43 protein-coding genes and 1 tRNA gene are annotated in these 44218 nt (G+C 41.7%); 7 read left to right on the top strand and 37 right to left on the bottom strand.

Going from position 1 to position 44218, the window contains the following annotated elements; translation table 11 throughout:
* On the top strand, positions 1 to 471 hold a 471-nt coding region (locus Q0K03_RS01730), incomplete at its 5' end, for a hypothetical protein (RefSeq protein WP_297237089.1).
* Between the two features lie 105 nt (positions 472 to 576).
* On the opposite strand, the gene Q0K03_RS01725 is transcribed toward Q0K03_RS01730, so the two are convergent.
* From Q0K03_RS01725 to agaB, 3 genes are read right to left on the bottom strand one after another with little or no spacing between them, the layout of a single operon-like run.
* Complete coding sequence (locus Q0K03_RS01725; protein ID WP_297237087.1) at positions 577 to 1485, bottom strand: PTS system mannose/fructose/sorbose family transporter subunit IID; 909 nt, start codon at positions 1483 to 1485, stop codon at positions 577 to 579.
* Positions 1475 to 2272 (bottom strand): PTS sugar transporter subunit IIC, encoded by a 798-nt coding sequence (locus Q0K03_RS01720; protein ID WP_297237085.1) that lies wholly within the window; start codon positions 2270 to 2272, stop codon positions 1475 to 1477. The genes Q0K03_RS01725 and Q0K03_RS01720 overlap by 11 nt, the downstream gene beginning before the upstream one ends.
* Positions 2273 to 2301: 29 nt before the next feature.
* On the bottom strand, positions 2302 to 2778 hold the full coding sequence (gene agaB, locus Q0K03_RS01715; RefSeq protein ID WP_297237083.1) for a PTS galactosamine transporter subunit IIB: 477 nt from the start codon (positions 2776 to 2778) through the stop codon (positions 2302 to 2304).
* 215 nt (positions 2779 to 2993) lie between these two features.
* On the opposite strand from agaB, the gene Q0K03_RS01710 reads away from it, so the two are divergent.
* On the top strand, positions 2994 to 4154 hold the full coding sequence (locus Q0K03_RS01710) for an AraC family transcriptional regulator (protein WP_297237081.1): 1161 nt from the start codon (positions 2994 to 2996) through the stop codon (positions 4152 to 4154).
* Between the two features lie 43 nt (positions 4155 to 4197).
* Here the strand turns inward: Q0K03_RS01710 and agaF are convergent, their stop codons facing one another.
* A complete protein-coding gene (gene agaF / locus Q0K03_RS01705) occupies positions 4198 to 4629 on the bottom strand; it encodes a PTS galactosamine/N-acetylgalactosamine transporter subunit IIA (protein ID WP_297237079.1) in 432 nt (143 codons plus the stop codon).
* 19 nt (positions 4630 to 4648) lie between these two features.
* Entirely contained in the window at positions 4649 to 5824 is a 1176-nt protein-coding gene (locus tag Q0K03_RS01700) for an SIS domain-containing protein (protein ID WP_297237077.1), read from the bottom strand.
* A gap of 180 nt (positions 5825 to 6004) precedes the next feature.
* Between Q0K03_RS01700 and Q0K03_RS01695 the strand changes: the two genes are divergently transcribed.
* Positions 6005 to 6568 (top strand): hypothetical protein, encoded by a 564-nt coding sequence (locus Q0K03_RS01695; RefSeq protein ID WP_297237075.1) that lies wholly within the window; start codon positions 6005 to 6007, stop codon positions 6566 to 6568.
* Positions 6569 to 6576: 8 nt separating this feature from the next.
* Here the strand turns inward: Q0K03_RS01695 and Q0K03_RS01690 are convergent, their stop codons facing one another.
* The 12 genes from Q0K03_RS01690 to Q0K03_RS01635 all read right to left on the bottom strand — a co-directional run bounded on the left by Q0K03_RS01690 (position 6577) and on the right by Q0K03_RS01635 (position 17850).
* Entirely contained in the window at positions 6577 to 7440 is an 864-nt protein-coding gene (locus Q0K03_RS01690) for an aldose 1-epimerase family protein (protein WP_297237073.1), read from the bottom strand.
* A gap of 10 nt (positions 7441 to 7450) precedes the next feature.
* Entirely contained in the window at positions 7451 to 8215 is a 765-nt protein-coding gene (locus Q0K03_RS01685) for a Cof-type HAD-IIB family hydrolase (protein WP_297237071.1), read from the bottom strand.
* 31 nt (positions 8216 to 8246) lie between these two features.
* Positions 8247 to 9098 (bottom strand): patatin family protein, encoded by an 852-nt coding sequence (locus Q0K03_RS01680; RefSeq protein ID WP_297237069.1) that lies wholly within the window; start codon positions 9096 to 9098, stop codon positions 8247 to 8249.
* Positions 9095 to 10270: an NADP-dependent malic enzyme gene (locus tag Q0K03_RS01675; RefSeq protein ID WP_297237066.1), complete on the bottom strand. Its 1176-nt coding sequence runs from the start codon at positions 10268 to 10270 to the stop codon at positions 9095 to 9097. The genes Q0K03_RS01680 and Q0K03_RS01675 overlap by 4 nt, the downstream gene beginning before the upstream one ends.
* 40 nt (positions 10271 to 10310) lie before the next feature.
* Positions 10311 to 10970, bottom strand: coding sequence for a hypothetical protein (locus tag Q0K03_RS01670; protein WP_297237064.1), 660 nt, complete (start codon positions 10968 to 10970; stop codon positions 10311 to 10313).
* Positions 10971 to 11055: 85 nt separating this feature from the next.
* Positions 11056 to 12252 (bottom strand): peptidase T, encoded by a 1197-nt coding sequence (pepT, locus tag Q0K03_RS01665; protein ID WP_297237062.1) that lies wholly within the window; start codon positions 12250 to 12252, stop codon positions 11056 to 11058.
* 9 nt (positions 12253 to 12261) lie between these two features.
* Positions 12262 to 13857, bottom strand: coding sequence for a putative manganese-dependent inorganic diphosphatase (locus Q0K03_RS01660; protein WP_297237060.1), 1596 nt, complete (start codon positions 13855 to 13857; stop codon positions 12262 to 12264).
* A 128-nt stretch (positions 13858 to 13985) separates the two neighbouring features.
* Positions 13986 to 14267: an HU family DNA-binding protein gene (locus tag Q0K03_RS01655; RefSeq protein ID WP_297237058.1), complete on the bottom strand. Its 282-nt coding sequence runs from the start codon at positions 14265 to 14267 to the stop codon at positions 13986 to 13988.
* Positions 14268 to 14394: 127 nt separating this feature from the next.
* Positions 14395 to 15249 (bottom strand): DUF6591 domain-containing protein, encoded by an 855-nt coding sequence (locus tag Q0K03_RS01650; protein WP_297237057.1) that lies wholly within the window; start codon positions 15247 to 15249, stop codon positions 14395 to 14397.
* Positions 15246 to 15572, bottom strand: a complete 327-nt coding sequence (locus tag Q0K03_RS01645) for a MerR family transcriptional regulator (protein WP_297237055.1) — start codon at positions 15570 to 15572, stop codon at positions 15246 to 15248. Before Q0K03_RS01645 ends, Q0K03_RS01650 begins: the two co-directional genes overlap by 4 nt.
* A 200-nt stretch (positions 15573 to 15772) precedes the next feature.
* Positions 15773 to 17077: a hypothetical protein gene (locus Q0K03_RS01640; RefSeq protein WP_297237053.1), complete on the bottom strand. Its 1305-nt coding sequence runs from the start codon at positions 17075 to 17077 to the stop codon at positions 15773 to 15775.
* A gap of 140 nt (positions 17078 to 17217) precedes the next feature.
* On the bottom strand, positions 17218 to 17850 hold the full coding sequence (locus tag Q0K03_RS01635) for a DUF4230 domain-containing protein (protein ID WP_297237051.1): 633 nt from the start codon (positions 17848 to 17850) through the stop codon (positions 17218 to 17220).
* Between the two features lie 137 nt (positions 17851 to 17987).
* On the opposite strand from Q0K03_RS01635, the gene Q0K03_RS01630 reads away from it, so the two are divergent.
* A tRNA-Thr gene (locus Q0K03_RS01630) sits at positions 17988 to 18061 on the top strand.
* Between the two features lie 68 nt (positions 18062 to 18129).
* Here Q0K03_RS01630 and Q0K03_RS01625 read toward each other — a convergent pair.
* The 13 genes from Q0K03_RS01625 to mraZ all read right to left on the bottom strand — a co-directional run bounded on the left by Q0K03_RS01625 (position 18130) and on the right by mraZ (position 34693).
* Positions 18130 to 19977: a nucleoside-diphosphate sugar epimerase/dehydratase gene (locus tag Q0K03_RS01625; protein ID WP_297237048.1), complete on the bottom strand. Its 1848-nt coding sequence runs from the start codon at positions 19975 to 19977 to the stop codon at positions 18130 to 18132.
* Positions 19978 to 20107: 130 nt separating this feature from the next.
* The gene (locus Q0K03_RS01620) at positions 20108 to 21154 is read right to left on the bottom strand and encodes an acyltransferase (RefSeq protein WP_297237046.1); all 1047 of its coding nucleotides are present in this window, start codon (positions 21152 to 21154) and stop codon (positions 20108 to 20110) included.
* A 22-nt stretch (positions 21155 to 21176) separates the two neighbouring features.
* Positions 21177 to 23144, bottom strand: coding sequence for an LCP family protein (locus Q0K03_RS01615; protein ID WP_297237044.1), 1968 nt, complete (start codon positions 23142 to 23144; stop codon positions 21177 to 21179).
* Between the two features lie 22 nt (positions 23145 to 23166).
* Positions 23167 to 24837, bottom strand: a complete 1671-nt coding sequence (locus Q0K03_RS01610) for an LCP family protein (RefSeq protein ID WP_297237042.1) — start codon at positions 24835 to 24837, stop codon at positions 23167 to 23169.
* A 69-nt stretch (positions 24838 to 24906) separates the two neighbouring features.
* Positions 24907 to 27072: a glycosyltransferase gene (locus tag Q0K03_RS01605; RefSeq protein WP_297237040.1), complete on the bottom strand. Its 2166-nt coding sequence runs from the start codon at positions 27070 to 27072 to the stop codon at positions 24907 to 24909.
* A gap of 46 nt (positions 27073 to 27118) precedes the next feature.
* Complete coding sequence (locus Q0K03_RS01600; protein ID WP_297237038.1) at positions 27119 to 27781, bottom strand: UDP-N-acetylglucosamine pyrophosphorylase; 663 nt, start codon at positions 27779 to 27781, stop codon at positions 27119 to 27121.
* A 54-nt stretch (positions 27782 to 27835) separates the two neighbouring features.
* The gene (locus Q0K03_RS01595) at positions 27836 to 28270 is read right to left on the bottom strand and encodes a hypothetical protein (RefSeq protein WP_297237036.1); all 435 of its coding nucleotides are present in this window, start codon (positions 28268 to 28270) and stop codon (positions 27836 to 27838) included.
* The gene (gene ftsZ / locus Q0K03_RS01590; protein ID WP_297237034.1) at positions 28270 to 29361 is read right to left on the bottom strand and encodes a cell division protein FtsZ; all 1092 of its coding nucleotides are present in this window, start codon (positions 29359 to 29361) and stop codon (positions 28270 to 28272) included. Before ftsZ ends, Q0K03_RS01595 begins: the two co-directional genes overlap by 1 nt.
* Before the next feature lie 17 nt (positions 29362 to 29378).
* The gene (locus Q0K03_RS01585) at positions 29379 to 30644 is read right to left on the bottom strand and encodes a hypothetical protein (protein WP_297237032.1); all 1266 of its coding nucleotides are present in this window, start codon (positions 30642 to 30644) and stop codon (positions 29379 to 29381) included.
* Positions 30645 to 30744: 100 nt separating this feature from the next.
* Positions 30745 to 32988: a penicillin-binding protein gene (locus Q0K03_RS01580; protein WP_297237030.1), complete on the bottom strand. Its 2244-nt coding sequence runs from the start codon at positions 32986 to 32988 to the stop codon at positions 30745 to 30747.
* An 18-nt stretch (positions 32989 to 33006) separates the two neighbouring features.
* A complete protein-coding gene (locus tag Q0K03_RS01575) occupies positions 33007 to 33309 on the bottom strand; it encodes a hypothetical protein (protein WP_297237027.1) in 303 nt (100 codons plus the stop codon).
* A 24-nt stretch (positions 33310 to 33333) separates the two neighbouring features.
* Positions 33334 to 34278 carry a 16S rRNA (cytosine(1402)-N(4))-methyltransferase RsmH gene (gene rsmH / locus Q0K03_RS01570; protein WP_297237025.1) on the bottom strand — a complete coding sequence of 315 codons (945 nt, stop codon included), beginning with the start codon at positions 34276 to 34278 and terminating at the stop codon, positions 33334 to 33336.
* Positions 34262 to 34693 (bottom strand): division/cell wall cluster transcriptional repressor MraZ, encoded by a 432-nt coding sequence (gene mraZ, locus Q0K03_RS01565; RefSeq protein ID WP_297237023.1) that lies wholly within the window; start codon positions 34691 to 34693, stop codon positions 34262 to 34264. The genes rsmH and mraZ overlap by 17 nt, the downstream gene beginning before the upstream one ends.
* Positions 34694 to 34901: 208 nt before the next feature.
* Between mraZ and Q0K03_RS01560 the strand changes: the two genes are divergently transcribed.
* Positions 34902 to 36428 (top strand): L-lactate permease, encoded by a 1527-nt coding sequence (locus tag Q0K03_RS01560; RefSeq protein ID WP_297237021.1) that lies wholly within the window; start codon positions 34902 to 34904, stop codon positions 36426 to 36428.
* 38 nt (positions 36429 to 36466) lie between these two features.
* Here Q0K03_RS01560 and mscL read toward each other — a convergent pair whose 3' ends face one another.
* Complete coding sequence (gene mscL, locus Q0K03_RS01555) at positions 36467 to 36874, bottom strand: large conductance mechanosensitive channel protein MscL (RefSeq protein WP_297237019.1); 408 nt, start codon at positions 36872 to 36874, stop codon at positions 36467 to 36469.
* A gap of 174 nt (positions 36875 to 37048) precedes the next feature.
* Between mscL and Q0K03_RS01550 the strand changes: the two genes are divergently transcribed.
* Positions 37049 to 37825 carry a PAS domain-containing protein gene (locus Q0K03_RS01550; protein ID WP_297237017.1) on the top strand — a complete coding sequence of 259 codons (777 nt, stop codon included), beginning with the start codon at positions 37049 to 37051 and terminating at the stop codon, positions 37823 to 37825.
* A 24-nt stretch (positions 37826 to 37849) separates the two neighbouring features.
* Here the strand turns inward: Q0K03_RS01550 and Q0K03_RS01545 are convergent, their stop codons facing one another.
* The 3 genes from Q0K03_RS01545 to Q0K03_RS01535 all read right to left on the bottom strand — a co-directional run bounded on the left by Q0K03_RS01545 (position 37850) and on the right by Q0K03_RS01535 (position 40096).
* Positions 37850 to 38134: an HU family DNA-binding protein gene (locus Q0K03_RS01545; RefSeq protein ID WP_297237014.1), complete on the bottom strand. Its 285-nt coding sequence runs from the start codon at positions 38132 to 38134 to the stop codon at positions 37850 to 37852.
* Positions 38135 to 38286: 152 nt separating this feature from the next.
* Positions 38287 to 39282: a dipeptidase gene (locus tag Q0K03_RS01540; RefSeq protein WP_297237011.1), complete on the bottom strand. Its 996-nt coding sequence runs from the start codon at positions 39280 to 39282 to the stop codon at positions 38287 to 38289.
* Positions 39269 to 40096, bottom strand: a complete 828-nt coding sequence (locus tag Q0K03_RS01535; protein WP_297237009.1) for an HAD family hydrolase — start codon at positions 40094 to 40096, stop codon at positions 39269 to 39271. Before Q0K03_RS01535 ends, Q0K03_RS01540 begins: the two co-directional genes overlap by 14 nt.
* Before the next feature lie 74 nt (positions 40097 to 40170).
* On the opposite strand from Q0K03_RS01535, the gene Q0K03_RS01530 reads away from it, so the two are divergent.
* The gene (locus tag Q0K03_RS01530) at positions 40171 to 41508 is read left to right on the top strand and encodes an MATE family efflux transporter (protein WP_297237007.1); all 1338 of its coding nucleotides are present in this window, start codon (positions 40171 to 40173) and stop codon (positions 41506 to 41508) included.
* Positions 41509 to 41521: 13 nt separating this feature from the next.
* Here Q0K03_RS01530 and Q0K03_RS01525 read toward each other — a convergent pair whose 3' ends face one another.
* The 3 genes from Q0K03_RS01525 to Q0K03_RS01515 all read right to left on the bottom strand — a co-directional run.
* Entirely contained in the window at positions 41522 to 42523 is a 1002-nt protein-coding gene (locus Q0K03_RS01525) for a hypothetical protein (RefSeq protein ID WP_297237005.1), read from the bottom strand.
* A gap of 72 nt (positions 42524 to 42595) precedes the next feature.
* Positions 42596 to 43909 carry a phosphopyruvate hydratase gene (gene eno, locus Q0K03_RS01520; protein ID WP_297237003.1) on the bottom strand — a complete coding sequence of 438 codons (1314 nt, stop codon included), beginning with the start codon at positions 43907 to 43909 and terminating at the stop codon, positions 42596 to 42598.
* A gap of 71 nt (positions 43910 to 43980) precedes the next feature.
* Positions 43981 to 44218 (bottom strand): hypothetical protein (locus Q0K03_RS01515; RefSeq protein WP_297237001.1); only part of this gene is annotated, 238 nt, incomplete at its 5' end.

Genomic DNA, 44218 nt, shown 5'->3' with positions numbered 1-44218 from the left:
GAAGAACGAGCAAAGGCAGATCCTGATTATGACCTATATATGGATGCGATGGTCGATGAATGCTATGACGCAATCGTCCACAAATTTATTACGTCTCAGCCTTTAAAGGTCACTAATGACAAAATTCCATTCCTGATCTTTAAAAGTAACATTGATATGAGAAATGTCCGCATGTTTTGCCAGGCCATTCTTGACGAAGTATATGAAAGTACCGGGATTGACCACAAAGCCAGGTATTTAGAACTGAAAACTATGTTTATGCAGACCGGAAAGGATCCTTCTCCATTTAAAGGAAACAAGGTAGGAGAAAAGCTGACACAGTCTCCAATTTTTAAAGAACAAATGGAGATTCTGGAAGGAAGCCATAAACAAATCGATTCAGGAATCATTACTCCTTTTAAAGAGTATATACTTATCAAGAACGAACAGGCAAAAGCAAAAAAAGAGAACGAAGAAATTGTAGAATGGTAGAATATATTCCCAATCAAATGTTGATTGGGAATTTTTCATAGAACTTAAAAAAGAGCTTCGATCGAAGCTCTTTTTTTGTGGAAATTAGAGAGAATTTGCTCTAGATTAAGCAACTACGTTCCAAGGAACTGGTACTAATGGTGTGTAGCTTCCTGCCCAAATACCGAAGATACCACCAACGATACCGATTACTAAGAACAATCCGATACACTTAACTGGAGTCCATCCCTTCTTAGAAATTAAGAAGTAGCACATTAAAGTGAACAGTAATGGAATCAAGCAAGGCAAGATCATATTCAAGTAATCTTGGATGTTGATGAATACATCAACCATTGTTTCGCCATCTTCACCAACAGTCTGTCCATTAGGAATAGAGATACCTAATTTAGTTCCAGCACCATAGTTAGAAATCAAGGCACCAACAACGAATACACCTAATACGCTGGCAGCATGTGTAAAGGCTTTGGCATTGGCAGTCATCATCTGAACTGCTTTCATACCTAAGTTGTAAGACCAATACATCAAACCATAACGCAATGCCATTTCAACACCGAATGCGATGATGAAGTAAAGGATAGGTCCAATAATGCTTCCTTCAATAGCCATGTTTGCAGTCAAACCAGCTGTGATAGGAATCAAAGTATACCAGAACAATGCGTCACCGATACCTCCTAATGGAGCGGCAACAGAGATACGTACGGAACGGATAGTCTGAATATCAGTCTTCATCTGTTCCATTGAAAGAACGATACCCATAACGAATGTTACAGCGAATGGGTGAGTGTTCAAGAAGTCCATGTTGTGTGTCATGGAAGCAGCCAAGTCATCTTTGTTCTTATGAACTGCCTGAAGACCTGGAAGCATAGCCCACAACCATCCAGCAGATTGCATACGTTCGTAGTTGAAGCAAGCCTGCAACTGCATTGAACGCCATACCATCTTGTTTAAGATTTTCTTCTCAACTCTAGGTGCTGGAGTAGTATCTTTATAAGTAGTCATTACATTAGATTCCATCACTTACACCTCCTTGCTGAGCGTTGTTTTCCATTGTAGTAAGTTTAAAGTCTAACAGTGCAAAGCAGATACCTACGAATGCAACTAAGATCAATGTAGCTTTTGCTAATGGATCGATATTTCCGATAATCAAAGCAAATACGAATCCGGCCAACAGCCATCCCCAAAGATCGTTTGACATCATGATCTTCAACAGGATACCGAAACCTACGAAACGCATCATACCACCAGCAGCACTTAAACCACCCATGAACCAAGAAGCTTTTTCAGCCAATGAATTCAAAGGTTCAGACATTGCAGTACCACCAACATAAGCGATGATAGCGATAACGGCAAACAATCCACCTAAGCAAAGCATATGAATGTTCAAGGCTTTAGTGATTCCTTTAGGGTTTCCTTCAGCAGCGGCTTTGTCACACATTGACATCAAACCAGAAGCTGCAGAGAACATCAATGTAACGATGTACTGTCCGAAAGTAGCAAAGATCATACATGCACCTAATGCAGCATTTACATCTAACTGAGCTTTAACAGCGAACACCATAGCTACAACACTACCTAATACAGCGTTCGGAGGCTGAGCTCCACCAACTGGCATGTTACCAATCATCATCAATTCGTATGTACCACCAACTACTAAACCAGTCTGAACATCTCCTAAGATGATACCCATGATTGGACAAGCGATGATAGGACGATAGATGATTTCAGTTAATGAGAACTGGTCAATCGCAAAGATAAAAGTTACGACAGCCAATAACACTAACTCAATAATATTAATGTCCATAAAAACTTTCTCCTTAAATTATCAATTGATTATTTCCAAAGTTTGTCAAGGCTTTCTGGAGCAATGTCTGGAACACGCTGAATTTCTAATTCAACGCCAAGATCCTGCATCTTTTTGAAGCATGCAACATCATCATCGTTCACCGCAACAGAAGTTGCAACCTGACGTTTTCCTTCGGCCATATGCATGTTTCCAATATTTACTTTCTTAATTGGAACACCACCTTCCACAAGTTTCAATACATCCTGTGGAGTCTCACAAATAATAAAGATTTTCTGTGCAGGACTAGCTTTTCCAATGATGTCGATCGTCTTCTGAATAGAGAAGTAACGAGTCTGAGCATAAGCTGGAGCTGCCATGTTCATCAATCCCTGACGGAATTGGTCACCTGCAACAGCATCGTTAGCTACCAACAGTAAGTTAGCACCGATAACTCCGGTCCACTGTGTAGCAACCTGACCGTGAATCAAACGATTGTCGATTCTTGTCAATAAAATGTTTGGCATATTCTCTCTCCTTTCATGATAGCGCTTTCTTTCCACGAAAAACTATCTAAGTTTATTATATTATTATTACACTTTTTTTCTTTACACATTTTGATTATAAGTTTATACTTTTTAATATAGAAATTGATACTTATTATTAAATTTCTTAAAAATTTGCCAGTTTTTACTGTATAAATTCCCAAAATATCTTTATTTTAAGGAGGCTTTATCATTTTATGTTAAAAAGAACGACAAATTATCTCTTTCAATCCTATGGGAATGTCTATTACGATATGAAAAGCGCCGGCAAAAACAGTGTGACCGTATCCAATCACATTACCATCAATAATAAAAGTTTTGATTCCTTTTATTATTCCAGCACTTCTGTTTACCTTGCCGGAGAAAAAGGAATTATTTTACTTGTTGTCAGTAAAGACGGGATCCACTATGACGAATTTGTGATTCATCGCGTCATTCGTCTGCAGCCTGGCGTCTATTTTAATTTTGTAAGCATTTCAAAAGAGAGCCAGGTGCATATTTCCTATGCACCTTCCGGTTTGAACCAGAAAAAAATGAAAACGCCTTTTGTCTACCAGAGCATGGTCTCCAAGATCGATCTCAAAGAGATCCTGACATGCTTCTATCAAGTACGAAAGTCAAATTATGTATTCCCTGGAGAAAGTCACGATTATTATGAGCTGACCTATATCGATCATGGCACTCTGGATATGACACTGGATGGAAAACCGTATCGTTTAAACAAATACGATCTAATCATTTATTATCCTGGGCAATTCCATCAACAAAGCACCGATGAAAACAGTAACTGTTCGTATCTGACCATTATGTTTGATATGGAAAACAAGATGGATACTTCTTTAAAAAACCGCGTCTTCAAGACACGCAAAGATATTTATAATGTCCTTTCAGCCTTTATGAAAGCCATTCAGTCCAAGGACTATTTAAGTGAAGAGCTCGCTTTGGTCTATTTAAAGGAAGTGCTCATCCTTCTCTATCAGTTTGATACCAAGACCGATGAAGAATCCAATGTAAACCCCATGCAGGAACATTATGAGAATACACTGCTCAATGAGATCCTGGTATTCATCCACAACAATATCTTCACCGCTTTTACCGTTGAGGACCTCTGCCAGAAATTCTCCATTTCACGAAGCAGTCTCCAGAGTTTATTCCGGACAAACATCAATATCACACCAAAGCACTATATCTCCAACCTGAAACTGAATCAGGCCAAACTGCTGATCCAGGAACACAAATATACGATTTCGGAGATCTCTGATATGTTAGGATTTACTTCCATTCATTACTTCTCAAGGAAATTTAAACTGCAGTATGGCTTATCGCCTACCGATTATGCCAAATCCATCAACCAATAAAAAATGCCGGCTATGCCGACATTTTTTTGTGAAATAGAATTTATTAGATTCCGTCTCCGGTATCCACTGGCTGTTCTACCGGTTTGAATTCATAGCGAATTACCTGGTCTTTTCCAACATTGACAGCGGAATTTGCCAGATCCTTTACGTTGTCTGAGAACGTACGAGTCAAGTTGATCTCCACAAGCATTCCTAAGTTTGTTCCCGCAACAACTTCTACATTTCCACGTGGGAAGCCAACTTCAACACTTGTTTTGAAAGGTGAACCTCCGGCTAGATCGCTCAACACGATGATTCCTTCACAATTGGAAAGAGAATCCATGGCTTCGGTCAATTTTTTTGCCAGATCGTCTGTTGAATCCGTTGCTTCAAAATCAACAGCGGCATAGTCTTTTGGATCTCCGGCGATCAGTTTCAAGCTGGAAGTTAATCCAGTTGCGAAATTTCCATGACCTGTTACAATCAATCCTATCATTTTTATTGTCCTCCTAAAATTATTCAGCTGTATATTTGTAAATCGTTACACCCTTGACAACACGGTTAACTTCACCGGTTGGACATGGATTGTCTGGTGTGCATCCCATGGCAATGGATTTAAACAATCCTAACACCTGAGCGGCCAGGATATAATCCAAGCCTAAGAATACATTGTCTTTTTTACCTTCTACATCGAAAGATACATAGCTGTCAACCAGTTCCTTGATTTCTGGATAATCGTGTCCGGCAACGGCTAAGATACGGTTTTTCTTACGCTGTCCGCTCATTTCCTTGATCAAATCGTATTCATACTGTCTTTGATATTCATCATCGGATACAAATACAACTGTCAAAGCTTCGTCGTTGATGACAGATTTTGGTCCATGGCGGAATCCTAACGGACTGTCAAAGAAGGTTGCGACCTGACCAGCCGTCAATTCACAAGTCTTTAACTGGCTTTCCTGAGCGACCCCTTTCAAGCAGTTTGCTCCTAAATAGATCAAACGTCTGTAGTCAAAGTCATTGATCAGATCCACACAAGTCTGATATCCTTCATCCAGGAATTTCTGACCTTGTTCAATGATCGTCTGCATTTCTTTTTCCATTTCATCCAAAGCATCCAAACGGAAGCACAATACGCTGGCCAGATACATATTGGAGAAACTGGATGTCATCGCAAAGCTCTGATCGTGTGTTTCTGGAGTCAAATCGATGCAGTAAGCATTGTCCATTTCTTTAGCCATCTTTGATAAGGCACCGTTGGCATTACAAGTAATGAACAGATGATATACATTTTCTTTACATACTTCTTCTGCCATCTGTACACTTCCGACACTTTCTGGAGAATTTCCAGAACGGGCAAAGTTGATCAATAATGTCTTTTTGTTTCTTGATAAGTAGTTTTCCGGTGTTTCAACGATATCGGTTGATGCATAGCTGCTGGCATGGAAATCTGTATAGCGGTTTACATAAGAATAAACGGCATTTCCAACGTATTCACTGGTTCCAGCTCCGGTAAAGATGATTTCGACATCCCCGCCTGTTAAAACGGGTTCTAAAAATTTCTTAAGATCTTCTTTTTCGTTTTTGATCTGCGCAATGGTTTTAGCCCATGTCTTAGGCTGCTGATAGATTTCCTGTGCGGTAAAGATCCCTGTCAGTTCTTCCCAATTGCTTTTTTCTTTTCCAAACATGTTCGCTGCCTCCTCTTTTAGAACATTTCTCTTGTTGGTTTTATTATATATCTTTTTTTAACTTTTTAAATTATTTTGACTTATTCTAATTAAAAATTATAAATAGGTTGTATTTTTTCGATATGATTTGTATTCTTAAAGGCTTTCTCTTATAATATCCTTTGGAAAGAGGAATGAATTATGGCAAAAAAATCTAATGTCCATCAGGAGTATTCCGCTCCTGTAGGATTCAATCTATATCAGGATGAAAAAAACCGTACGATCTATAAACACCCTTTGATCAAACAAGCGGTCTATATTCCGACTTACGATTATAAAATGTTCGATTTGTACCGCAAGCGCTATATTTTGACCGTTTCGGTATTTGTTGTTCTGTTCACCTTATTGAATGAATGGTTTGGGATCCCCTTCTGGGTATCCATCCTGATTGCACTTCTGGTCTGGGCTTTCATGGAGTGGAAATTCTACAGTTTCTTAAAAAACGAACAGCCCGTCAAGAAATTCCAGCCGGAAAAGTATAAAGGTTATTACGATAACTTTGAAGCCCAAGGCTTGGGAAAAGTCGTTTTAAAAACCGTGCTTTACCTATTGATCGGTATCCTGATTGTCTTTAACAGCTACTATGAAGGCTATGACGGAGCTTACCTTGTGATCAGCTGGATTGTTTTAGGACTGGTGATCCTGTATGCGATCTTCCAGATCGTGATCTACGCCAAAGTAAAGGCAAGAAAAAACGCGGCATAACCGCGTTTTTATAATGCTTCAAATGAATACTCTGTCTCGAAAGTGGCTTCCGGTTTTAATATTTTCGTCCCTTCCCGACTGTAGAAATCATTGTGTCCCGGTTCAAAATCCGCATGTCCATACCAAGGTTCTATACAGATGAAATCGGATTTTACCTCATGGGTCCAGATGGCAAGATAAGGGAATCTTTCAAAATTGAAGCGAATCCTTGGTTCATTTTTATAAGAAACGAGCAAGTATTTTGATTTCAGATCCTGATAAATGATCGTGCCCACATCATAGATCTCATCCCGATTCAGTTTCCAACTTTTAAAACAAACATCTTTTAACTGATACGGCGTTTCTCCGCTTGGATCCATGATCAGCTGGCGAGCGTTTTCTTCCACTTCATACTCAAAAGAATAGTCTTCATATTTTTCCCCTGGATCTTGCGGAATGCGGAAAGCCGGATGCAAGCCAAAACTAAACGGCATATCCTGATTCCCCGTATTCTGAATCTTATAGGAAATCGTCAGTTTCTTTCCTTCCAGTACATATTTCATCTCGTAATGGAACGGAAACGGATATTGTTTCAAGGTCTCTTCATTACTGTCATAGGTAAAAACGATGGAATCTGGATTCTGTACGCCAGTCAGCGTGGCATAACGGATCAGCCCATGATTTTTCATCGCATAGGTTTTCCCATCGATTTGATAATCTTTGGTCCATGTATTTCCCACCAGCGGAAAAAGTGTAGGATTCATGCCGGACCATCCCTGATCTCCCTGATACATCAGCTCCACATTTCTGTCTTTGTCGATAAAATGCTGGATCTGTCCCGATTTTTCGATACATTCTACTCTGCAATGTTCATTTTCTAAAATAAAAGCCATGTCTGTCCTCCTATATCAGTTTCTCTTCTTTTAAATACTGGGCAATGCCGCCTTCAGTAACTGTTCCAATCACCCGATCGGCCACTTCTTTCAACCGGGGATTTCCATTTCCCATGCAGATCCCCAGATCCGCACCTTTCAGCATTTCAATGTCATTTTCCCCATCGCCAAAGCAGATGATCTTTTCAAGTTCGTAATTCTCTTTACACCAGCGGATCGCATGGATCTTATCAATTCCCTGCGCTCGAATTTCAATGCCCTCATCAAAAAGCACAACCCCACACTCCGGAATCAAAGAAAGAAGTTCTTTTTTATCTTTGATGAAGATCAGTATATTCAACACTTCGTCTTTATCATACGGCTTATACACCGGTGTACTGAGATATAGATCAAAATAGATCGTATGCGCCTGGATGTCGGGTAAAGAGCCCCAGTAGTTTCCCTGCGCCGTGCTGTATCGCCAGATCAAATTCTTCTCCTGGCAGAATCGCTGGATCTTTTCCACTGTGCTTTCAGGAATGGCCCTTACAAAGACATCGTTTCCTTTTTTATCCAGGATCCGGCTTCCCCCATCGAGTATGCGGGCATCAAAAGGGTAATGATACAGATCCCGCGGCAAATGATCCAGTTCGCGCATGGTTCGGCTGGAGGCCAGAATCACTTTATTTCCCTGTTCCTGAAGGCTTGTCAAGGCTTCCACAATGCCCGGGCTGGCACTATGGGTCCGATTGGAATACATCGTTCCGTCCAAATCAAAAAAATATCCTGTTTTCATGTCTCCATTATAAGCAAAAAAAACCGAGTTTTCACTCGATTTCTAAAAATTCTTTGATTTCATCCAGCCGGGCCAGCGTTTCATCATAGCCTAACTGAAACCATGGCTTTAATTTCTTTTCATCGGTCGTATACCGGGTAACCCCCAGATCTTTATGCGGGCGCAAGACCATGGCTTTCCCCTGCTTCTCCAGTTCAAGGATCGTATCCCACTGTTCGTTATAGTGTACATGGCGCATCTTCAGATCTTCTACGATCTTGTCATCCCGATACATCAGTTTGGCCAGGGCCAGCTGGTATTTCGGGGCCGGTTTGCGCACATATCCTTCTTCCTTGGTGGAAACGATAATGTGTTTTTCATTGCCCTGACGGATGCTTTGATGGATACTGATCATATCAACCAGACCGGCATCCATATATTTGGTTCCCCGGAAAACATAGGGCTTACAAAGAATCAGGAGAGCACAGCTTGCCTTGATCATCGTCTGATCCAAATCGACATGGCTTTGGTCATAATATTCGATTTCATGAGTTTCCATGTTATAAAGACCAATCTCCATTTTGGTCGTGCTTTCATTCAAGGCTTTAAAATCCAGAGGCGCCAGGCCTTCGATAAAGTCATTGGTGGCCTCAATGCCAAAGATACTTCCTTCTTTCAATAAAGGACGCCAGCCAACGACATTTTTCTGACAGGGGGCCAAAATGCCGGTAACTTCCAAGCGTTTGATTTGCCGGGATGTATAGCTTAAAAGGATCTCGCTTCCCGCCGAGATACCCACACAATAAGGAAGATAGATCTTATGTTCCAGAAAGCATTTCAATACCCCGGCCGAATAGGCAGCCTTGGTTCCTCCGCCTTCACAGACCAATCCAGCCTGAATCATTCGCTATCCCACTTTCTAATCACACCCGAGGCAATGGCCGCTTCTTTGACCGCCTTGCTTACGGCTGGGACAACGCGTTTATCTAAAGCCGATACAATGATATTTTCAGGGCTTAATTCTTTTTCATCGATCAAAGAGGCAATGGCATAGACCGCTGCCTTTTTCATCTCATCGTTGATCTTTGTAGCCTGCGCATCCAGGGCCCCTTTGAAGATTCCCGGAAAAGCCAGTAAATTATTGATCTGATTTGGATGATCGCTTCTTCCTGTGCCGACAATATAAGCGCCTGCTTCTTTGGCCTGATCCGGTTCGATTTCAGGAACCGGGTTGGCCATGGCAAAGACAATGGCCTTATCGTTCATGCTTTGAACCATTTCTTTGGACACGATATGGCCAGCGCTGACCCCGATAAAGACATCCGCCTGCTTCATGGCATCCTGCAGATTTCCCGATTTATGATTTTTATTCAAACGGTGAATCAAAGCTCTCTGTCCGCTGGTCAACTCCATGGTTTCTTCCAGGATTCCCTGTTTATCCACCAGGATCACATTTCCCAACTCCAGATCCAGGATCAGACGGGCAATGGCGCATCCTGCACTTCCGGCCCCGTTGATCACAATATCCGGCGACTGTTTTTTTACTAAACGCAAAGCGTTGACTAACGCAGAGCTGACAACGATAGCGGTGCCATGCTGATCATCGTGAAAGACGGGAATATTCATTTTTTCCTGCAATCGGCGTTCCACTTCAAAACAGCGAGGAGCGGCAATGTCTTCCAAATTGATCCCGCCAAAGCTTGGTTCCAAAGCCGCAATGATGGAAACCAGTTCATCGGTATCCTGCGTATTCAAACATAAAGGAATGGCGTCCAGTCCGCTGAGGGCCTTAAACAACACACATTTTCCTTCCATGACCGGCATACCGGCTTCCGGACCGATGTTCCCCAAGCCTAAAACAGCGCTGCCGTCGCTGATGACCGCAATCGTATGCCCTCTGCCGGTGTAAGTGTAAGACATTTTGGGATCTTTCTGGATCTCAAGGCAAGGGGCGGCTACCCCTGGAGTATAAGCGACCGAAAGATCATCCCGCGTCTCGATCTTCATCTTTGGAACTGTTTCCAGCTTTCCATTCCATTGTTCGTGCAGACGTAAAGCTTCTTTTGCGTAATCCATACATATCTCCTCTCTAAAATAGTAAAAAACATAGAATGATCTATGCTTTTTCTTTTATGATTTTCTGAATCGATTCTTCATAAGGCGTTCCCGCACAATGCTTCAATGCCTGAGCGAAGACTTCGTTCATCTTTTCAATATCATTTTTATAGGAATATTGAAGTCCCAAAAGATACTCCAAGGTTCCCACAGCCATCTCTCTGGATGGATCCATTTCACTTTTCCCATCCCAGAGATGATCGATCCGCTCCTGGATCTCATCGATGTATTTTGCCTCTTTTTTGATCAGGATACTATACTGGATCTCCAGATCCGTAGCGGCACTAGGATCGATGCTTTGAACCAAGTCGATCATATCCCGTGTTCTCTTGGCGCGTCCCTGACCGATATAGTAGTAAAAAGCACGCTGATACAAAGCCAGTTTCTGATGTTTTTTGATACGCATATTCAACATCATATTCAACTGGGTTTCCACATCGTCCTTGCGATCCTGGGCAATATAGCCGCTCAAACGCATGTTTTCGCGCTCATATGCACTCATGCTTAACTGACATTTCAAAGAATCCAATGTATAGTAGAAAGTCTCAAAATCATTTTCCATGATTTCCTGATTTAAATTCTTCCATGTGCGTTTTCTCAATAAGTACGGAACGGCAATCAGGCAGATCGCTACCAATACAGTCGCAATTACGTATTCCATAAACTCTCCCCATTCAATATACTTTTAAAGAATACCCTATTCTTTTTCATTTGTAAATAAAACAAAGGTTTTTAAGATTTTGGAATTAAAAAGTACAAATGATATATTTTACGATCTCAACCATCTTTTCCATCTGCTGAATGCTTGCGAACTCATACCGGCCATGGTGATGGTAGGTTCCCGTTCCTAGATTCGGACAGATCAATCCTTTTTCCGTAAGCATGGCCCCATCGGTTCCGCCCCGAGTCGCTATTGAAACCGGATCCAGGCCGGCACGGCGAATCGCCTTGCGGGCTCTATGTACGCAGCGCATGTCTCCATGCATGTATTGTTTCATGTTGTAGTATTGATCGTGCAGTTCCAGATGAAAACGGCCCGGATATTTCGCGTTCATTTTTTCGACCTGCGATTTCATGAACTCTTTCTGTTTCAAGAATCGATGCCAGTCATGATGACGAAGAATATAGGTCAGTAGCGCTTCTTCACAGCTTCCCTGCATCGTGACCAGATGATAAAAACCCTGTCTTTTTTCCGTGTGGGCCGGCGTTTGTTTTTTCGGCATGGATTGGATAAACTCCGAAGCCAAAAGACTGGCATTGATCATTTTATCTTTGGCATAACCTGGATGGATCGTTTTTCCCTCGATTCTGATCACCGCCTGGGCCGCATTGAAATTTTCATAGTCGATCTGATCGATCTTTCCGCCATCGACCGTATAGGCATAATCCACTTTAAAGCGGTCCAAATCAAAATTTTCCACGCCGCGGCCGACCTCTTCGTCCGGTGTGAAGGCCATCTGGACCCTTCCATGAGGAAGGTTTTGGTCAATGATATCAGAGACAGCCTGCATGATGATCGCAATCCCTGCTTTATCATCTCCGCCCAGCAAAGTGGTTCCATCGGTTACGATCAAGTCGTCTCCTATACAATCCTTCAAGGCCGGATAGTCTTTTGGGCTCATGGAATATTCCTCATTTAACCGAATCGTATTTCCCTGATAATTCTTTATGATTCGTGCTTTTACATCTTTTCCGCTCAGCTCGCTGGCGGTATCCATATGCGCACAAAAACCTAACGACGGTAAAGTTTCATCGCTGGCTTCCAAAGTCGCATAAACGATCCCGTAAGAATCCACGCTGGCCTGCAATCCCAGTTTTTCACATTCCCCGGCAAGTTCTTTGGCCAGGATCAGCTGCTTCGAAGTACTGGGAGCGGACGAACTGGAAGGATCTGACTGGGTATCAAACGTAATATAATGCAGGAATCGATCTTGTACTGACATATTTTCTCCTTAGGCGAGTTCCTGCGCTAAGCATGGAACGATTTGTTTTTTTCGGGACACATAGCCCATCTCCGCAAACGAATCTACAAGGGCCCCAACCGTATGTGCCAATTCTCCTACATAAAGGAACCGGCTTCCTTTTCCCTCCACATTGGTAAAAACCATTAATAGAAGATCTAAATGACGCATCTTATTTTCTTCTTCCATGTATTTCACAAAATCCTCCTTGATCTGGTCTACAACGTCCAGATCAAAGATAAATACCTGGGAGATGGCCACTCGTTTTCCAGATAAGGTATATTCCTTGGAATCACGGTGAAGGATCGTATCAAAGCTCTTATCCTGTATCGTCGCTGTGCTTGCGAAAAGTTCCATAGCCATTTCGTTGATATCGATGCCGTATTCTTTTTCCAATCGGTTGGCCAGATCTTTATCGATCTGCGTACAGGTCGGCGAATTGAAATGCATCGTATCACTGATAATTCCATACGCGATCAATCGGGCTGTCTGTTCAGACATTTTAATACCTTGTTCATAGAACATCTGCCCTACGATCGTACAGGAACTTCCCACGATCATATTTCTAAACTGGATCGGATGATCGGTCTGAATATCTCCAATTCGATGATGATCGACGATTTCCAGGATATCGGCGCTGTCAATGTCATTGATCGTTTGTTTTTTCTCATTGTGATCCACTAAGATAAACTGTTTTTTCTCCGCTTTCAACAAATGATAGCGAGCAACAGAACCAATCACTTTTCCATGATCCAGTACCGGATAGCTGGAATGACGTGATTTCAGCATTTCCCGTTCCACATCTTCCAAAAATTCATTTTGATTGAAGGAAGTAATCTGACTGGCTGGTGTCATGATCAACTCGATAGGAATACTGCGGTAGATCATCTGGATGATCTTCATGGTATTATAGTTGGTTGAAATCAGTGTGACGCCATATTTACGCGCCATCTCAAGGATATAGTCATTAGGTACAAAGCTTTCGGCAATCACGATCACGGCACAGCCTTTGGCCATGCTCTTGATCATATCGTCTTCATGATCGCTCAATACCATAATGGCCCCTTTCAGGTCCCTTTCCATCAGTTTCTTATCTGAAATGCGGACTTCTCCGCTCATCGGCAGATTCCCCCGTAAAATGAATTCTCCTTTTAAACATTTTACGATATTCTCCAATGGTGTTTCCTTTAACAGATCCTTCGTGATGTTCAAATCCTGCATCTGGACCTTGGAAACGTCACCGATGGTTGCCATTCCAATATAGTTTTCCTTTTCATCGACAACGTATAAAGCTTTGGCCTTATCTAAACAAAGGTCCCACCCGTGACGCAATGTTTCATGTCTGGGGATCGTAATGGCTTCATCGATTTCGATCTCTGACAAAGTGTTTTTGGCGGTTGTCATATATAAAGGTGCATCCAATCCCAGTTTCTTTAAGATAAAACTCGTTTCGGGATTCAAATGCCCTATGCGGCCGGAAACGGCGTTCATTCCCATTTTTTGTTTTAATTCGGTCAATGCCAAAGCCGAGCAAATAGAATCGGTATCCGGATTTTTATGTCCTATGATATAAACAGGCGAAGTCATATTCTTTCTCCTCCTTCATTTTGTTTTTTATTATTATATCAATATTCCTTTTAGAATTCATCACAAAGAAAAAAAGGCTGAAACACAGTTTGTGCTTTTACAGCCTTTTCTTTCATATATTGAATCGATTACTTAACAGCGTCTTTCAAAGCTTTGCTTGGCTTGAACTTAACTGCATTAGAAGCAGGAATTTCGATTGCTTCTTTTGTCAATGGATTGATTCCTTTACGTGCAGCTCTTTGAGCCACTGTGAATTTACCAAAACCACTTAAATCAACTGTTCCGTTGTCTTTTAAAGTGTTAGTGATTTCTTCCAATAATACTTTCACATATTCTGCAGCATCTTTTTTAGATACACCGCACTGTTCAGCCAACTTTTCAGCTAAATCTTTCTTAGTAACTACTGACATGGTATGTCCTCCTTTTTTCGATTACGGAACAGATAATAGCATTATCTGATGACAAATGCAATACATTGCCAATCACAATGTATTTTTAAACCACATTGGCTAGTATTTTAAAACGACTCTTCTAAATCTATTCTCCGTCCGGTCTATCAATCGATACGTCAAAAGATTCCGTGTCTTCCGAAAAATTTACGCTGAGACTATAACCTTCAGAATCTTTTGCAGAATAATAATCTCCCAAATCTTCTGCTTCCGCTGTATAACCCGACTCTTTGCATTCTTCCACATACTTGTTGAAATCCTCTTTCGTGACTCCATATGCTTCAAAAGAGAAACTGCCTTCATAATCTCCTATTTCTTGAACAATCTGAACCTCAGGTTTTGGGATCTTATCTCCTAAAGTTGAATCCGTCCAATAAAAGGCATCTTCTTTTGTATCTTTAAAAGAATACTTTTTAGAATGGAAATCATAATACTCTACATATATTTTATCTTCACATACAAACTTAATGGTGGCTATATCCGGTTCAACCATCTCATACAGTCTTGGATTTTTTAGATATACGTACCCTTCATAATAATAAGCATGCTGGTTGTTTAAACTCTCATTCGAATCGACAATCTTATCTGTTTGGGCATACATCTCTAAAGGACGATCTTTGATCTGTTCAATGTCCTCATCGCTTAAACCTATATCTTCCTTAATTTCCTGATAAAAAGCTTCTTTCTCTTCTTCAGAAACATCTTTTTTCTCTGTAAAAGTAATGTTCAGTTCCATAATCGTATACGGAGAATTGTTCACCAGATCCATCATTATATACCGTTCCCCATCCTGGATTTTTTCTTCAATAGACCAATCCAGATCTTCTATAGAGATTTGTTGTGCATCTGAGCCTTTTACTATTTCTGATTTTGTCGTTTCAGACGATGAACACCCTAACAATAGCAATCCTAAAGTCATAGCAGAAAGTATAAATTTTTTCATTTCCCTGTCTCCTTTTCCTTGTAATACTTCATCAATTCATTTGCCTTATCTGTATTTTCCTTCATTCGATCAATTTTAAAATGAATTTCTTTTAGGATATCGGAATCATTCTTTCCATCCAATGCTTTGATATCCTCAATCGAAAAGCCGATTTCTTGAAATTGTTTAATTTTTATAAACTCCTTTTTCTGTGCTTTTTCATAAAATCGATAGCCTGATTTTTGATCTACATAAGCCGGTTTCAAGACCTCGATTTCATCATAGTATCGTAAAGTATAAATACTGCAGCCGCATAGCTGAGCAAATTCTTTGATTCTTAACATCGCATAATCCCATTTCTTCCTTTTCTAACAATGTATCACTCTACCTAACTCGAGAGTAAAGAGTACAAATGGGCCCGTATATCTCTTCCTGGAAGACAGTTTTACATTAACATGAGTGTTTTCATTCTAGAAAAGGCAAAACTATATAAACTTTTGGACATAAAAAAACAGAACAAACCCTTGTCCTGTTTAAAATTTATCTAAAATACTCTTAAGAATTTTTTCAAAAAAATTTCACAGTCTTTCAAAGATGATTCTTGATAAGCTTGAAACGCGATGGACAAAAACAAGATCTCTCTACGAATCAAGTCATAGGCATCCTCATAAAAAGCCGGGCCATGAATGGATAGTCCATATTCAATATGGCACATCAAAATACAAAAACGTTCACTTAATGTATGATAAATAGAGCGAGAAGGATGAATCAGCTGAGTAGCAAATGGAACTTTGTTATTTCCTATAAAAAGTCTGAATTTCTTATCATTGATAAGATCAATATAAGTTTTGATTACAATAGCAGCACGTAAGGCATATACTACATCACCCTTGTCTGTTCTTTGTAAAACCAAACCTTCATCATTATCTTTCAACCATTTTTTATCATTTTCTATGATCTGCTTAAAATTTTTTACCGCATTACTCTGAATAAATTTTAGTTTTGTTTGCGAAGGAACGGCATCCATTCTTTGATGACAAAACCAATACAGTGCATTACTTTTTAAAAAATCATCTAATTCATTTATTGAAACATACTGATGTTTCCAAGAAGGAAAAGGCGGAATTAAAAAAGCAGGCACCAGATCTTCTAACGATAAAGAGGAGAGACTGCAGATCAAATCATGACAATAAGAACAATAATTATATTGGTCACATAAAAATAAGAACTCCGTAATTAAAGATTCGGAAGAATCTTTAATTGAAAAAAGAATGTCTTCGTCATCTTCTCCATTAATACGTTGCGATATTTTTTCTAACATTCTGTCAATATCTGAATGGTAAGAAATATAATTTTCAAACTGTGATGGTGCAGATAATAGTTGACTGATTATAAGCTGCATTTTAAGAGCTTCAGAAGCGCCTTCATCATATCCCTGTTCAAAATCATAACGATGCTCTTTCCATTTTCTAAAAACCTGTTCTTTAGGAAAGATAAAATAGTGCGCCATATAAAAGAGATAGAGAAGTTGTAAATACTCAAAATTCGTTTTAGCGTTTTTGGGTTCCTTTAAGCCAATCTGTGAAAAAAACTTATTAAGAGAAAACTGATTAGGATACTTCCCATCATCATTTCTATTGCGATACAAAAGTTGTTTGATCTCCTGCATGCTTCGAAACCATACAGCTTCATCAATTAAAGTAAAATCCAAATAGATAGTCTTTTCCCATATAGAAATTGTTACGACTTCTTTTTGCACATAAAGTGAATATAAGGCCTGACTGATTCGCTGAATTTCCTCAGCTAACAAAGACAATGAAATCTGAGTTGGAAAATCTTTCTGATCCAAATCAAAAACAGACCGGAGACGACGATCTTGAAAAAGCATAGGTTATCTGGTCAACGCAAGCATTGCATAAAATAAAACAATGACGGTAACCACAAATATAACAATTGTTAAAATTTTATTCTTCATTTTACTTCGCCTTTCTATTTGAATTCAACCTGATATACATTCAAATCATAAACTTGCCCCACAAAATTCTTCACTAATGTTTTCGCATTGGATTTCGCATTTTTTAAAAGTCCATTTTTGATTGCGTTTTCTTCTGCCGTTTCCTTTAATGTACTCAAAGCCTCGTTGGTTTGCTTTAAATCAACATTGGTAAACAAACTTTCTTCTTCATGATAAACTTTTAAAGACTTTTCATTAATTTCATTACTTAATACTTTTGCCTCCGGCAATACAATCGTAATTGTTTTTGATTCTTCATCTACCTTCCACGATATGTCTTCAAAATCGAGTCCTGCTTTGATTACAGTATCATAGCTAAAAACATACTTACTTTGTGTAAAGGGAATTTTGATTCCTAACACGTCCCGTGATTCATCAATCACACTGACATTAGAACTATAAGCACTTTGAGTAGCTAGCTCTCCTATATTTTCAAAGCCCAGCTTGACCGTCTTTGTCTCTGTAAAAAAGCTTTTTCCAGCTCCAATTCCTATTCCAAATACACAGAAAATCAAGATCAGGATCATCAAATATTTAGGCTTTATGACTTTTAAAATTTTTGAAAAAATATGATTTTTCTTTTTCGTTGCTTCTTCTTTCTCCCTCATAACAACATCCTCCATTTATATAAATTATATAGACTCAAGTTTACTCGAGACAAGTTGGTTTTATATTTTTAATTTTTTTCATTTTTCAGTTGATTTTTTTTCGATTCAATGGGACAATATGCAAGCATAATGCACTTGCCTGCATAGTATAATGGTAATACACATCCATGGTAAGGATGAACTCGTGGTTCAATTCCGCGTGCAGGCACCATCGATCCAATTTGCCTTTGTCATTTGACAAAGGCTTTTTTTTAAAAGAGTATGATCCTTTGATCATACTCAATCTTTTATCGCATCCAGTAATACTTCTTTTATTTTTGATACATCGTCTGTCTTCATGATGACATCGTACAAAGTTGTAATTTTTCGATCCACGGTTTCTTGAGAGATATCAATTGGCTCATGAACAAAGATCAGCTTATTTTCCGTGCGATGACACTTTTCGATCTCTAAAGCCAGTTCCTCAAACATCTTTTCGCCTGGGCGCAGGCCGATTTCTTTGATTTCTATATCTTTATATGGCACAGAGCCGGATAAAGAGATCATCTTTTCTGCCAGATCGAGGATCTTGACGGGTTTTCCCATATCCAGCACAAAGATTTCCCGATGATTGGCATAGTACCCCGCCTGTAAGACCAGCTGAGCTGCCTCTGGGATCGTCATGAAATAACGCTGGATGTTTTTATCCGTGATGGTAACAGGTCCTCCTTGTTTGATCTGTTCCTTGAAGATAGGAATCACCGATCCATTTGAACCTAAAACATTGCCAAAACGAACAGCGGCCATTTTGATGGGCTCACTGGTTTCTCTTGACTGCAGGATCAGCTCTGTCATTCGTTTGGTAGCTCCCATGACATTTGTTGGGTTGACCGCTTTATCCGTTGAGATCATAATAAACCGTTCCACTTTATTCTCGATGCAGGCATCGATCACATTCTTTGTCCCAAAAACATTGTTTCGAATTGCTTCGGTTGGACGATCTTCCATCAACGGTACATGCTTATGGGCAGCGGCATGATAGACGACATTGGGCTGATATTTATGAAAGATCTTAAAGACTTCATCTCTTTCGCGTATGGAAACAATCAATGTTTCCAAAATCAGATCCTCAGAATACATTCCCTTGCGAATTCCTCTTAAGATCTCCTGTTTGAGCATATAAAGGCTATTTTCATTGATGTCCAATAAAATCAGCGACTTCGGATCGAATTTCAAGATCTGGCGCACCAGTTCAGAACCGATTGATCCCCCTGCACCCGTTACACAGACCACTTTGTTTGTTAAATAAGAACCGATCTGTTCGGTCTTTAGATCAATGCTTGGTCTCTCCAAAAGATCTTCGATCTGAATATCATCGACATGGACCGGAGAGCTTAAATCGTTTTCCGTAGTAAAACGCATGATCTTCGTGTTGACACCCGAAGAAGCACACAGATCGATAATTCTCTGTTTCTGCTCACGTGTTGCCTTGGAAACCGCAATGAAAATATGATGAACGTCGTATTTTTCGCAGACTTCTTTGACATCGTCTACGCTTCCCAAGACTTTCTTTCCGTTTACGATCGTTCCTTTGACTTTCATATCGTCCAGGAATCCAACCACATTGTATGGATAGCTTGTTCCACGATAAATTTCATTGAGCATCAAATACCCGGCATTGCCGGCACCCACGATCACGGCATTTTCACTTCGTTCCATATCCAGAGCGTATCTTCGAAAAGACCGGTAGATCAATCGGGCTCCTAAAGAAATCAGGAAAGCCAGCGTCTCGCCTATGATCAAGATCTGCTTATGCAAGAAAAGGCCTGCCACCGAAGAGAAGGCCAGCATAATGAGCAGGCAGCAAATCGATTTCAAAGCGGCGCGGATCACTTCGCTGGGTCCCGTAAAAGTCCAGAGACTTTTATGGGTCTGAAACAGAACACCCATGATTCCATGAAGAAGCAGCACAAAACACATCCCGAGAATAATAAAACGCGTGATGTGAAGCATACCGCCGTTTAAAAAGAAGTCATTATCAAAGAAAAAGGCAAACACATAGCTGCCGAAAACGACTAGGATATCAAATAAAGAAATCAAGACACCTCTATATTTTTGATAGACCATCGATTTATACAAACTTGTCATGTTTATCCCCTATCCACATTGAAATCATTATAACGTATTTTTATGGAAAAACAAAATTTACGGATTTGTTTCTCTTGATTGAACACAATCACTAAAAAAGAGCCTATCCCTGGGGATACGCTCTGTCGTTTTAAGGTGTTTGGATCCATAACTTTTTTAAGAAGGTGCTCAGACGCTTTTCAATCAACCGGTAGGAAATCTCCGAAAGAATCAGGACGATTCCAATCACGAAAAATAACCCGAAAACACTTTTTAAAGAACACAGTCCAAAATCAAAGAAAAGGCGGTCAAAAACAATCACAGGATAATAGTGGATCAAATAGATGGAAAAACTCATATCGCCTAAATGCACCAGCCAGCCAGGAAAGGATATAAACATCCCTAAAAAGAAGAAGATCAAAACAAGAACGAAGGCTGGAATCCCCCAATAGATAAACCGATTGAAATCATCGTGATATAAGGCATGTTTGGTCAACAACAGAACAAGAAACATTCCGCAAACCAACAAACCTAATAAGATCGGTAAGCTTTTCGATATGGAAGATTGATGGTATTTTTCATACATCCAGCGGCTGACATAGAAACAACCGATACCTAAGCCAAATTCCAACATGACCGGATTTCCATAAAACTGAAGCAAGATGGAATCGTTACCGATAGGAAGACTTGCAATTCCCATCAGGATCAACAGAAAAACAGTACAGAGAAGTCCCCGGTATTTGTGATGGATCTTCATAGCGATAAAAAAGATCAAATAAAAAAACATTTCACAGTTTATCGTCCATCCGACCCCCATCAAAGGGCGAATACTTCCCTGTCCCATATCAAAAGGAATGCACAACAGACTCTTGATCAAACAGGAAACATCGGCCTGTGTGCTTTGAAATAGAGACGGAACGATCAATAAACCGATCCATGTTGCCAGTGTCATTATATAGTAAAGAGGAAGAATGCGGATCAAACGCTTTTTAAAAAAGTGGCGGGTGTTGTTCTGTGTTGTCAACATGATCATAAAACCGCTGATACAAAAGAAGATGTCTACCCCAAAAGCGCCGCAAGCTAAAAAGCGAACATGTTCCAGGATCACGATCATGGCCGCGATGCCGCGTAAAGCCTGTATTCCGGCATAGCGGTTGGAATAAAAATCATCTTTTGTCATAAAAAGGCTTGCCAGCATACTTCTTCTCCTATTTCACAGATCAATATGATGAATAATACTCCTGACTTTGAGTAGGATCCCCATACGCCTGGTTGGTATCTCCCCCTGAAACGTTGGGATCGTAATAATCCTGCGATTCATTACCCGTGGAAGGATAAGGATCATAATAGTCTTGAGAGGTGTCCGTTGAAGGATATGGATCATAATAATTCTGCGTTCCATTTTCGATATAAGAATTATCATACTCTTGTGTATCTTCATATCCCTGGTCAACATTTGGAGTTTCTCGTTCATAATATGTCGTATCGGAATCGGTTCGATAGTCGATATCATGATCATAGTTTCCCCAGTAGTTATACACTGGACTTGTTGTCTCCAGCCAGTCTGTATCCACTGACTCAGAAGACTCTCCGTTCATGACTGCTTCAATCTTTTCGCGAGCAATCTGGACACTTCGCATATCCGGAATCGAAACCGAAGCTTCCTGGCCCAGTTCGGCACAATACATCATGTCTCCGACAACATCCAGCTGATACGTTTCAAATTTCCAGTCAGGATTGGCAGACAGCTGATACTGGATCAGCTGCGTGATCTCTTTGGTGCTCATATTGGTTTCAAAGGCATCACTGAACGCCTTCATCAAACTGTTGTAGTTGACCAGGATATCCGAAGAGATAGCCTGGGTTACAATGGCCTGTAATACTTGCTGCTGATTGCGGACACGCTGATTATCTCCGTCTGCGTAGGCATAGCGTTCGCGGGCATAAGCTAAGGCTCTGTCCCCATCCAGGTGGTTCCAACCTTCATGAACCCCTTCGGTATTGTTGGCCGCAAACATATCGACCGAAAGACCTTCTTCCACAAAAACATCGATTCCGCCTATGGCATTTACGATATCGGTAACACTGGAAAAATTCACACGGAATGTATAGTTGATGTCCACACCCATCAGGTTTTCAACGGTATCTACTGAAGCATCCACTCCATGCAGTCCTAAATGCGTCAGTTTATCCATGGCTCCAGCCTGACATCCATCCGAAATATCACAAGCGCTTTCTACATAGGTGTCACGAGGAATACTCGTTAAAAGAACCGTGCTGGTAGTAGGATTGACCGTCACGATCATATTCACATCGGAACGGGAAAGCTCATCCACGCTGCCAAACGTATCGTTCCCGGACACAAAGATATTGAATGGTTCGGTGCTGATATCGGATACAACCAGAGCCTGATTCTTAGAATCTGTATAGTAATTGACCGTATAGATGGTTTTGGTATCTTCTTTAAAATCGGCATAGTCTTCTATTTCAGTCACATTGGAAACGTAGACACTATTCAATATAATGGCATCGATCTCGTCTTCATAGAGAGCTTTGACCATCTGCTGAAGACTTTCATAGCCTACTTCATCAAAAGGAAGGTAGGAGTATTCTGTTGAAATCGTGTCTTTTTCTTCCTTCTCTTTTGATTCTTTTTCTTCTTCCTGTGCTAAAACATCCAGGACCATGCCTGTTTTTTTAGAATCATATCCCAGATCTTTACCGGCCTTTTTTAATAACTGTTCGGTTCCATAGGTATCGATCGTTTTTAAATAGCCTAATGATTTTCCATCCAGATCCTCCAATTCTTCCAGAGAATCTTCCTTTAATGTTAATACCGATACGGTATTTTTAACCTTTCCGGTGATCGAGGTAATGGAATCCAGCATCTGGTGCGTATTCATGATATACACACTGCCAAAGCCATACACACCGCAAAGCAGGACCACAAAAAGTGAGCTGAAAACGCGGCCTACGGTTTTTTTAGAGTTCCAAATCAGAATCAGGAAAATCAAATCCAATAAAACCAAAATAACAATTACCGGAATCAATAGTTTGGTTGATAAAATATTCAATGTCAAAATTTCCCATGTCAAAACAGCGGATAATCCAACAAGAGCGAACGATAAAACTCCCGCAAAAATCTTAAAACCCAAACTTTTCTTTTTTCTTCGAGCAATTTTTTTCATAGGAACTCCTTTCTCAGACTAATCAATAATAAGAATAGCCATCGTATACAGGATCATAGATTTCATTGGTTTGATCCTCATAAAAGGCATCCTGAGAAGAATCATAAGTACGAACTGTCAAACGATCCAGATTATCCGGAATCGTATCAATGTCGTTAGAAGAGTCTCCATCAAGAACCGCTTTGATCTTGTCACTTGCTTCTTCTACATATTCTTCGTATGGAAGAAGCACAGCGGCATTCAATCCAATGGACGGACTAAATTCGTTTCCATCTTTTCCCACCAGGGCAAAAGATTCAAAATTCCACTTTGGCATCAATGCGAACTGATACTGGATAAAGGTACGGATTTGATCGGCCGGCATATTGGTCGCAAACGCAGATCCGACCGCATCCACAAACTTGCCAAAATTCATCAACATACTTGGAGAGGCAATCTTTTCAATCAAAGCCTGGATTACGATTTGCTGGTTCTTGACCCTTTGCAGGTCTCCATCCTGATAAGCGTAGCGCTCACGGGAAAAGGCCAGAGCTCTTTCCCCATCCAAATGATTCATTCCGGCGGTTACCCCTTTTGACCCATTGGCCGCAAAGACATCCACTTCTAAACCGTCTTCGACATAAACATCGATCCCGCCAACCGAATCCACGATATTGACCAGGCTGGAGAAGTTGACCTGTACTGTATAGTTGATTTCGATATCTAACAGTTCTTCAATGGTCTTATCCGTTGTTTCGACACCATAAAGTCCTGTATGCGTCAATTTATCCGGCTGATCCTGCGGACATCCATCTTCCTGGGCCGAACAAGCCATCGGCACATAGTAATCCCTTGGTATACTGGTGAGTAAAATCGTGTGCGTATTTGGATTTACCGTGACCAGCATATTAACATCCGATCTTCCGTTTGTTCCGATCTCTCCGTAAGAATCATTTCCGCTGATCAGAATCGTAAAAGGATCGCTCGTAATGTTTTTTACCTTATTTAACGACTCGGATTGGGATTGCGAACGGTCTGTATAGTAAACCGTAGTATGGACCCGGTTTACCTGTACCCCAAAATCATAGTATGTTTCATGAATACCGCCTTCATAGGATTCATTCATAATGATGCCGTCGACTTGATCATTGAACAAAGCCCAGACAAGCTCCTCCACCGAAGTGTATTCTACGGTTTGAACATCGATCTTCTTCTTGATGTCCTGTAAGCATTTCTTGGTTCCTTTAGGATCCAGGCTGGAAACAGTCCCTAATACACAGTCGTCCAGATCGGACAGCTTTGTCAGACCGGATTCCGCATCGGTCAAAACATTGATCTTATGCGTTGTTTTCTCTGTAAGGTTGGTGACCTTATCAAACAGTTTTGTCATGCCATAGACATAGTAGTTTCCAAAACCATAGACCACATTGATAAGGACCAAGATCAAAACCATCAGGAATTTGGAGATGTTCCTGCGGCATTTAAAGTTTGAAAAAACAATGATCAGCAATGTGATCAATACCAGCACCACCAAAACCGGAATCAAGATCATGTTCGGTACAATATTCAACATAAAAAACTGATAGGCAAACAAGCCAAACAAGCCGATTCCAGCGATAGACAAAATAAAACATAAGAATTTAAGAAGCGGCGAAATACGGCGTCGCTTCTTAGGCATCTTACGTGTTGCGTTCGTTCTTCTATTGTTACTCATAGGACTATTTTTGCATTTTATAAGTTTCTTGTCAATTTTTGGCCGATAAATAACACAAAATACCCATATTTATCGCCTGTATAGATCTAGAATCTGCGGCTCTATTTCATCCCAGTCTCTCTTTTGAGCACATTCCAGTCCATTTTTATACAAAGTTTGACACAATGGATCGTCGCATCGCAAAGTTTCGATACATTGTATAGCCTCATCGATATTGCCCTTTTCATAAATCAGGCAATTTTCTTTATCTTTCAGATATTCTCTATTCCCTCCATTGGCAATGGCGATGACATAGCCTCCAGTCGCCATCATTTCCAAAGGCGGATAAGAAAAACTCTCCAACAGACTTGTTTTGATCAAAATATCACACTGGCTGTAAACCGACGGAACTTCTTCGTAAGGGATGCGATGAAAGAAACGATCGATCCGATACCAGCTTTTGGGTTTCGCATTGTAGGACATATACCACACTTCAAAATGGTTGGGATCCAGCTTTTCAACGATACGAAAACTCTCATCTACATTCTTGTGTTCTGCCTGACAATCCCCTTCAATCAAAATGCGGATCTTTTTTTTGAGATCTCTTGGATGCGGCTGAAACTGATGCGAATCGATTCCATTCGGGGCCCAGCGGGCTTCTTTGTCAAACCGCTCTTTCAGCCAGCTTTGGCACCATTTTGAAATGGTAATAAAAGTAAACGGCGTTTTCGGACAATAGCTCTCATTGGCCTGTTTTTTCTTTGGATCCTCAAAAGAATAAAAATCCGTTTCAAAGTTCTGTACCAGATAAAGCCGCTGATCAATACCACAAATTGATTCTAGAAGCTTGACCGTAGGCCACATGGTTGCCACCGCCTGATCGATCGACCCCTGGATCTTATCTGGATCCAGTTCTAAAACGGGAAACTCGTTTTCCATAAAAGTCGTCCAGGGTGTTTGATCATACAGCGATAAAACCGAGACATCATATCCATGCTTCAAGAGAGCGCACATATGGCGAAAGCACACCATGATGCCTCCGCTGATCTCGACTTTAGGCATCGCAAAGACGATATTCGGACTTTGATGTGACTGAATATAATCTTTTACATGGTTTCCATTATAAATGCTGATGTAGCACTCCATGCATGTGCGGTAGGCATTGGCAGCCAACTCTTGACGTAATTCTTTATCTTCGATCAGTGTGGATAAAGCCTGTACCCATTCTTCTGTACCCGAACAAAGAAGACCCGTTTTATGATCTTCGATTTTTTCCGCAAAGCTTCCTACTTTACTGGCCACCGTGCATGTTTTGACCAAGGCTGCCTCCATCCATTTGATTTCACTTTTAGCTTCATTAAAAACTGTGTCACAAAGCGGCGCGAGGTTGATATCCATCTGTGCGATTTGATGCGGAAGCTCTTTCCAATCCACCAGGGGATGTATATGAATCTGTTTGGCATAGGGACGCAAAGCTTCTGGATAGGACAGTTCCCCGGTCAAATGGAGCTCGATATTAGGATATTTTTCCATTATTTCTGTTAAGGCCGGTATCAGCATATTCAGATCATCGTTATGCGTCAAACTGCCACTGAAATATCCAATGCGAGCCGTATCCGAAGTTTCTTTTTTGACTTTGGAACTGATGGAAACCATTTCCATACTGGCACAGTTTCGGTTGATGAATACTTCACTCACATATTTTTCCAGCTCTTTTTTCATTCTTTTTGTTGAAGTGATCGCCCCATCACACAACATCAAAAGTTTCTTGCGCAGTTCTACATCTTTATCATATTGATCTTTTTGATCTTTGGGCATATTGCGGACAGAAGGGATCAAATCGGTAAAAAAAGTGTCAAAAACCAGATCATCAATATCGTAATAAACTTTCTTATTTAAACTTCGTGCTTTTTGAATAAACGTTTCCAGCTCTGGTGTATAAATGCTTCGGAAAATGATAAAATTCCGATACAGCCTTACCTGGTCAAGCTGAATATTTTTATAATAGATCTCATCACAGCGCAAGCCAAAACTCTCCAGCTGTTCTTTTTGATGATCCACGCGATAGCGAACCGACTGTCCCAAAAGATCACGCGGACACCCATTAATAAAAAGAACATCTTTGAAAACAGAGCCTTTGATCGATGCCTCTTTTCTTTGTGCAAGATAGTGCTTCGCCCTTTTCTGCACGCCTTTGATTCCTTCCGCTTTCAAAGCGGTCACCGTCTTTTTTGTCAGCTGTCCAATTTCTGCCATAATATCACCATCGTTATTTTCCCATACTCGATTCCAAAAGAAAAGACTAAGCTGCCTTAGTCTTTTTCAGGATATGGTTCTTATCTTTATAAATGCTGTCGGAAGGAATGACACCCCGCACACAGGATACAGGATAGATCATCGAATCAGGGCCAACGATCGTTCCCGGATTCAAAACAGAATTACATCCAACTTCTACATGATCTCCCAGAATGGCTCCCATCTTTTTTAACCCGGTAGGATATTCTTTCCCCTGGGATTTGACAACGACAAGGGATTTATCGCTTTTTACATTCGAAGTGATCGAACCGGCCCCCATATGCGACTTATATCCAAGAATGGAATCGCCTACATAATTATAATGCGGTGTCTGAACATGGTCAAAAAGAATGACATTCTTTAATTCTACACTGTTGCCCACCACACAATGGGCCCCTACCAGAGCATTCCCGCGAATAAAGGCACAATGTCTTACTTCTGTATCGGGTCCAATAATACATGGGGCGCCTAAATAAGCAGTAGGCGCAATCTTGGCGCTAGGATGAACCCAGACTTGCGATTCGATTTCCTGATAATCCTTTAAAGTAGGTCCTAAGTTTAAGATCAAATCATGAATTCCCGCCAAAGCCTGCCATGGATAGGTGAAACCCGAAAGATATTTTTTGGCTAAAGTATGTTCTAAGTCGAATAATTCGGTAATTGTGATCACAAGAATTCCTCCCATCTAGACTTATTTTAAAAAAAAGCCTGCCGATAAGGCAAGCTAAGATTTCATTTTTTCTTTTTTCGGTGAAAGATGATCCATCGCTTCCTGGATCGAATCCATAAAGATAGAAACGAGATCGGTTTCTTCCTGCGGAAAAAGATCAAGATAGATTCGTTCATACTGACCCGATTTAGTATCCACTAAACAATACGTTCCGGAATAAGGGCGAATCGTGATGTCCTCCACCTTCAAAGAAGCATTGGAAAGAACCCAATCTTTTTCATCCTGAGTGATTCGAAGGGTACTTTCCTTATAATGGATATCCGGGAATTCCTTAAAGAAATTCTCAATGATATGACTGTCCGTTTTCGCATTGGAGATCCAGACATTTTCTATCGGCGTTTCTTTTAAAAGAACACGAAGCTTATACCGCATGTCCCGGGAGAAATCACTGGCTCCAAAAAACGAATCATCAATATATAGAACAAACATTAGCGATTGAAGAAGAAGTTAGGAATCGTATCGTCCTGCGCTGTTTCTTCAACGCTGGTCACTACGCCTCCCTGTACAGGCGTCTGTAAAGATGGCTGTGTGAATAAAGATTCCTTTGGTCTTGCATCACTGCGTTTCTTTGCGACTTTCTTAGGTTCCTCAAAGCCTGTGGCAATGACGGTAACGATAATGGCATCGCCCAGCTGTTCGTTGATCGCAATTCCAAAGATGCAGTCCACATCGCCGCCAGCGGCATCCTGAATTACCGCAACTGCGTTCTGCGCATCGAACAGAGAAACTTTATCTCCACCTGTGATATTGATGATGGCGCTGGTAGCCCCATTGATCTGCGCTTCCAGTAAAGGAGACTGGATGGCTTTTTCAGCGGCATTGACCGCTTTGTCTTCGCCTTCAGCCATACCAATACCGATCAAAGCGCGTCCCTGGTTCTGCATTACACTGCGAACATCGGCAAAGTCCAGGTTGACCAGAGCCGGTACGGCAATCAAGTCAGAAATTGTCTGTACACCCTGACGCAATACGTTATCGGCAGCCTGGAACGCTTCTTCGATTGGTTTGCGTCCAATCACTTCCAATAAGTTATCGTTAGAAACAACGATCAAAGAATCAACGTGTTTTTTCAATTCTTCAATTCCGTCAGCGGCGTTGTTGGAGCGTCTTTTCCCTTCAAAAGTAAATGGTTTGGTGACAACGGCAACTGTAAGAGCGCCTTCTTCTTTTGAGATCTTTGCGATCAGCGGAGCGGCACCGGTTCCGGTTCCACCACCCATTCCGGCCGTGATGAAGACCATATCGCTGCCTTTAATGGCTTCACGAATTTCGCTTTCGCTTTCTTCAGCGGCTTTACGTCCAAATTCAGGATTTCCTCCCGCTCCTAGACCTTTTGTCGTTTCACGTCCTAATACGATTTTATTCTGGCATGGAGAATTTTTCATTACCTGGATATCCGTGTTGCAGATATAAAAATCTACTCCCTTTACTCCATCCGCTACCATTCGGTTCACAGCGTTGGATCCGCCTCCTCCGACACCGAGCACACGGATCGTCGCAACTTGATTAAATTCTGTCATCTTTCTTTTCCTCCAATTTATTCTTTCTCTGACAAGATCGCATTCTTAAGTTTTTGTGTAAATCCACCTTCGGCATTCTCTTTGGCATGCTGATTGATGGAATCAATACTGGCTTCCAGCTCATTGTTGTTGACGCTGATTTTATCTTCTTTACGGATCTTATTGACATATTGCCATGCATACGCCATTCCCAAACCGCAAACATAAGCCCCATCGCGAGCCCCGATCGTCTGTTCTTCAAACACCTGTGCATTCGCATTGAACGCATTGAGCATCATAGACAGAACGCGGATATTCGCTCCCTGTCCAGTCAAGATATAGCGCATGGACTGGGAAGACTGACCGGCAATTGGTGCACAGGCTTCATTGATATCGGCGATCCAGGCACGGATCCTAGGCAGACAAGAAGCCGCCAGTTCCTCCAGCGTGATCTCTACACGGAACTTTTCTTTCTGTTCGATATAACAGATCACATCGCTGGCACTGTCTTCATCCGATGTAAATATATTTTCCAGCAAGCGGTAACAAATCGCATCGCTCAGTTCATATTTTCGCTGAAGCTCTTCTGTAAAGAACTTATATCCCTGATTTAAAGTTGTTGTATTCAATAAACGGCCATGCTGGAACAAAGCTAACGTGCAGTGATCTTGTTCCAGATCGATCTGTACGATCGGTCTTTGCGGATCCGAGATCAAAGCGCCTGTTTCCTGTGCCAGGGCATAGGCATCGATACAAACATCCAGAATCTGCAGATTCGACTGCTCTATGCAGCGGGCATAGGCATACATCGTTTCTTTATCGGCATACAATAAGTCCACTTCCATATAGAAATCATCACATTCTTTCCCCAATGGGAGCTTATGTGTTGCTTCTCCATTGATGTAATAGGTGATCTGATTCACATTGACAAAGACAACTTCCTCACTCAGCTGTTTTTCAATGGCCTTATTGAAGCCTTGCTGAATATGGAACAGGCGAATCGTTTTGGTTCCATCCGAGATCTGCACATGGATCTTTTGGGAACAGCGCTGTACATTCACGCTTGGTATTGCCAACAAGACTCTTTCAATGCGGAATCCCAAAGCATTCTGCGCATTTTTACAAGCTTCCTGGATGGCTTTGACCACCGCTGCTTCATCAACGATTTTTTGATTCTGAACGCCTGAACAATGAACACGCTCGACACGCAAGACGTTATTTCTGGCCTCAAAAATTTCCAGTACGATTAGGCGTATTTCCTGATCTGCGATTTCAACGGTCGCATATACTTTTTTCTTAGGCATTCACATTCTCCTTCTTCTGATTTGAATCATTATAGATTATAACAAATTTCTGAATAGAAGTTTAGTACTATTTCACATTGTCTAAAAAAATTCAACGTTTTTACTCTAAAGTGACGGTAATATCCGAATTTGCCGAAATGGCCGTATCCGGTTCCACGCTTTGAGAAACAACCGCCCCATATCCGTCTGTCTTTATCTGAATTCCTGTCAATTCCCAGAAAGCTGTGATATCTTTACGCGTCCACCCTTTCATGTCCGGCATTTTGATATCATTTCCATCGGTCAGAAGGAAGACCCGGTCGCCTGAACTTACCGTACTTCCCTCTTTCGGATATTGTTCTGTCACCACAGAACCCGACCCGATCTTAACGATCTGGCATTTCCAGTTTTTCATTTTTTCTTCCGCATAACTCATGGAATGGTTTACCAGGCTTGGCATGGTATAGGTTTCCCACTTCTCGGTTTCTTCTTCCTCTTCGGTTTCCTGCGGAGCACTGCTGACACCGTAGGCAATCAGAGCCGCACGCATGATATCCTGAAATTGCTGAGCGCTGTAATTGACAAAATTCGGCCCGATCATTCCCCAGTAAACCAGAACTTTCGCATCCTCAGCCGGAGCGGCCGCAATAACGCTGGACGTATAATTGACGGTATCGTATTTTCCTTTGTCCACATCGTAGATCTCGCCCGTTCCTGTCTTGGCCGCCATACTGACGCCATCAATCTTGAAGCGCTCTCCCGATCGTCCTTCATCCAAAACATGGGTCATCATTTCCACAATCTCATTGGCTGTTTCCTTAGAGATTGGCGTCCCCTGCACTTTGGTCTTATAAGACTTGATCACTTCCCCGGTCTTGGCATCTTCAATCGAATCAACAACATAGGGACGAACCATGATACCATCATTAAAGATGGCTGAATAAGCCTGGATCAGCTGAAGTACGGTGATCGAACTGGACTGTCCAAACCCTGTACGAAGATAGTCCATAGGCACTCCAACATTTTTCTGCCCGACACCTTCGGTCACATAAGGGATCCCGGTCTCCTGGAAGAATCCAAAACGGTCTAAATATTTTCCTAACGAATCATAATCCATATAATTGGCTAACAATTCACAGATACCTACGTTACTGGAAAACGCCAGCCCGTCTTCAAATGTCAAGGTTCCATAGTCATTTCCCTGGGCATCATAAATCGTAGGATACCCGGTATTCGCACCATAAACACGATTGATCTTATTCGTTGTACTGTCATAGCCATATTCAAAGCTTCCTGCCCGGTACATTGTATTGTATGGGAAAGTATCCGTATCAACAGCGGCTGCATACGTAAACGGCTTCATGACAGATCCCGGCTCGTACACCATCGAACTGACGGCATCGGTATACGAAGGAATCTCCTTATGTTTATTCTGGTCATAACTTGGATAACTTGACCAAGCCAGGATCTTTCCGGTCTCCACTTCCATAACAACGGCCCAGGCGCTTTCGGCCCGGTTGTATTCCATCGTTTCTTTCATAGCCTTTTCCACGACCGACTGCAGACTGCTGTCTAATGTCAAAACGACATTATCACCATCTTTAGCCTCTTTATATACTGTCGTTGTCCCTGGCAAAATGTTTCCGCTCACAGTCTGCTGGTACTGAACCTGTCCATCTTCTCCTGCAAGGATATCATTCATGCTTTGCTCAAGCCCCATTTTTCCAACGACTCGCTGCTCATCTTCATCAAAAGCCGCAAAGCCCACCAGCGTACTGGAATAAGGCGTTGTCGGATAATTTCGATTGGTCGTACCGATAAAACCGATTCCTGGAAGATCCAGCTTTTTGACAGCTTTCATCGTTTCTTCATCAAGACGTTTCGTTCCCGTTCCCAGTTCCGTTTGCGACAATCCTTGTTTCATCGCACTCTTTAATATTTTTTCTATATTCTTTTTGTTCGCATCCTCTAAGACCGAACTGAGTTTTTTGGCTGTACGCGAAGCATTCTTTACGTAGTCAGGATCTCCATTTTCATCGACAATGTCGTCATCCAGATACGCAACGATCGTCCAGGCTTCCACCTCCTGGGCAATGACCTGGCGATTGCGGTCATAGATCGTTCCGCGTTTGGCTTCCACGGTCGTATTTACAATGGAAGAGGATACTTTCGAGTTTAAAACGCTCTCTCCTGACCAGATATGCGTTTTAGTGACCATAGTGAAAAGAACATTAGCAATCACTAATGTTCCTATAAAACACATCACTCGAATCATTCGAAAAAGCTGACGATTGCTGTTGCGAACCCGTATCCGCTGAACTCGCTTGTCTGGCTTTCTCTTTACTACTTTACGCTTAACAGCCATGCACATCCATCCATTCAATTAATTGTTGATTACATAAATGTTATCCTGGTTTTCGCTTAAATCATCTCCAGCAAGCCCCAGCATTTTATTTTTGTCCTGAAGGGTAGAAATATCCGTCTTTAAAGAGTGGATCTGATCTTGTTTTTCTGCCACTTCCGCTGCAAGTTTCTGTTCTTCAACAGATAAAGTAATATTGTATGAATTCAAGCCGATTTTTGAAAAGCAATAGAAGACAAATGAAAGAGCAAATACCAGTAAAAGCATTTTCTCTGGACGAAGCTGACGAATATGACGTCTCTTTTTATTATTCTGTTTTTTCATTCCTACTCTCTTGTCCATTTTAATCTACTCTTTCCTTTTCAATCCCCTAAGTTTTGCACTGTGAGACCTGTGATTGTTTTCCAGCTCTTCTTTTGCGGCTGTTACCGGTTTTCTTGAAATCAATTCAAATTCTAAATTTTCCATCCCTATTTGCGGCAGTCTTCGATCTGCCTTTTTCTGAACAGCTTTTTCCCTGAACAAATTCTTAACGATGCGATCTTCCAGTGAATGAAACGTTATGACCGCGATCCTGCCACCAGGATTGAGCATCTCTATCGCGTCCCTTAAAGCGATGGGAAGCTGTTTCAATTCCTGATTGACTTCGATGCGAATCGCCTGAAAGATCTGCTTGGCAGGATGTCCTTTTTTATTGAGAACCTTTGCCGGAAGACTGGCTTTGATCACATCGACCAGTTCAAATGTTGTATCGATTGGTTTTTCCTTGCGGGCATTGACAATTCCTGCCGCGATCCGATAAGCGTTCGGATCTTCTCCATATTCCTTGAAGATCTTAAACAACTCTTCCTGAGAATACGTGTTGATGACCGTCCAGGCATCCAGTTTTTGGCTTTGATCCATTCGCATATCAAGTCTGGCATCAAACCGATAACTGAAACCCCTTTGAGGATCATCAAACTGCGGACTGGAAACACCCAGATCCATGACCAGTCCATCGATACTAGAGATACCTTCTTTGGCAAGCACTTCCTTCAAATTCATAAACGAAGTATGTATACAAGTGAAGTTATCTCCGATTTTGGATAAACGAAGTGTACTTTGTTCAATGGCTTCCTTATCGCAATCCAAACAATATAAGTGTCCCTTGGGACAACGTTTCAGGATCTCTGCACTGTGGCCCCCTCTGCCTAACGTGCAATCGACATAAACGCCATCTTCTTTCACATCGAGCATATCGATCGTTTCCTTCAACAAAACGCTCTGGTGTGAAACCTTACTCCATGAATCCATTCAGTGCCTCCGCAAACTCTTCAAATGAGCTGGACTGTTCTTCTTCAAGCTGTGTCCACTTCTCTTTAGACCAGATCTCAATATGACTGGCCATTCCGACAATCAGACACTCTTTTTCCAAACCTGCCAGTTCGATCAGAGTTCTTGGTATCAGAATTCGCCCCTGACTGTCCAGGTCTACCTCGGCCGCCTTGGCCAACATCATACGCTGAAACATACGCGCATCCTTATTGGTGGAAGGCAGTTTCGATAGTTTTTGATATACCACATCCCACTGGTCTGCAGTATATACATACAAGCAGCCGTCTAATCCGCGGTTAACGACAACGTGTTCTCCGAGTTCTTCTCTAAATTTCGCAGGCATAATCAATCGCCCCTTACGATCGATATTATGCGCGTATTCCCCCATAAACACGTGCCGTCACCCCCCACAATTAGACACTTCGTGCTACTTCGCACCACCATAATACATCATTTCATCCTTTTTTGACAACTTTTTTTTAAAGAAAAGTGTATTTTTATAAAACCGTTGAACATTCAACTTTTTTTATGATAAAAAAACAGGATTCTTCCTTGATTTTTATGTATAATTAAACCGACTTCGGTCAAAGAGAGGTGAAATTTTGAACTTTATTATATTTCTATTGGCTTTATTGCCTATCATATGGCTGGTCATTGCCCTGGTGGTCTTAAAATGGCCGACGTTTAAAGCCGCCATAGGATCGCTGATACTTTGTGCCCTGCTGGCTATAACATACTGGAAAATGCCTTTCCTCGATATGTTCAGCGCCATTGGAGAAGGTTTCGCCATGGCTCTGTGGCCCATTATTCTCGTTATCCTTGCTGCGGTATTTACCTACAACCTGACCTTAAAAACCGGTGCCATGGAGATCATCAAACAAATGATCGCATCGGTAAGCAGCGATAAACGCATCATTGTTTTACTCATTGCCTGGTGTTTTGGCGGATTCATGGAAGGAATGGCCGGTTTTGGGACCGCCATTGCGATTCCCGCCAGCATGCTGGCAGGACTAGGATTCAGTCCTTTATTCAGCTGTCTGGTCTGCCTGATTGCCAACGGCGTTCCCACTCCCTTTGGCTCTATCGGGATCCCAACCGTGACCCTGGCCAATCTTGTCGGGCTGGAAAACTCTTCCCTGGCCTTTATGACCAGCCTGCAGTTAGCTCCTTTTGTGATTGCCGCCCCTTTCCTTATTGTTATGGCGACAGGAAAAGGCCCTAAGGCCCTGAAAGGAATGATTCCTGTCACCCTGGCAAGCTCCCTGGGCTTTATTCTTCCCCAGCTGGCGGTAAGCTATTTTGTAGGCGCTGAGTTGGCCGTCGTAGTGGGAAGCGTATGTTCCCTGCTTCTGACGATCCTTATGGCATCCCAGAAAAAAAGCGATCCTCAATATGAAATGAAGATCGAAAAGAATTCTGTGATTACCGTATCCAGTGCCCTGAAGGCCTGGAGTCCCTTTATTCTGATATTCTGTTTTCTGCTGATGACATCCAAACTGGTCGCCCCTGTCAATGAAGCACTGAGTGCCTTTTCCACGACGATGACGATCTATACTGGAAACGATCCAGGAACCGTTTCTTTTTCATGGATCAACACGCCGGGCGTATGGATCTTCCTGTCTGCTTTGATTGGCGGATGCATTCAAAAGGCAAAATTAAAAGACTTCGCTACGGTCTTTGCGGATACCTTTGTGCAGATGAAAGAAACCATGATCACGATGTTGTGTGTGCTGGCTACCGCAAAGATCATGGGATACGCCGGCATGATCAGCGACATCTCTGCATTTGTGATCTCGATCACCGGTTCCTTCTATCCTTTCTTTGCCCCATGGTTTGGTGCCTTGGGTACCTTCGTGACAGGATCGGGCACCAATTCCGGCGTGCTCTTTGGCCCAGTACAGATGGAAGCCGCCCAGGCTTTACAGGCCAACAGCCTGTGGATCGTCGCTTTGAATTCGCTGGGTGTGGCCGTTGGGAAAATGCTCAGCCCGCAAAGCCTGGCTATTGCCTTGAGCAGTGTCGACAGTAAAGGACAAGATTCAAAATTGCTGTCTATGGTTCTTCCTTACGGCATCGGGATGATCCTTTTGATGTCAATCCTTGCCTATATTGGAAATATGATCCTATAAAAAAGCCACATCTCAGCCTTAGAGATGTGGTTCTTTTCTTACTTATCTAATTCGGAAGTACAGTGAGGACAACGTGTAGCTTCGATACTGATTTCGCTTTTACAGAAAGGACAAATCTTTGTCGTAGGCGCTGCTTCCTCTTCTTCTTTTTTCTTGATTACGCTTAAGCTCATCAGTTTATTGATCGATTTCAATAAAATAAACAATACCAGGGCTGTGATCAAAAAATTCACGACTGCCGAAATAAACGCTGTTCCAAATCCGGCTACATCCTGCAAAGTATATGTTTTGGCACCCGTTACAACATCCAGGATCGGCTGGATAAAGTTTGTCGTTAATGCCGTTACGATACTGGTGAACGCACCACCAATCAAGACACCGACAGCCATGTCCATCACATTGCCGCGCAGTGCAAATGACTTAAATTCTTCAATAAATTTCTTCATCTTCTTCTCCTTTGTTTTACCGGCTAAAGATTTTACACCACTTTTTAGTAGTTTTTCAACCCTGCTTTTTCAAAAAAATAATTTCCAATCTTTAAAAAATGCATAAATATCGGCTTTTGTTGTGATAGAAAAATTTTATGTTATAGTATAGAAGGTTTGAAAGAAGGCGTAAAAATGACATCGACCGAGAAAATGGAACGATTCTTTAAAAAGAATCACATTTTGGAAGAGAATATCAAGTATATCATTCGGCAAGACTCCAAAACCTGTCTATACTTGTTTAACGGCAAGGTAACCAAAACTTATATTCCCGCTAAGACGATCATTACTTCCTTAAACAGTTCCCATTTTGTCAACATCAACAAAGGCGTCTATATCAACAGCCGCTATGTCATTGATATCAAAGGAAATAACTATACAATGATCGATAATAAAGTTTTAGAAGGACGTTCCCGGTTCTCCCACGAACAAAGAGCATTCAATGACGAATGGCAAACCAACATCAATAAAACCGATCTGGAAAATCCTATCCTTACACAGCTGCACATCCTGGATGATACGCCCATCGGATTTTGCGTGATTGAAATTGTCTTCAACGAACAAGGAAATGGCGTCGATTTCTTTTTCCGTTACTGTAATAAGAAAATGGAAACGATTGAAAACTCATCTCTTGAACAATTGGTTGACCACTCTTTCCTGGAACTGTTCCCTGAAGATGGTTTGACATGGGTCGCTAGCTATGCCGATGTTGCGATCAACAATACCCAGAAAGTCATCCATTCTTACAGTAACACCTTAGATAAATACCTTTCGGTCTATTGTTTTCAGCTGAAGCCACGCTTTTGCGGATGCATCGTCTTTGATTCCGAAGAAACTGTGAACGATATTCTTTCGAAAACCTCTCCTTTTGCGCCTTCCCATTTTGATTTTTTGAGACAATACGTAAAGTAAAAAAACAGCCGATGGCTGTTTTTTCTATTTTAACATGTCTTTTAATGGCTTGCTGGATTTAAATTTCACATTTCTTGTCGGCAAGATCTCCATCTTTTCTCCAGTAGAAGGATTGATTCCAATTCTTCCTTTTCGATGCGTTACAGAGAAGCGTCCAAATCCATAGATATCCACTTGTCCGTCTTCTCTCAAGACATCCGTGATCTGATCGAATACAAATTGAATGTATTCATTGGCCGTCGCTTTAGAAACATTGAACTCTTCGCTGAATCGAGCTTCCAGGTCCTTTCGGTTGATTGATAAAGACATACATTTTCCTCCCTACTCATTGGTCGTCAAATATATATTAAATTAAAATACTTCTATTTTCAATAAAATGATTATTTATTTTAATTTCATTTATAATTATTTAATTTATCTTATATTTTTTAATTTAAGTTACATCTTTATCAGAAGTTCGCTTAGGATCTTAAAATTTCTTTATAAACACGCAATACATTTTTATAAAAGATCTTTTCAATCTCTTCCTGTGTAAGACCCGCCTCTTCTAAAGCCGTTTTCAATTTCCCCATTTGCGAAGCATCTTCAATTTCCAGTTTGGAATGGATCCCATCAAAATCGGTTCCCAAACCAATACAATTGATACTGGCAATCTTTTTGATATGAAGAATATGCGAAACCATGGCCTGGATCCGGCTGGGGCCATTGGGTTTGTCATGACTCTCTAAAAAATCACCGCAGAAATTGATTCCCATGACGCCGCCTCTGTGGTCCAGGGCCTGAATCATATCATCACTCAAATTACGTGCTACCGGGCATAAGCTTCGGGCATTGGAATGACTGGCCACAAAAGGTTTTTGCGTGTATTTGAGCACATCATAAAAACCGGCATCATTTAAGTGGCTGACATCGATGATCATACCTAAGCGCTCCATCTCCTGGATATACGCGATGCCAAAATCGGTCAAGCCATGAATCAAATCCACTTTCTGCATGGGATTCACTTGTTTATAATCTGAAAAGCTGTCCATGGAAAAATTCGGATATCCAATTCCGTTGGGATAGTTCCATGTCAGGGCGATCATGCGCACTCCCATGCGGTAATAGTTTCTCAACATCGCCAGATCACCGAAGACAACCCCGCCATCCTCCAGGGTCAAGAGAGCCGACAGCTTCTTTTCTTTTTCGTTCTTTTCAATATCCGCATACGTGAAGACCGGTGCGATCCACTCTTTGTTTTCTTCCATCTGCGTCCAGAAGGTATCCATCAGGCGCATCGTTTGTTGTTCCGGGATCGAAAGAGCCTTTTGATCCGTAAACAAGGCGAAATTCTGTATCAGATAATTGCCCTTCTGCATTTTCTTTATATCAACACTGTAACGATTGGAGAACAATCCCTGTTCTGGATGATTGTACAGCTCCAGAATCGTATCACAGTGCATATCAATGATTTTCATTGACCTTCTCCAAAAGCTGATCCAGCCAGACCGCACAGCCTTCTTCAAAACAAGACGGCACGATCAAGTCGGCAACCTCCTTACACTCGGGTTTTCCATTTTCCAACGTACAACCAAATCCGCACAGACGGATGCTTTCCACATCGCCATAACTGTCCCCGATCACGGAAGTCTCTTCCCAGGTGACATTTTCTTTTTCCAGGATCCTTTCCACCGCTGTATGCTTAGAAGCCTGGCGGGAAATAATATCATATAGTTCCGGCGTACTTTGAATCACGATCAAATCGGTCTTTCTCAATAATTCTTCTTTGACTTCGTCATAATGTGCTTCCAGGATCTCTGGATCATCGGCCAGTGTACATTTGACCACTTCCTGTTTTAAATACGCATCTCGATGATTGGTAACGATATAGTCCAGATCACAGTTTTTCTGGTCCAGCTCAAATCCCAGCTTCATGCGGTTGCATACCGCATAGTCCGGCTGGGTGAAGGCCATTCCCATCTTGTATTTCTGGGCATAATCCCAAAGCCACCTTACCTGATCATGCTCGATCGGGTAAGAAAACTCTACTTTTTGAGTTTTCATATTGTAGGCATGGCAGCCGTTACAGGAAATCACATAACCGCCAAACTCATCCATTTTGATTTGCCTGGCCAGAGGATAAACCCCCTGAAAAATACGGGCGCTGTTTAAGATGATCAGACACCCCTTTTTTTGAAGCTCGATCAATTTTTCCTTTACAGGTTCGGATACATATAACCCTGCACTGTTGGGCATCAGCGATCCGTCTAAATCACATACAATTACTTTCATATCTCATCCATCCTTTAGATTTGATTATACCAAAAAAATACAATACCCCCAATAAAAAGTGGTAAACTAAAACCATGAACTCCAGTGATTTTTCCAAAGGCAGTGTGCTTCATCATATTTACCGTCTTGCGATTCCTTTGATGCTGGCGCAGTTTGTACAAGTCGCCTATAACATCGTAGACCGCATCTATATCGGGCACCTGGATACCGCATCCTCCCTGGCCTTGACCGGCCTGGGTCTTTGTTTTCCCCTGATTACTTTGATTACCGCTTTTACCAACCTGTTTGGATTGGGCGGTGCTCCCTTGTGTTCGATTGCCCGAGGCAAAAAAGAAGACGAACTCGCCTCCAAGATCCTGGGAAACACGATTTTCGGCTTGGTTCTCACTTCCCTTGTTCTGGTCCTTGTCCTGGAGATTTTTCAAGCCCCGATTTTAAATACTTTAGGCGCCAGCCAGGAAACCCTGCCTTATGCTTCTTCGTATTTGAGCATTTACCTGCTGGGAACGCCATTTTTGATGTTTTCTTCCGGATTGAACGGTTTTATCAATCTTCAGGGATATCCTAAGCTGGGGATGATGACCGTATGTCTGGGGGCCATCACCAACATCCTTCTGGATCCGATCCTGATCTTTGGTTTTCACCTGGGGATCCAGGGAGCCGCGATTGCGACCGTGATCTCTCAGTTTTTCTCCTTTTTATGGGTGCTTCTCTTTTTTAAAGGAAAGAAAAATCAGCTTGGTTTTTCCCTGAAACAATGCCTTCCGCATAAAACGATCCAAAAAAAGATCCTGTCTTTAGGAACCGCTGGATTTATCGCTACAGGAAGCAACGCCTTTGTTTCAATGGTGATCAACGCCTCTTTAAGCTGGTATGGAAACGGTCTCTATATCGCCATCATGGCCATATTAAACTCGGTCCGCGATGTACTCTTCCTGCCGTTGGAAGCCATGAACGGAGCCATAGAACCTGTCATCGGCTATAACCTGGGCGCCGGATGCATCCCGCGGATCAAAGAAGTCATTAAGTATACGACTCTTCTGGTATTTGGATATCTGTTGATCGCATGGATCCTTCTTTTCCTGTTCCCCGGACAGATCCTTTCGATCTTCAACAACGATCCCCATCTGATCCAGACAGGGATTCCTTTATTTCATCTGTATTATTTTGGAATCTTTCTTATGGCCGGACAATACGTTGGCCAGGGCACATTCGTCGGTTTGAACAAACCCAAACACGCAATTTTCTTTTCTACATTCAGAAAGATCCTGGTCATTTTACCATTGACTCTGCTTCTTCCAAGGATCCCTTCTTTAGGTATCCAGGGAATCTTTATAGCTGAACCCATTTCTAATCTCTTAGGCGGATGTGCCTGTTATTTCACAATGCTCCATACCGTAAAAAAGCTATGATTTCTCATAGCTTTTACATCGCGTCCTGGATGTGTTCATAAATATCATCCAGCTCTTCCAGCGGATCCACGATCACCTTGATATCAAGAAGATCACATACATTTTTTAACCCGTAGAGAATGTTGGGATTTCGGGCAAAGAGCTTTGCGGGAAGCCCAAAGCGCTGGATCGTCTGTAAGAACACATCCGCCACTGCATCCATTTCATCTTCATCGATATCCAAAAGATCGCCCGCCAGAATCTGATCCCCTTTTAGATCATAAGCCAGGATCATCAGCGGATTCAATGGTTTATCATAATCCGGGTCTTCGATTGGGAAAAAGAAATAGTGAAGATCAATCACCAGTTCCATGTCCGTTCTTTGATAGTCCTTTAACTCTTCAATGGTCTTGTCATCCAGTTCCAAACTGAAAAAAGAAGTGGTATCAAAAGGAAAATCGGCTTTCTCATAACGGAAGCCATGATTGGTCTGTGTTACTTTTAACATATCCGCTTTCAAAATATCCCTTAAAAAATCCTCATCTTCCTGAATATGATCCATGATGTCATTGAGATGCATGAGTACTTCCGTATACTCTTTGACTTGTTTGCGGTCAGGATCAACAGGAATATAGCGTGGTTCAAACGATAAAAAATACGTCCATTCATGATCTTCTTTGTAACGAAGCCCCAGATCCCGGATCCGCTTTTTTTGATCCAGATCCAGATCTTCTTCATTTCCATAGTAACAAACACAGCTGTTGACCGATCCAATCACATAAAAGGGCGAGACCGGATATTTGTGGGATTCCATGACCCATAAAAGATCTCGGAAGCCCTTTCTGCCATAAGCCATGCCGATACCCGGCGCACTTTCCAGCTGGCCCATGATACTGATATAAAAAGGTTCACGGTAATTCTCCATCTGAAGAGCAATCAAAAAGTCCGAGGGCAGAAGTTTCCATGGCTTTTTGATCTTCAAACGGTCTGCTTCCTTATATAATGATTTCCACTGTTCCAGGGTTGCCTTTGTCATAAATAAAAACTCCTTTTCATTATTATGACGGAAATTCGGCAAAAAGAAAAGGCCTCCTAAGAGGCCTGGATCTTACTTATACAAGTTGTAGAAAGATTTCTTTCCTTTGTATTCGGCAATAGAAGCACCGCCGCGCTGATTCAATTCGTCTTCGATACGCATCAAACGGTTGTATTTTGCGATACGGTCTGTACGAGATAAAGAACCTGTCTTGATCTGTCCAGCGTTGAATCCTACAGCGATATCAGCGATCGTAGAATCTTCTGTTTCTCCGGAACGGTGAGATACAACACAAGTGTAGTTGTGTTTCTTAGCCAATTCCATAGCATCGAATGTTTCTGTCAAAGTACCGATCTGGTTTACTTTGATCAGGATCGCATTGGCGATACCCTTTTCGATACCTTCCTGAAGGATTGAAGGATTGGTAACGAACAAGTCATCTCCAACCAACTGAACTTTATCACCTAAACGGTCTGTCAGTTTCTTCCATCCGTCCCAGTCACGTTCTCCAAGTCCGTCTTCGATTGAGATGATTGGATATTTTTCGATCCATTCTGCATACATATCGATCATTTCATCGCTTGTCTTTGTACCCTGTCCAGATTTAGACAATTCATACAATCCTGTTTCATGGTTGTGGAATTCACTGGCAGCCACGTCCATGGCGATGCACATATCTTCACCAGGTTTGTATCCGGCAGCTTCCATAGCTTCAACCAACAGTTCCAGAGGTTCTTCATTTCCATCTTTACAGCTAGGAGCGAATCCACCTTCGTCACCTACGTTTGTGTTGTAGCCTTTGTTCTTTAATACCGTCTTCAATGCGTGGAATGTTTCTGCAGCCATACGAACGGCTTCTTTTTCAGAAGTAGCTCCTACAGGCATGATCATGAATTCCTGGAAATCCACTGTAGAGTCGGCATGGCTTCCACCGTTGATAACGTTGCACATAGGAACTGGCATTGTCTTGGCATTGAATCCGCCAAAGTAGTTATACAATGGCATACCATAGAAATCAGCAGCAGCCAAAGCACAAGCCATAGATACACCTAATGTAGCGTTAGCTCCTAAGTTTTTCTTGAATGGTGTTCCATCCAGTTCCAACATTGTTTTATCAATCAGAACCTGATCACGGCAGTCCATACCGATCACTTTCGGTGCGATGATATTGTTTACATTGTTTACGGCTTTTGTCGTACCTTTTCCCAGGTAACGAGTCTTGTCGCCATCACGAAGTTCTAATGCTTCTCTTTCTCCTGTACTTGCTCCACTTGGAACCATGGCACGTCCATAAGCACCTGATTCTGTAGTAACTTCTACTTCAACCGTTGGGTTACCGCGAGAGTCTAATACTTCACGTGCATATACATCAACAATAATAGGCATATATAATATCCTCCTTTGCCCTAAGCTACAAAAATAATACCACTTTACCCCTTCAGATTCAATATTTTATCCTATGCCGGCGCCTTAAAATCTTCCATGATCTTATCTTTTAAAACCGTGGCCTCATCAAGGAAAAAAACAGCGAAACCCGGGACTCCCATCTTTTGATAGACTTCCCGTTTTGAAAGGGCATTATACGCCTCATTTTCAAAGACACACATGTGACAATGAGCATCTCCCATCAAGCGATACTTTTGTCCGTCTTTTCCCTGCAGAACAAATGTATGGGTATGACATAAGGCACAATTT

Source organism: uncultured Faecalicoccus sp. (assembly GCF_944327125.1).
GTDB lineage: Bacteria > Bacillota_I > Bacilli_A > Erysipelotrichales > Erysipelotrichaceae > Faecalicoccus.
This window is presented reverse-complemented; position numbering and strand designations above follow the sequence as displayed.

Coding starts and splice junctions, on each gene's coding strand:
- Q0K03_RS01725 (WP_297237087.1), bottom strand. CDS start 1,485: ATGGAATCTAATGTAATGACTACTTATAAAGATACTACTCCAGCACCT.
- Q0K03_RS01720 (WP_297237085.1), bottom strand. CDS start 2,272: ATGGACATTAATATTATTGAGTTAGTGTTATTGGCTGTCGTAACTTTT.
- agaB (WP_297237083.1), bottom strand. CDS start 2,778: ATGCCAAACATTTTATTGACAAGAATCGACAATCGTTTGATTCACGGT.
- Q0K03_RS01710 (WP_297237081.1), top strand. CDS start 2,994: ATGTTAAAAAGAACGACAAATTATCTCTTTCAATCCTATGGGAATGTC.
- agaF (WP_297237079.1), bottom strand. CDS start 4,629: ATGATAGGATTGATTGTAACAGGTCATGGAAATTTCGCAACTGGATTA.
- Q0K03_RS01700 (WP_297237077.1), bottom strand. CDS start 5,824: ATGTTTGGAAAAGAAAAAAGCAATTGGGAAGAACTGACAGGGATCTTT.
- Q0K03_RS01695 (WP_297237075.1), top strand. CDS start 6,005: ATGGCAAAAAAATCTAATGTCCATCAGGAGTATTCCGCTCCTGTAGGA.
- Q0K03_RS01690 (WP_297237073.1), bottom strand. CDS start 7,440: ATGGCTTTTATTTTAGAAAATGAACATTGCAGAGTAGAATGTATCGAA.
- Q0K03_RS01685 (WP_297237071.1), bottom strand. CDS start 8,215: ATGAAAACAGGATATTTTTTTGATTTGGACGGAACGATGTATTCCAAT.
- Q0K03_RS01680 (WP_297237069.1), bottom strand. CDS start 9,098: ATGATTCAGGCTGGATTGGTCTGTGAAGGCGGAGGAACCAAGGCTGCC.
- Q0K03_RS01675 (WP_297237066.1), bottom strand. CDS start 10,270: ATGGATTACGCAAAAGAAGCTTTACGTCTGCACGAACAATGGAATGGA.
- Q0K03_RS01670 (WP_297237064.1), bottom strand. CDS start 10,970: ATGGAATACGTAATTGCGACTGTATTGGTAGCGATCTGCCTGATTGCC.
- pepT (WP_297237062.1), bottom strand. CDS start 12,252: ATGTCAGTACAAGATCGATTCCTGCATTATATTACGTTTGATACCCAG.
- Q0K03_RS01660 (WP_297237060.1), bottom strand. CDS start 13,857: ATGACTTCGCCTGTTTATATCATAGGACATAAAAATCCGGATACCGAT.
- Q0K03_RS01655 (WP_297237058.1), bottom strand. CDS start 14,267: ATGTCAGTAGTTACTAAGAAAGATTTAGCTGAAAAGTTGGCTGAACAG.
- Q0K03_RS01650 (WP_297237057.1), bottom strand. CDS start 15,249: ATGAAAAAATTTATACTTTCTGCTATGACTTTAGGATTGCTATTGTTA.
- Q0K03_RS01645 (WP_297237055.1), bottom strand. CDS start 15,572: ATGTTAAGAATCAAAGAATTTGCTCAGCTATGCGGCTGCAGTATTTAT.
- Q0K03_RS01635 (WP_297237051.1), bottom strand. CDS start 17,850: ATGAGGGAGAAAGAAGAAGCAACGAAAAAGAAAAATCATATTTTTTCA.
- Q0K03_RS01625 (WP_297237048.1), bottom strand. CDS start 19,977: ATGACAAGTTTGTATAAATCGATGGTCTATCAAAAATATAGAGGTGTC.
- Q0K03_RS01620 (WP_297237046.1), bottom strand. CDS start 21,154: ATGCTGGCAAGCCTTTTTATGACAAAAGATGATTTTTATTCCAACCGC.
- Q0K03_RS01615 (WP_297237044.1), bottom strand. CDS start 23,144: ATGAAAAAAATTGCTCGAAGAAAAAAGAAAAGTTTGGGTTTTAAGATT.
- Q0K03_RS01610 (WP_297237042.1), bottom strand. CDS start 24,837: ATGAGTAACAATAGAAGAACGAACGCAACACGTAAGATGCCTAAGAAG.
- Q0K03_RS01605 (WP_297237040.1), bottom strand. CDS start 27,072: ATGGCAGAAATTGGACAGCTGACAAAAAAGACGGTGACCGCTTTGAAA.
- Q0K03_RS01595 (WP_297237036.1), bottom strand. CDS start 28,270: ATGTTTGTTCTATATATTGATGATTCGTTTTTTGGAGCCAGTGATTTC.
- ftsZ (WP_297237034.1), bottom strand. CDS start 29,361: ATGACAGAATTTAATCAAGTTGCGACGATCCGTGTGCTCGGTGTCGGA.
- Q0K03_RS01585 (WP_297237032.1), bottom strand. CDS start 30,644: ATGCCTAAGAAAAAAGTATATGCGACCGTTGAAATCGCAGATCAGGAA.
- Q0K03_RS01580 (WP_297237030.1), bottom strand. CDS start 32,988: ATGGCTGTTAAGCGTAAAGTAGTAAAGAGAAAGCCAGACAAGCGAGTT.
- Q0K03_RS01575 (WP_297237027.1), bottom strand. CDS start 33,309: ATGAAAAAACAGAATAATAAAAAGAGACGTCATATTCGTCAGCTTCGT.
- rsmH (WP_297237025.1), bottom strand. CDS start 34,278: ATGGATTCATGGAGTAAGGTTTCACACCAGAGCGTTTTGTTGAAGGAA.
- mscL (WP_297237019.1), bottom strand. CDS start 36,874: ATGAAGAAATTTATTGAAGAATTTAAGTCATTTGCACTGCGCGGCAAT.
- Q0K03_RS01550 (WP_297237017.1), top strand. CDS start 37,049: ATGACATCGACCGAGAAAATGGAACGATTCTTTAAAAAGAATCACATT.
- Q0K03_RS01545 (WP_297237014.1), bottom strand. CDS start 38,134: ATGTCTTTATCAATCAACCGAAAGGACCTGGAAGCTCGATTCAGCGAA.
- Q0K03_RS01540 (WP_297237011.1), bottom strand. CDS start 39,282: ATGAAAATCATTGATATGCACTGTGATACGATTCTGGAGCTGTACAAT.
- Q0K03_RS01535 (WP_297237009.1), bottom strand. CDS start 40,096: ATGAAAGTAATTGTATGTGATTTAGACGGATCGCTGATGCCCAACAGT.
- Q0K03_RS01530 (WP_297237007.1), top strand. CDS start 40,171: ATGAACTCCAGTGATTTTTCCAAAGGCAGTGTGCTTCATCATATTTAC.
- Q0K03_RS01525 (WP_297237005.1), bottom strand. CDS start 42,523: ATGACAAAGGCAACCCTGGAACAGTGGAAATCATTATATAAGGAAGCA.
- eno (WP_297237003.1), bottom strand. CDS start 43,909: ATGCCTATTATTGTTGATGTATATGCACGTGAAGTATTAGACTCTCGC.